Origin of the sequence: Ruegeria sp. HKCCD4315, from assembly GCF_013112245.1 — a bacterium.
In the GTDB taxonomy this organism is placed as follows: domain Bacteria; phylum Pseudomonadota; class Alphaproteobacteria; order Rhodobacterales; family Rhodobacteraceae; genus Ruegeria.
In genome coordinates this window covers 634,157-691,827 of the sequence record NZ_WVRN01000002.1, presented here as the reverse complement: position 1 = coordinate 691,827, position 57,671 = coordinate 634,157, and the positions used below count along the sequence as shown (strand labels likewise).

Annotated in this window: 51 protein-coding genes (2 of these 51 running past the window's edge); 34 read left to right on the top strand and 17 right to left on the bottom strand. The window is 55.5% G+C overall.

The features are described 5' to 3' along the window. Nucleotides 1–74 carry the 3' end of a LysR family transcriptional regulator gene (locus GS646_RS20970; RefSeq protein WP_171187757.1) on the top strand. The gene continues 847 nt to the left of window position 1, outside the view, so the window shows 74 of its 921 coding nt (coding positions 848–921); its start codon lies off the left edge, out of view; the stop codon is at nucleotides 72–74. On the opposite strand, the gene GS646_RS20965 is transcribed toward GS646_RS20970, so the two are convergent. Next, nucleotides 35–1,729 carry a thiamine pyrophosphate-binding protein gene (locus GS646_RS20965; RefSeq protein ID WP_171648099.1) on the bottom strand — a complete coding sequence of 565 codons (1,695 nt, stop codon included), beginning with the start codon at nucleotides 1,727–1,729 and terminating at the stop codon, nucleotides 35–37. The genes GS646_RS20970 and GS646_RS20965 overlap by 40 nt on opposite strands. 111 nt (nucleotides 1,730–1,840) lie before the next feature. Here GS646_RS20965 and GS646_RS20960 point away from each other — a divergent pair, with 111 nt between their 5' ends. Next, entirely contained in the window at nucleotides 1,841–2,545 is a 705-nt protein-coding gene (locus GS646_RS20960) for a GntR family transcriptional regulator (protein ID WP_171648101.1), read from the top strand. Beyond that, a complete protein-coding gene (locus tag GS646_RS20955) occupies nucleotides 2,542–3,252 on the top strand; it encodes an aspartate/glutamate racemase family protein (RefSeq protein ID WP_171648103.1) in 711 nt (236 codons plus the stop codon). Before GS646_RS20960 ends, GS646_RS20955 begins: the two co-directional genes overlap by 4 nt. A 103-nt stretch (nucleotides 3,253–3,355) precedes the next feature. Here GS646_RS20955 and GS646_RS20950 read toward each other — a convergent pair whose 3' ends face one another. After that, nucleotides 3,356–4,126 carry a transporter substrate-binding domain-containing protein gene (locus GS646_RS20950; RefSeq protein WP_171187764.1) on the bottom strand — a complete coding sequence of 257 codons (771 nt, stop codon included), beginning with the start codon at nucleotides 4,124–4,126 and terminating at the stop codon, nucleotides 3,356–3,358. A gap of 121 nt (nucleotides 4,127–4,247) precedes the next feature. Here GS646_RS20950 and GS646_RS20945 point away from each other — a divergent pair, with 121 nt between their 5' ends. From GS646_RS20945 to GS646_RS20935, 3 genes are read left to right on the top strand one after another with little or no spacing between them, the layout of a single operon-like run. Next, entirely contained in the window at nucleotides 4,248–4,988 is a 741-nt protein-coding gene (locus GS646_RS20945; RefSeq protein WP_171187766.1) for an amino acid ABC transporter ATP-binding protein, read from the top strand. 8 nt (nucleotides 4,989–4,996) lie between these two features. Next, nucleotides 4,997–5,755, top strand: a complete 759-nt coding sequence (locus GS646_RS20940; RefSeq protein ID WP_171187768.1) for an amino acid ABC transporter permease — start codon at nucleotides 4,997–4,999, stop codon at nucleotides 5,753–5,755. A gap of 11 nt (nucleotides 5,756–5,766) precedes the next feature. Further along, entirely contained in the window at nucleotides 5,767–6,102 is a 336-nt protein-coding gene (locus GS646_RS20935; RefSeq protein ID WP_171187770.1) for a carboxymuconolactone decarboxylase family protein, read from the top strand. Nucleotides 6,103–6,154: 52 nt separating this feature from the next. Here the strand turns inward: GS646_RS20935 and GS646_RS20930 are convergent, their stop codons facing one another. Further along, nucleotides 6,155–7,087, bottom strand: coding sequence for a hydrogen peroxide-inducible genes activator (locus GS646_RS20930; protein ID WP_171187771.1), 933 nt, complete (start codon nucleotides 7,085–7,087; stop codon nucleotides 6,155–6,157). 107 nt (nucleotides 7,088–7,194) lie between these two features. Between GS646_RS20930 and katG the strand changes: the two genes are divergently transcribed. Continuing rightward, a complete protein-coding gene (gene katG, locus GS646_RS20925; protein WP_171648105.1) occupies nucleotides 7,195–9,375 on the top strand; it encodes a catalase/peroxidase HPI in 2,181 nt (726 codons plus the stop codon). Nucleotides 9,376–9,507: 132 nt separating this feature from the next. Here the strand turns inward: katG and GS646_RS20920 are convergent, their stop codons facing one another. Both GS646_RS20920 and GS646_RS20915 read right to left on the bottom strand, forming a co-directional pair. Then, the gene (locus GS646_RS20920; RefSeq protein WP_171187775.1) at nucleotides 9,508–10,251 is read right to left on the bottom strand and encodes an FHA domain-containing protein; all 744 of its coding nucleotides are present in this window, start codon (nucleotides 10,249–10,251) and stop codon (nucleotides 9,508–9,510) included. Next, nucleotides 10,248–10,799: a hypothetical protein gene (locus tag GS646_RS20915; protein ID WP_171187777.1), complete on the bottom strand. Its 552-nt coding sequence runs from the start codon at nucleotides 10,797–10,799 to the stop codon at nucleotides 10,248–10,250. The genes GS646_RS20920 and GS646_RS20915 overlap by 4 nt, the downstream gene beginning before the upstream one ends. A 161-nt stretch (nucleotides 10,800–10,960) precedes the next feature. Between GS646_RS20915 and GS646_RS20910 the strand changes: the two genes are divergently transcribed. The 13 genes from GS646_RS20910 (at nucleotide 10,961) to GS646_RS20850 (ending at nucleotide 25,113) form a co-directional block, all read left to right on the top strand. Continuing rightward, nucleotides 10,961–11,665: a hypothetical protein gene (locus GS646_RS20910; RefSeq protein ID WP_171187779.1), complete on the top strand. Its 705-nt coding sequence runs from the start codon at nucleotides 10,961–10,963 to the stop codon at nucleotides 11,663–11,665. A 59-nt stretch (nucleotides 11,666–11,724) separates the two neighbouring features. After that, entirely contained in the window at nucleotides 11,725–12,192 is a 468-nt protein-coding gene (locus GS646_RS20905; RefSeq protein WP_171095067.1) for a hypothetical protein, read from the top strand. 76 nt (nucleotides 12,193–12,268) lie between these two features. Next, on the top strand, nucleotides 12,269–13,786 hold the full coding sequence (locus GS646_RS20900; RefSeq protein ID WP_171095064.1) for an FHA domain-containing protein: 1,518 nt from the start codon (nucleotides 12,269–12,271) through the stop codon (nucleotides 13,784–13,786). A 35-nt stretch (nucleotides 13,787–13,821) separates the two neighbouring features. After that, nucleotides 13,822–14,436, top strand: a complete 615-nt coding sequence (locus GS646_RS20895) for an FHA domain-containing protein (RefSeq protein ID WP_171095062.1) — start codon at nucleotides 13,822–13,824, stop codon at nucleotides 14,434–14,436. Nucleotides 14,437–14,441: 5 nt separating this feature from the next. After that, nucleotides 14,442–15,650, top strand: coding sequence for a protein phosphatase 2C domain-containing protein (locus tag GS646_RS20890; RefSeq protein ID WP_171648107.1), 1,209 nt, complete (start codon nucleotides 14,442–14,444; stop codon nucleotides 15,648–15,650). 8 nt (nucleotides 15,651–15,658) lie between these two features. Then, nucleotides 15,659–16,753 carry a serine/threonine-protein kinase gene (locus GS646_RS20885; RefSeq protein WP_171648109.1) on the top strand — a complete coding sequence of 365 codons (1,095 nt, stop codon included), beginning with the start codon at nucleotides 15,659–15,661 and terminating at the stop codon, nucleotides 16,751–16,753. A 5-nt stretch (nucleotides 16,754–16,758) separates the two neighbouring features. Continuing rightward, complete coding sequence (locus tag GS646_RS20880) at nucleotides 16,759–18,015, top strand: trypsin-like peptidase domain-containing protein (protein WP_171648111.1); 1,257 nt, start codon at nucleotides 16,759–16,761, stop codon at nucleotides 18,013–18,015. Further along, a complete protein-coding gene (locus GS646_RS20875) occupies nucleotides 17,996–18,727 on the top strand; it encodes an ATP-binding cassette domain-containing protein (protein ID WP_171187787.1) in 732 nt (243 codons plus the stop codon). Before GS646_RS20880 ends, GS646_RS20875 begins: the two co-directional genes overlap by 20 nt. Beyond that, nucleotides 18,727–19,917: an ABC transporter permease gene (locus GS646_RS20870; RefSeq protein ID WP_253746684.1), complete on the top strand. Its 1,191-nt coding sequence runs from the start codon at nucleotides 18,727–18,729 to the stop codon at nucleotides 19,915–19,917. The genes GS646_RS20875 and GS646_RS20870 overlap by 1 nt, the downstream gene beginning before the upstream one ends. Beyond that, entirely contained in the window at nucleotides 19,910–21,541 is a 1,632-nt protein-coding gene (locus GS646_RS20865; RefSeq protein ID WP_171187795.1) for an SUMF1/EgtB/PvdO family nonheme iron enzyme, read from the top strand. The genes GS646_RS20870 and GS646_RS20865 overlap by 8 nt, the downstream gene beginning before the upstream one ends. Before the next feature lie 17 nt (nucleotides 21,542–21,558). Next, a complete protein-coding gene (locus GS646_RS20860; RefSeq protein WP_171187797.1) occupies nucleotides 21,559–21,819 on the top strand; it encodes a hypothetical protein in 261 nt (86 codons plus the stop codon). Nucleotides 21,820–21,827: 8 nt separating this feature from the next. Continuing rightward, on the top strand, nucleotides 21,828–23,159 hold the full coding sequence (locus tag GS646_RS20855) for a serine/threonine-protein kinase (protein WP_171187799.1): 1,332 nt from the start codon (nucleotides 21,828–21,830) through the stop codon (nucleotides 23,157–23,159). 13 nt (nucleotides 23,160–23,172) lie between these two features. Beyond that, nucleotides 23,173–25,113: a vWA domain-containing protein gene (locus tag GS646_RS20850; RefSeq protein ID WP_171187801.1), complete on the top strand. Its 1,941-nt coding sequence runs from the start codon at nucleotides 23,173–23,175 to the stop codon at nucleotides 25,111–25,113. Between the two features lie 54 nt (nucleotides 25,114–25,167). Here GS646_RS20850 and GS646_RS20845 read toward each other — a convergent pair whose 3' ends face one another. After that, complete coding sequence (locus GS646_RS20845; RefSeq protein ID WP_171187803.1) at nucleotides 25,168–26,952, bottom strand: ABC transporter ATP-binding protein; 1,785 nt, start codon at nucleotides 26,950–26,952, stop codon at nucleotides 25,168–25,170. 289 nt (nucleotides 26,953–27,241) lie between these two features. Then, nucleotides 27,242–28,180, bottom strand: a complete 939-nt coding sequence (locus GS646_RS20840; RefSeq protein WP_171648113.1) for a cytochrome c family protein — start codon at nucleotides 28,178–28,180, stop codon at nucleotides 27,242–27,244. A 96-nt stretch (nucleotides 28,181–28,276) separates the two neighbouring features. On the opposite strand from GS646_RS20840, the gene GS646_RS20835 reads away from it, so the two are divergent. The 3 genes from GS646_RS20835 to GS646_RS20825 are packed head-to-tail and all read left to right on the top strand — an operon-like array spanning nucleotide 28,277 to nucleotide 30,669. Continuing rightward, a complete protein-coding gene (locus GS646_RS20835) occupies nucleotides 28,277–28,801 on the top strand; it encodes an RNA polymerase sigma factor (protein WP_253284777.1) in 525 nt (174 codons plus the stop codon). Beyond that, the gene (locus tag GS646_RS20830; RefSeq protein WP_171187806.1) at nucleotides 28,798–29,535 is read left to right on the top strand and encodes a hypothetical protein; all 738 of its coding nucleotides are present in this window, start codon (nucleotides 28,798–28,800) and stop codon (nucleotides 29,533–29,535) included. Before GS646_RS20835 ends, GS646_RS20830 begins: the two co-directional genes overlap by 4 nt. 57 nt (nucleotides 29,536–29,592) lie before the next feature. Continuing rightward, nucleotides 29,593–30,669 (top strand): helix-turn-helix domain-containing protein, encoded by a 1,077-nt coding sequence (locus GS646_RS20825; protein WP_171187808.1) that lies wholly within the window; start codon nucleotides 29,593–29,595, stop codon nucleotides 30,667–30,669. Here GS646_RS20825 and GS646_RS20820 read toward each other — a convergent pair. Further along, complete coding sequence (locus GS646_RS20820; protein ID WP_171095026.1) at nucleotides 30,642–31,532, bottom strand: LysR family transcriptional regulator; 891 nt, start codon at nucleotides 31,530–31,532, stop codon at nucleotides 30,642–30,644. The two genes, GS646_RS20825 and GS646_RS20820, sit on opposite strands and share 28 nt — an antisense overlap. A 107-nt stretch (nucleotides 31,533–31,639) precedes the next feature. Here GS646_RS20820 and GS646_RS20815 point away from each other — a divergent pair, with 107 nt between their 5' ends. Then, a complete protein-coding gene (locus tag GS646_RS20815; protein ID WP_171187810.1) occupies nucleotides 31,640–32,641 on the top strand; it encodes a sterol desaturase family protein in 1,002 nt (333 codons plus the stop codon). A 152-nt stretch (nucleotides 32,642–32,793) separates the two neighbouring features. Here the strand turns inward: GS646_RS20815 and GS646_RS20810 are convergent, their stop codons facing one another. From GS646_RS20810 to GS646_RS20790, 5 genes are all read right to left on the bottom strand, one after another. After that, nucleotides 32,794–34,098: a UDP-glucose/GDP-mannose dehydrogenase family protein gene (locus GS646_RS20810; protein WP_171187812.1), complete on the bottom strand. Its 1,305-nt coding sequence runs from the start codon at nucleotides 34,096–34,098 to the stop codon at nucleotides 32,794–32,796. Between the two features lie 565 nt (nucleotides 34,099–34,663). Then, on the bottom strand, nucleotides 34,664–35,734 hold the full coding sequence (locus GS646_RS20805) for a DUF2793 domain-containing protein (RefSeq protein WP_171187814.1): 1,071 nt from the start codon (nucleotides 35,732–35,734) through the stop codon (nucleotides 34,664–34,666). A 165-nt stretch (nucleotides 35,735–35,899) separates the two neighbouring features. Further along, nucleotides 35,900–37,339, bottom strand: a complete 1,440-nt coding sequence (locus tag GS646_RS20800) for a mannose-1-phosphate guanylyltransferase/mannose-6-phosphate isomerase (RefSeq protein WP_171187816.1) — start codon at nucleotides 37,337–37,339, stop codon at nucleotides 35,900–35,902. A 68-nt stretch (nucleotides 37,340–37,407) separates the two neighbouring features. Further along, entirely contained in the window at nucleotides 37,408–38,301 is an 894-nt protein-coding gene (gene galU, locus GS646_RS20795; protein ID WP_171187818.1) for a UTP--glucose-1-phosphate uridylyltransferase GalU, read from the bottom strand. 685 nt (nucleotides 38,302–38,986) lie between these two features. Then, nucleotides 38,987–40,234 (bottom strand): lytic murein transglycosylase, encoded by a 1,248-nt coding sequence (locus GS646_RS20790; protein WP_253746685.1) that lies wholly within the window; start codon nucleotides 40,232–40,234, stop codon nucleotides 38,987–38,989. Nucleotides 40,235–40,393: 159 nt separating this feature from the next. Here GS646_RS20790 and GS646_RS20785 point away from each other — a divergent pair, with 159 nt between their 5' ends. Genes GS646_RS20785 through GS646_RS20760 form a run of 6 tightly spaced genes read left to right on the top strand, consistent with a single transcriptional unit; the run spans nucleotide 40,394 to nucleotide 46,924 of the window. Then, on the top strand, nucleotides 40,394–41,353 hold the full coding sequence (locus GS646_RS20785; protein WP_171648115.1) for a cytochrome ubiquinol oxidase subunit II: 960 nt from the start codon (nucleotides 40,394–40,396) through the stop codon (nucleotides 41,351–41,353). Then, nucleotides 41,350–43,440 (top strand): cbb3-type cytochrome c oxidase subunit I, encoded by a 2,091-nt coding sequence (locus GS646_RS20780; RefSeq protein ID WP_171187822.1) that lies wholly within the window; start codon nucleotides 41,350–41,352, stop codon nucleotides 43,438–43,440. The genes GS646_RS20785 and GS646_RS20780 overlap by 4 nt, the downstream gene beginning before the upstream one ends. Next, on the top strand, nucleotides 43,437–44,069 hold the full coding sequence (locus GS646_RS20775; RefSeq protein WP_171187824.1) for a cytochrome c oxidase subunit 3: 633 nt from the start codon (nucleotides 43,437–43,439) through the stop codon (nucleotides 44,067–44,069). Before GS646_RS20780 ends, GS646_RS20775 begins: the two co-directional genes overlap by 4 nt. Then, on the top strand, nucleotides 44,062–44,388 hold the full coding sequence (locus tag GS646_RS20770; RefSeq protein ID WP_253746687.1) for a cytochrome o ubiquinol/quinol oxidase subunit IV: 327 nt from the start codon (nucleotides 44,062–44,064) through the stop codon (nucleotides 44,386–44,388). The genes GS646_RS20775 and GS646_RS20770 overlap by 8 nt, the downstream gene beginning before the upstream one ends. 32 nt (nucleotides 44,389–44,420) lie before the next feature. After that, nucleotides 44,421–45,404 carry an HlyD family secretion protein gene (locus tag GS646_RS20765; RefSeq protein ID WP_171187826.1) on the top strand — a complete coding sequence of 328 codons (984 nt, stop codon included), beginning with the start codon at nucleotides 44,421–44,423 and terminating at the stop codon, nucleotides 45,402–45,404. Continuing rightward, nucleotides 45,401–46,924, top strand: coding sequence for a DHA2 family efflux MFS transporter permease subunit (locus tag GS646_RS20760; protein ID WP_171187827.1), 1,524 nt, complete (start codon nucleotides 45,401–45,403; stop codon nucleotides 46,922–46,924). The genes GS646_RS20765 and GS646_RS20760 overlap by 4 nt, the downstream gene beginning before the upstream one ends. A gap of 119 nt (nucleotides 46,925–47,043) precedes the next feature. Here the strand turns inward: GS646_RS20760 and GS646_RS20755 are convergent, their stop codons facing one another. Genes GS646_RS20755 through GS646_RS20740 form a run of 4 tightly spaced genes read right to left on the bottom strand, consistent with a single transcriptional unit; the run spans nucleotide 47,044 to nucleotide 50,960 of the window. Further along, nucleotides 47,044–47,700, bottom strand: coding sequence for an ABC-type transport auxiliary lipoprotein family protein (locus tag GS646_RS20755; protein WP_171187829.1), 657 nt, complete (start codon nucleotides 47,698–47,700; stop codon nucleotides 47,044–47,046). After that, nucleotides 47,697–49,013 (bottom strand): MlaD family protein, encoded by a 1,317-nt coding sequence (locus GS646_RS20750; RefSeq protein WP_171095003.1) that lies wholly within the window; start codon nucleotides 49,011–49,013, stop codon nucleotides 47,697–47,699. Before GS646_RS20750 ends, GS646_RS20755 begins: the two co-directional genes overlap by 4 nt. Nucleotides 49,014–49,018: 5 nt before the next feature. Beyond that, nucleotides 49,019–49,834, bottom strand: a complete 816-nt coding sequence (locus tag GS646_RS20745; protein ID WP_171648117.1) for an ABC transporter ATP-binding protein — start codon at nucleotides 49,832–49,834, stop codon at nucleotides 49,019–49,021. 1 nt (nucleotide 49,835) lies between these two features. Continuing rightward, nucleotides 49,836–50,960: an MlaE family lipid ABC transporter permease subunit gene (locus tag GS646_RS20740; protein WP_171648119.1), complete on the bottom strand. Its 1,125-nt coding sequence runs from the start codon at nucleotides 50,958–50,960 to the stop codon at nucleotides 49,836–49,838. Between the two features lie 230 nt (nucleotides 50,961–51,190). Between GS646_RS20740 and GS646_RS20735 the strand changes: the two genes are divergently transcribed. From GS646_RS20735 to GS646_RS20720, 4 genes are all read left to right on the top strand, one after another. Beyond that, complete coding sequence (locus tag GS646_RS20735; protein WP_171648121.1) at nucleotides 51,191–52,723, top strand: alkaline phosphatase family protein; 1,533 nt, start codon at nucleotides 51,191–51,193, stop codon at nucleotides 52,721–52,723. Between the two features lie 221 nt (nucleotides 52,724–52,944). Continuing rightward, nucleotides 52,945–54,630: an aspartate-alanine antiporter gene (gene aspT / locus GS646_RS20730; protein ID WP_171187837.1), complete on the top strand. Its 1,686-nt coding sequence runs from the start codon at nucleotides 52,945–52,947 to the stop codon at nucleotides 54,628–54,630. An 18-nt stretch (nucleotides 54,631–54,648) separates the two neighbouring features. Beyond that, entirely contained in the window at nucleotides 54,649–56,271 is a 1,623-nt protein-coding gene (locus GS646_RS20725; RefSeq protein ID WP_171648123.1) for a bifunctional aspartate transaminase/aspartate 4-decarboxylase, read from the top strand. Nucleotides 56,272–56,353: 82 nt separating this feature from the next. Next, nucleotides 56,354–57,671: the 5' portion of a PAS-domain containing protein gene (locus GS646_RS20720; protein WP_171648125.1), read on the top strand. It continues 578 nt past the right edge of the window; 1,318 of the gene's 1,896 nt are visible here — the first part of the coding sequence; the start codon lies at nucleotides 56,354–56,356; its stop codon lies beyond the right edge, outside the window.

Below are 57,671 nucleotides of genomic sequence, written 5' to 3'. Positions count from 1 at the left end.
AGTTTCTGGATCAGCTGATCCCGTCAATCGCCTCTTACGCTACCCATTCGGATACTGGCGCAGCCGCGTTGTGAAGCTGTTGCGAATGGATGTCGACCAGTGTGGGACCGTCATGTGTGATGGCCTGCTTCAGGATTTTTGGCAGGTCTTCGGGGTCTTTGACCGTCCATGATTTCACACCAAAGGCTGACGCCACTGCGGCATGATCTGTGCGGTTGAAGTCAACGTTGTAGAATCTTTGACCAAAGCCCGCATCCTGACCCGCTTTGATCCAGCCGAAGACCGCGTTTGAGAAGACAATCGATGTGATGGGCATTTTGTGCCGCACCATCGTTTCGAACTCACCACATGTGAAGCCGAACGAGCCATCGCCCATGACGGCCAGGGTCTTGACCGACGGACGCCCGACATGTGCCCCCATCGCTGCACCTAATGAATAGCCCAGAGCGCCATGCGCCCGGTTGGTGATGAACTGCCGTCCCGATGTCCGCCAACGAAAATGCGCGCTGAAATAGGGGCAGGGAGTGCCTGGATCCGCCACAACGATTGCGTCGTCATCCAGAATATCCATCAACGCAGCCATGACAGCTTCGGGCCGGATCGGCATTTCACGACTTGCGGCCAGTGGCGCGAAAGCGGCCAGCTTGGCATCCCACGCGGCACGGGCTTTATCCGCCCCGCCTTGTGCGTTCAGGTCTTGCCGATCTTCTAAAGCGCGGGTGAGAGCCTCGAGCGCCAGACAGGCATCTGCGCAGATTGCTACTTCGGTCTGGTAGTTTGCGCCAATCACCATGGGATCGCTGTCGATGTGAATGATCGTGGCATCGCGCCCTGGGCTTCTCCACCGTTCGGTTGTGACCGAGCCGGCGCGGCAGCCTATGAACAGAACAACATCCGCCTGATCCACGACGGCACGTGTTGCGGGCACACCTCCGTTAGACCCGACAACGCCCAAAGCCAGAGGGTCGGTTTCGGCGATGGAACCCTGGCCGGAAACGGTTGTGGCAACGGGCATGTCCAACAAATTTGCGACCTGCCGCAGTGCTTCAGTTGCACCTGACAGAACCGGCCCGCCGCCACAGACAGCAACAGCGGATTTGGCCCGTGCCAGAATATCCGCCGCGGCTTCGATTGCATCCATGTCTGGGGCAGCGCGTTCGGCAGGATAGCTGCGATGCCTATCATCCGCCCAGATTTCGGCCTCATCCACCTGCGCTTTTTGCGTGTCGAAGGGCAGGGCCAGATGGGTGGCCCCCGGCGTGCCCGTTGTCATCGCCCGAAAGGCGGCCCGCACCATGGCCGGAAGCCGCGCGGCGTCGTCCAGCGAGGTGTTCCACTTGGCCAACGGCTTGAACAGGGCGGGCTGATCCAGTTCGGTCAACGGGTACTTGCCCCGGCTGGTTGTCGCGACGTCCGAGGTAATCGCCAGAATCGGAACGGAACTTTCATTGGCTTCGACAACGCCGGGCAGAATGTAAGTTGCGCCACCGCCCGAGGGACCTTCGCAGACACCGGGTTTTCCTGTCACACGCGCGTAACCATCCGCCATATAGGCTGCGTGCCGTTCATCCCGTGTCAAGATGTGCTGAATACCGTGATCCATGCGCGCCAGAGCGTCATAGAACGGCAAGGTGGTATCGCCGCACAGACCGAACATGTGCTTCACGCCATGTGCCTCGAGCATACGCACCATAGCCTCTGCTCCGGTCAGATAATTCGTCCCTGTCATGATCTGCGAGCCTCTCGATTCCTATCTGTACGCAGAACTGTATACAGTTTTGTATATTGATTTCAAGCTCTGCCTGTGGCACCTGTGGCAAACAAGAGGAAGGGCAGGTTAATGGCGGGTCCAAGGGTCGACGACATATATGATCAGGTTAAGGCGATGGCGGTTTCGTTTCGTCTGCGCCCCGGGGATCGTCTGAACGAAGTCGCTCTGTCCAAGGATCTGGGCGTCAGCCGAACGCCACTGCGCGAGGCGTTGAACCGGCTGGTTGCCGAGCGGCTTTTTGACTTTCGCCCCGGGCAAGGTTTTTTCTGCCGCCCGTTGGATGCGCAAAGCGTGTTTGACCTTTTCGAGCTGCGCCAGATTATCGAAACTGCCGCCGCGCGTGCGGCGTGTTCCAAGGCCTCTGACAAAGACCTGCAGAATCTGCGGGATGAGCTTTACTCAACGGGCATCGATATCACCGGCCTGACCGTCGAAGAAGCCGTCAGCCGGGATGAGGCGTTTCACCTTGGGATAGCTAAACTGTCGGGCAATATGGAACTTTTGCAAACTCTGACGCGGATCAATGAGCGTATTCGCTATATCCGATGGATTTCCATGAGTATGGACCGGGTGCAACGTTCAAAAGACGAGCATAAGCGAGTTATGCAGGCGTTGATGGAACGGGATACGGAAGAAGCCGCACGTGTTCTGGGCGCTCATATCACCAAGCGCATGGATCAGGTGCAGGACGCTGTGCGTCACGGGATTAGCAGCATTTATATGGAAGGGTCCGAAGAAATCTCGGCCCGGATAATCGAGGAGGTCGAGGGATGATCGCGCAGGGGGGAAAATCCATCTACGGCGCATCCGTCGGTATTCTGATGCTGGATGCCCAGTTCCCGAGAATCCCGGGTGACATGGGCAACGCGCTGACTTGGCCGTTTCCGGTGCTCTATCGCATTGTCCGCGATGCCTCGCCGGATCGGGTGGTTCGGCACCGGGCCGAGGGGATGTTGGATCCGTTCATCGAGGCGGCTCAGGATCTGGTGCGGGATGGTGTGGATGGCATAACCACCAATTGCGGTTTCCTGTCCTTGTTCCAGAAAGAACTGGCCCAAGCCGTCCCGGTTCCGGTGGCAACATCGTCCTTGATGCAGGTAGAAATGGTGAACCGCATCCTGCCTGCGGGCAAGCGCGCCGGGGTATTGACCATTTCAGCCTCGACCCTGACGAAAGATCATCTGCGCGCGGCCAACGTGCCGTTGGATACCCCGATTGGCACAACCGAAGGCGGGCAGGAGTTCACCCGCGCGATCCTTGGAAATGAGCTAAGGCTGGATGTTCAGAAAGCGCGTGAAGATAATGTTCAGGCGGCGCGTACCTTGGTTGCGGACAACCCTGACTTGGGTGCAATCGTGCTGGAATGCACAAATATGTGCCCCTATGCACGCGATATCCAACAGGCCACCGGGTTGCCCGTGTTTTCTATCGTCTCGTTCATTCAGTGGTTTCAGGCCGGTCTGGTTCCGCGGACGTATTAATCGAAAAATTAGTGCGCAAAGCACTTTGCCCAGTCACGTCAAAATAGAAAACGCCCGATCCTGAAGACCGGGCGTTAAGGTGCAGGGTCTTTCTGAAAAGGGATCAGAGACCCCATTTCGCGCGGTTAGCTTCGAAGAAGCCCTGCGCTTTTTTCACTTCGATCCAGTTGTTCACGTAGTTGATCCAGACCTGATCGCCCTGCGGCAGGATCATCGCGATGGGCGACGGCGACCGGGGACCTGCATTCTTGACACGGACCACAGGGAACTTCTCTTCAAGTGTTGAGCCTTCGATGTTTGACGTGATGAACACATCTGCGCGTCCAGCGATCACTTCCTGAAAACCACGGGCCGGGGCTTCGACCACCTTGATCTCGGCGTTCGGGAACCATTCACGCACACGCTTTTCAAACGTCGTGCCCAGCGTGGTGGCAACCGTGACACCCGGCTGGTTGATGGAGTCGTAACCGTCGAATTTGTCCGCCTTGTCCTTGGTCGTGTACGGGAATAGCTCCACCGCGATGTAGCTATCCGAGAAACCGGCCACTTTCATGCGCGGCGGCGAGATTGAGGCCGAACCGGTCAGGTGGTACTTGCCTGCCACCACGCCATTGACCAGTGTTTTCCAATCGGTTGGCACATATTCAACCTCAACCCCTAGATCGGCGGCCAACTCGTTCATGATGTCGATGTCATAGCCTTTATAGCTGTTGGTGGCCGGGTCACGCAGCGACATAGGGTTCCAGTCGCCGGTAGTGCCGACCTTTAGCACGCCGGAATCCAACACCTCATTCAGTGCAGATTGCGCGTGTGCGGCGCTCGACAATACCAGTCCAAGCGCGGCAGCAGCCGCGGTTTTCCAAAAAGTGTTCATTGAATTCTCCTGTTGGTGGCGTTTCGGCCTTGCTGCCGTATTCATCATTGATTTAAGCCGAAAGACAAAGATAACCTCAAGAAAATAAAACAACGCGACTAAAACAGGGGCAGACCAGCTTATGCCAGACGCCGCAATTGAACTTGTCGGCGTGAACAAGTGGTTCGACACGTTTCACGTTCTCAAAGACATTAATCTAACGGTCAACAGCGGCGAAAAGGTGGTGATTTGCGGGCCTTCGGGCTCAGGTAAGTCGACCGTCGTTCGGTGTATCAACCGGTTGGAAAAACACCAGAAAGGCACCATCCGCGTGGATGGGGTCGAGTTGACGGACGACGCCAAATCTGCGGCGACTATCCGGTCTGAAGTTGGAATGGTGTTTCAGCAATTCAACCTGTTTCCGCATCTGACTGTGTTGGAGAACCTGACATTGGGTCCGATCAAGGCGCGGGGTCTCAGCCGTAAAGAGGCCGAGGAAAAGGCACGTCTTTATCTGGAGCGTGTGCATATTCCCGATCAGGCGGACAAGAAACCCATTCAGTTGTCCGGCGGCCAACAACAACGCGTCGCCATTGCGCGATCTCTGTGCATGGAGCCGCGTGTGCTCTTATTTGACGAGCCGACCTCGGCGCTGGATCCCGAAATGATTTCGGAAGTGCTGGATGTCATGGTCGAGTTGGCGAATGAGGGCATGACCATGGTTGTTGTAACCCATGAGATGGGGTTTGCGCGCAAGGTGGCCGACAAGATGATCTTCATGGACGCGGGCGAGATCGTCGAAGAAGGCAATCCCGAGCATTTCTTCACCAACCCGCAATCCGAGCGGTGTCGTAAATTCCTATCGCAGATATTGCAGCACTGAGAGGGGCTATGAAAAAACTACTTCTGATAGCGCCCTTGCTGTTGCTTGCGGGTTGTTCCTCGTCCCAGACTTGGGGATGGTATGTGATCGACCCCACCACGGCATCAGGCTGGACCAATGTAAAATTCCTGATTTCGGGCATGTGGGCGACGATCCAGATCTCTTTGATCGCCGCAGTTCTGTCAATTGTCGTGGGCCTGATGGTGGCGTTGCCGGGGTTGTCCGAGAAACGCGGCTGGCGGCTGGTCAACAGGGTTTATGTGGAATTCATTCGCGCCATTCCACTGCTGCCTATGCTGTTTTGGGTGTTCTACGGATTACCCATCGTGTTCCAGTCGATGGGAATGAACGTCCCAATCGATCCATTCTGGGGCGCGATTATTACCCTTGCGATTTCGGACAGTGCCTTTACCGCCGAGATCTATCGCGCGGGTATTCAATCCATCGCGCGCGGTCAGCGTGAAGCGGCGCAAACCATAGGTCTGAACTATGTACAGACCATGCGTTACGTGATCCTGCCTCAGGCGATCCGGCGTATTCTACCGCCGCTGGCCAACCAGTTCATCTACATCGTCAAGATGAGCGCCTTTGCCAGCGTCATCGGGATGCAGGAATTGACTCGCCGCGCGAATGAATTGGTGGTGACGGAATACCGCCCGCTGGAAATCTACACACTGCTGATCTTTGAATATTTGATCCTCGTACTGATCATCAGTGCTGGTGTGCGCTGGTTGGAACGCCGCATGGGCGCAGATGAGCGCGGATAAGGAGCTTACTTGTGGACTGGAAAGATTTCATGGCCGAGACCGAGGCCAACATCGGCACCTTCTCGAAAGAGGTTCCCGAAACGGTGCGTGGCTTTGGCATCATGGGCAAGGCCGCCAAGTCCGACGGTGTATTGAGCGAGAAGACCAAGGAATTCATCGCGTTGGGCATCGCTGTCGCGACCCGTTGTGACAGCTGCATCGGGTTTCATGTGAAGTCGCTTGTTCGTTTGGGGGCCACGCGCGAAGAGATGTGCGAGGCGTTGGCCATGGCGACCTATATGGGCGGCGGGCCGTCCTATGCTTACAGTGCAAAGGCTCTCAAAGCTTATGATGTTTTTTCTGCGTGAGCGTCAGACAGCCAGATGAGCGCTGAAAGGCCTGGCTGAACTCGCCTCACACTCAATCAGCGATCGCTTGGCCATTTTGTCCCGCGTGCAGAATATTCTCTTCCGCGGTTTTGCGCACAATCGCACCGATCTTGAGAAGGTTTTCGCTGAGCGGGTTTGTTTTGCGCCAGACCAATCCAATCGTTCGGGCAGGCGGTGTGTCCTGGAACCGGGCGATTGAAACGTCGGCGGAACGGGTTTCCAAGCCGACTGCCATTTCCGGTATCAGCGTCACGCCAATCCCGGCCCCAACCATCTGTACGAGCGTGGAAAGCGAACTTCCCTCCATGATCTGCTGCGGTTCGATGTTGCGGATCGAACAAAAAGACAGGGCCTGGTCACGGAAACAATGGCCTTCCTCCAGCAACAACAACCGCATTGTTCTGAGCTGCGACGAACTGGGCATCGGAAGGCTGGCGTCATGTGCTGGGCGGACCAATAAGAAGTCTTCGTTGAACAGCGAAAACTCCCGAAGGCTGGGCTCGGAAACAGGTAGGGCGACAACGCCGACATCCAGCCGCGAGTCGAGAATCTCCCGGATCACCGACTCTGTGATGGTCTCTTTGGGTTCGATTGTCAGTTGTGGGAATCGCTGCGACAAAGCCTTGATGATCGACGGCAGCAGGTAGGGTGCCACTGTCGGGATAACGCCAATCCGCAAACGGCCTGACAATGGGCCGGACGGTGATTGTACCAGATTGCCCAAATCTTCGACCCGCATCAGGATTTCACGGCCGTGGCTCAGAACGTCTTCTCCAAGTGCCGTCAGCCGGGTCTCACGCGCGGCGCGTTCCACCAGCGGACCGCCCATTATGGCCTCCAGCTCTTTGATTTGAATGGAGAGGGCAGGCTGCGAGATTGCACTGGCTGCCGCGGCTTTGCCGAAGTGACCATGAGTGGCAAGAGCCTCGAAGTAACGCAGGTGCTTGAGTGTCAGTGCTTTCATTTGAAAAACTAATCACAATGATAGAAATTACAAATTTCCATTTATCGCTAGGGTCGGGTACGAGTCAACCTATCTGAACCCCTAGGTAAATACTCAGGAGATTTACAATGGACGGTAACCCTCACAATCACCAATCCGGCGGCTGCCCTGTTATGCATGGCGGGAACACAGGCACGGGCAATTCTGTTACCAAATGGTGGCCGGATGCGCTGAACCTGGACATTCTGAGCCAGCACGACACGCGCACCAACCCGATGGATGCGGATTACAACCACCGTGAAGCGGTCAAAGGTCTGGATTTCAAAGCCGTTCGCGCCGATGTCGAGGCGCTGTTGACCGACAGTCAAGACTGGTGGCCGGCGGACTGGGGTCACTACGGCGGCCTGATGATCCGTCTGGCGTGGCACTCGGCTGGCTCTTATCGCTTGGGCGACGGCCGTGGCGGCGCGGGTTCGGGCAACATCCGGTTTGCTCCGCTGAACTCGTGGCCAGACAACGCCAGCCTGGATAAAGCGCGCCGTCTGCTGTGGCCGGTGAAAAAGAAATACGGCAACGCACTGTCCTGGGCTGACCTGATCGTCCTGTCGGGCACTGTTGCGTATGAATCCATGGGCCTGAAAACCTTTGGTTTCGGTTTTGGCCGCGAAGATATCTGGGGCCCGGAAAAAGACGTGTACTGGGGTTCAGAAAACCAATGGCTGGCCCCGTCCGAGAGCCGCTATGGCGATCTGGAAACACCCAGCACGCTGGAAAACCCGCTGGGCGCAGTACATATGGGTCTGATCTATGTGAACCCCGAAGGTGTGAACGGCAACCCGGACCCGGCACGTACCGCTTTGCATATCCGTGAAACCTTTGCTCGTATGGCTATGGATGACGAAGAGACTGCAGCGCTGACATGCGGTGGTCACACGGTCGGTAAGGCGCACGGCGCGATGGCGGGTGACAACATCGGTGCCGAGCCCGAAGCCTGCCCTGTGTCTGGCCAGGGCTTGGGTTGGGACAATCCTGATCAGAACGGCAAGGCGACCAACGCGTTCACATCAGGCATTGAAGGAGCCTGGACGAAAGAGCCGCTGAAGTTCGATATGGGCTATTTCGACTATCTGTTCGGTTACGAATGGGAACTGGGCAAATCGCCCGCTGGCGCGCATCAGTGGCAGCCCATCGACATGCCGGAAGATGAAAAGCCGGTCGATCCGACCGACTCGTCTGTCCGCCGGATGCCGATGATGACCGATGCGGATATGGCGATGAAAGTTGATCCGGCCTACAACGCGATCTGTCAGAAATTCATGGCCGATCCGGACTATTTCGCGGACACCTTCGCCCGTGCGTGGTTCAAGCTGACCCACCGCGATATGGGCCCACGCGTTAACTACTACGGTCCGGACGTGCCCGCAGAAGACCTGATCTGGCAGGATCCGATCCCTGCAGGTTCGACTGGATATGACGTTGATGCGGTCAAAGCAAAGATCGCGGACAGCGGCCTGACTGCAGTCGAGATGATCACCACCGCCTGGGACAGCGCCCGCACCTTCCGTGGGTCTGACAAACGCGGCGGCGCAAATGGTGCGCGCATCCGTCTGGCACCGCAGAAAGACTGGGCGGGCAACGAGCCTGAGCGTCTGGCAAAAGTGCTGGGCGTGCTGGAGCCGATCGCTGCTGAAACCGGAGCGTCGGTCGCTGACGTGATCGTTCTGGCAGGTAATGTCGGTCTGGAACAGTCGATCAAGGCTGCAGGCTTTAATGTCACGGTTCCCTTCTCGGCTGGTCGCGGCGACGCGACAGACGAACAGACCGACGCAGACAGCTTCTCGGTGCTCGAGCCGCTGGCTGACGGGTTCCGTAACTGGCAGCTGAAAGAATACGCCGTGTCGCCCGAGGCGATGATGCTGGACCGTGCGCAATTGCTGGGCCTGACGGCATCTGAGATGACCGTTCTGGTCGGCGGCCTGCGTGTTCTGGGTGCCAGTCATGGCGGATCGGCGCACGGTGTCTTCACCGACCGTGTCGGACAGCTGACCACTGACTTCTTCGTCAACCTGACGGATATGTCGCTCAGCTGGCAGCCGGTCGAGGGTGGTACATACGAGTTGCGAGATCGCGCATCCGGTGAGGTCAAGTTCACGGCCACCAGTGCTGATCTGGTCTTTGGCTCGAACTCGATCCTGCGTGGCTATGCCGAGGTTTATGCTCAGGATGACAACGCCGAGAAGTTCGCGCGCGACTTCGTTGCGGCCTGGACTAAGGTCATGAACAACGACCGGTTTGATCTGGTCGCCTAAAGTATGAAAAAACCAGGCGAGGATTCCCTCGCCTGGTTTTCAATTGAAGACCCGTCAACTGGTTCAAGGTGGTTGCAGCCAGCGAAACTAAGCTGGAGCGTTTGAAACTTGAAGCAGCGGCTTATGATCGCATCACCGCAGCACAGCGACCGTTATATTCCCGACGCGGAACCGACCGTCTGGTGCCAGAGGCATCCATTTTTCGGGTCCAACCCGGCGACCACCTGTCCAGGTGCCGTTGGAAGAGTTCATGTCCCGGATGTACAGAACACCCTTCTTTTCAACCCTTAACACACAATGTTGGCCCGAGGCTTTTTCGCTGCGGGACAGTGTCAGATCTGCCCAGTTTGGATCGCGGCCAATCTTGATTTGATGGGATTTCTGCAAGCCCGCCACCTTCCGAAACTCGATGACTTTGCCGCGATCCGGGCCATCCATTACGGCAAGCTGCCAATAGGCCAGGGGGCGCGGTGCCATGGGGCTGTACCATGTCACCTCAGCCGCTCGGTCATATCCCGAAACGGCATTGGGGTTCATTCCTGTAAGACCTAGAGACATGATCTTTTTGACGGCGCGGGTGGATCGCCGCACAGGTGAAATGGGTTTACCTTGCTTGTCCCGCATGTTCAGGCGCATGGCGTAGCGCCCAAGGCTCAGCCCACCTAGGAACCCTTCGCAGATCAGCCAATAGATCAGTACAAGAGCCACATAGAGCCCGATTGGCAAGGCCAGGCCGACGTGGCGCAACCCCAATTCCTGACGCAGGACAGGTTCTATGGTTGCCAGCACAAAGCCAAGAAACATGAAGTCGAGTATTGCGGCCGCGCTCAGCAAGCGTGCCGCGCTTTTGGAATCTAGTGGACCACCAAGCTTCATGTGCCTGCCCCCAACAGTGTCAGTGCCAAGAACAAGGCTGAACCAATCGAAAACAAAAGCAACGCATCGCATTGAACACGCAGTATGCGCTTGCTCCTTGAAGAGGCGCTTTGGAAATGGAATCCGGCGATCCAAAGGGCCAGTCCGGTTCCGGCCACGGTGAACAACAAGGTCTCGGACAAGACCTGATGGCGCGGTGCAACAGCAAGCCAGTCAGCCGCCCCGACCATCAAGCCCCCCCAGAGCAGAGCAACAATATATGCTATGAAACTCAGCGAGTCATTTCTGGAACGGCAGAGTTTTCCAACAACTGCCCCAATCCCCCATCCCAAAGCCGCTGCAATCAAAAGTAGAAGTGTAAGGCGCACCGGTAGCGAGAGTGAAGAAACCTGAACATTAAATATGACATTTGTGGTATTGTTCGCTAAATTAGAGGTAATTCCAAGAAATGCCAACAATGCGCCAATTCCGGCGCCAATGTTGCCAAGAAAAGAAAAAACATCATTTGCAAGAGAGATTTTGTCTCTGACTTCAAAGGGTAATTTCATATTGTAACCAAGCTTTGAGAGAAAGTGTCCATAATATAAGCCGCACCAAACGTCATCGATTTTTGTTAATCACGCGAACACGCGAATCGTTGATTGAAAATAAAAAGTATGTGAGTTCATAATCAACTACGAAGAATAATTTATATGTACGGAGTTACTTGATGCGTTCAGTCGCTATTTCCATTTTTGCCGCTTTTTCATTGCTACTGTCAGCCTGTACTGAAGAAACAATTCAATCTGCCACATCGTCGGCAGTTGCGGGCAAGACGCAGCAGGAAAAGCAACTTGAGAAACAGGTGCGCAGCCTTGATCAGGTTTCAAAGGATATCATCGTGAACAATACGGTGCAGGGCGCACTGGCCGGTGCCGCAGTGGGCTGTGGCGTGGCCTTGCTGCTTGGCGGCGGTGCCAGTGATTGTGCCGCTGGTGCAGCGGCAGGCGGCTTGATCGGTGGTGTCGGCGGCAACCAGGTTGGCAAGAAAGCTGCAGCCAAGAATGTTGAAATCGTCAACAGCAAGGCCGTTCTGGCCAACCTGTCCAACGTAAGCACTCAGCTGAATTCGGTTCAGGCGAACCTGCGTTCGGTTCTGGCGTCGCAAAACGCCGAGTTGAAGTCTCTGCGTCGGCAGCTGGACGGTGGGCAACTGTCACAGTCCGCCTACAACAAGCGCGTCAACGCGATCAAATCGAACCGTCAGGTTGTGTCGAACGAGCTGAAGCGCAGTGAACAGAATATGGACAAAACGATTTCCGAGTTGCGCACCGCATCCAGCAAGGGCCAACCCGGTCTGGGTGGCGCGACCAACGCGGCAGTCAGCAATAAGAATCGCCTTGCGCGCACACGTGCGTCCATCAACCTTCTTTAAGAATTTCTTTGACCCGCGCCTGGCGACAGGCGCGGGTTTTCTAATCATAAGTGTGTAAAATGAACTCTGATCTTTTTCGTTTCTCGAAACCGCTCGTACTGGTTTCCGTCATCACAGTAGCAGGATGTACAGGGTCGACTGACCCGACTACGGCAACACTTTTCGACAACATTGCAAACTTAAACTCGGGTGAATACGACCGCCAGATTGCGCAGAACAAAGCGCAGGCGGACGCTATCCTGGCCCAGAACAAAGCTGCTGAACAGCGTAACGCACAGTTGGCAGCACAGCGTGACGCCAACCAAAGCGAGATTAACGCGCTGCGGCAGCAGATTGCCGATGTAAAGGCGCAAGGGGCCAAGGCGCGTGCCGCTTCGGCATCGGATCCGGCCAAACTGCAACAAGTGCAGGCTCTGGACAGCCAGCTCAACGCTGTTGAACGGGATGTTGCCGCAGGGGCCAGCCCATCTGTGGTGCGTTCGGAGTTGAGCCGGATCAAGTCAGCCTACCGCGCGCTGTCAATCTGATACGAAACACGTCAGGTCGGCGCTTGTCGACGCATGCGACGACCGGGACGTCTTGCCTGAGGGGGGTCTTGGGATCGTGACCTACGGAATTTCACGCACATTTATTGCGGTTGCGGCTGCAATGTTTTTTGCAGGCGCGGCCACCGCGCAAGACGGTAAGACACGCGCGCCAGCGACGGGTCTTGCCATTCTCGATTGCGCTCCTGCAAAGCCCGCGCCAGAAGACAGTTGCCTGGTGCGCGTCCCTTCGGGCAACGAACGGGGTGGCATGAGCTTTCGGTCGTTGGGCGACAGCCAAGCCGATTTTGAGTTCGTGAAAGACGTTGATGAAATCCCCGGAAACCTGACTCTGTCCGCCACGATGGTTCTGATTGACCTGTCGGTCGGGGATCGCAGCGGTCGCGTACGTAGTTGGACCCGAGAGCGCGACCTCATTTCACGCGTGGTAGCCAACCTGCCACCGGATGAGAAAGTGGCGATCTACGGCTTTGGCAACGATATTGTCGAGCTTTCGCCGTTCTCCACCAGTCGGTCTCGGGCCGAAGACGTAATCGATGGGCTGGAAATCAAAGAACAGAACACGCGTTTGGTGGCGAATTCCACGCGGGCGATAGAACTGCTGAGCGAGCAGGACGATGTTCTTCTAAAGAACCTGATCCTGATCACTGATGGCGACGAAGAAGGGCTGGCCACGGTCGAAGAAATTTCGGAAGCGGCGGAAAAGGCTGGCGTGTCGGTCTCTGCTTTGGGGATGTTCTGGCGCGCGCAAGGCAATGCGCGCACCACCCGCGGCATAGATGTTTTGAAACGCCTGACCGACCCACAAAACGGGTTGATGGAAGAAGTTTTCCTGCAGAACCAGCAGACGGCAAACACTGTTGTTTCCAGTTTTATCCGCAGCTACGGAAACGCTGTCAAAGGCTCTGGGCTGATTGTGCCGGTTGGTGATCCGGCCCCGGCACGGATCACAATCGACATGATTGAACCGGTGGTTGGGCAGCCTGGTCAAACCCAGACCAAAAGCTACTCAGCTGAATTCCAGCCCGTAAACGTTGCAGCGGTAGAACCGGAGGAACCAGCCGAGCCCGCTGAGGAAGAACCGCTGATTTTTGGCCTGCCTGCGCTTTATGTCTATATTGGCGCTGGTGTTATTGCCCTGCTGGCCCTTTTGCTGGCGGTTTTGCTTATGCGCCGGGGTGGCACCGAAGAAGAGGATGATCTGGACGATCTTGGTCCAGATGATCTGCAGGATGTAACGGAAATGCCCGCGCAAGACAGCGCACCGACCGCAGCATATGCTCCACCTCCGGTAGCTTATCTGGTGCGTGTCGATAACGGGCATCGCTTCCCGGTTCCGGCAGGCCGTTCGACGCTGGGGCGCAGCAGCACTAACGCAGTGGTCATCCCTGACGGTGGCGTGTCGCGTGTCCATGCCGAGCTGAGCGGAACTCAGGACGGGCGGTTTACGCTCAGCGATCTGGACAGTCTGAACGGCACGCTTGTGAATGACCGCAAAATCAAAGGCGCGCAGAAGATTAATGTAGGTGACACTGTGGGCCTTGGGTCCGTACGCCTGAAACTGGTCCGGGCATAGGCCGCGGGATCAACTGAACAGGAAAGGTGAAAACAATGGGAAATGACAACAAAACCAGCTGGCTGTTCGACAAGGACGAAGAAGAGCTGAGCGACGTGGATTTCGGCTCGGATGAAGGGTTTACCGAGAGCATTTCTCCGTCTGACAACGAACCGACACACGCGATTGGCGGGTCGTCGTTCAGCGAAGCTCCAACCGAATACGTCGAATCCGAGAAAACTCAGATTTATCATGGCGGGATGTCCAAAGAGTTTTCGGGAAAGGCCGAGTTCGATCCTATGGTCGATCCCATCACCGGATGGCTGGTCGTAGTCAAAGGTCCGGGCCTTGGCCAATCGGTCAATCTGGGCTCTGGCATGAACACTTTGGGCCGGGATGGTGATGAGCGTGTGGCCCTGGATTTCGGCGACAAGATGATTTCCGGCAAGGACCATCTGCGGGTTATCTTCGATGACGCAAACCGAGTGTTCTTTGCGGCGCCGGGGACCGGGCGGAACATCAGCCGGATCAACGGCCAGATCGTGGCAACGACCATGCCGCTGGAGAATTACGCGCTGATCGAGTTGTCGAAACAGACGCATGTGCGCTTTGTGGCCTTCTGTAACGAGGATTTTGACTGGTCTGAACTGGCCGAAAGCTCTGACGACTGATCCAGATGACAATCATCAGCGGCAAACAGAGCCTGGGTCAGCGAGAGAACCAGGAAGACGCGTTCGACATCGTTTTTCAAAACGAGCGCGACCCAAAATCCGATATCCTCATGCTGGTCGCCGATGGAATGGGCGGCCATGCCGGGGGCGAGGTGGCGGCAAATCTGGCGCTGTCGGTCTTTAAATCTCATTTCATCGAAGGCTCGGTCGCACCGCGCCCGCGTGAACGTTTGCAGGATTCGTTGACCGCAGCGAATGAAGCACTGCGTCAGAAGATCGCCAGCCAGCCCGACCTAAAGGGTATGGGTTGCACACTGATTGCTGCACTCAAACTGGGGGATCGTCTGGTTTGGGTTTCCGTGGGCGACAGCAGTCTGTTTCTGCTACGCGACGGGAGGTTGAAAAAGCTGAACGCAGATCATTCGCTTTATGGCGAATTGCTGCAAATGGTGGCCGCAGGCCAGATCACGCAAGAAGAGGCGGACAATCATCCACGCCGCAACGCGCTGCGGTCTGCGCTCATGGGCGATCGGATCTCGTTGACGGACGTCAATGCAATAAGCCTCAAGCCCGGCGACGTGGTATTGGCGTGTTCGGACGGGCTGGACACATTGCCCCAAGCCGAAATCGCTAGCGTTCTGCAAAACGGCAAAAGCAGAGATATGCGTGGCGTTGCCTCGGACTTGCTGAACGCGGTCGAAGCGAAAGGTAAGCCAAAGCAGGATAATACAACGGTTGTTGTTTATGCCCATGTTCAAGATGGCATGAGCAGTATGCTTCGCGGCAGCCAATGGGCTTTCAACGGTGCAGAAAACAATAAGAAAACGTTGAAATATGCTGCAATTGGCCTTGGCGCTTTGGCGATTGGGGCCGCTGTTGGCGCGCTCACCTTCAAAGGCGAAGAAGTGGCCGAGACCGAGCCTGATCCCGCGCAAGAGACGGCGGCACCGTCTCAGGAAGAGCGTAGCATAGGCGATCGTTCGGTTACGACCGATCCGGAACCGTCAGATGACACATCGGATGGGGAACAGATCGCGCCGTCTGACGAGGCTGACACTCAGGTGCCTGAAGTTGAGCCGGATGCAACCGATGAAAGTGATACGGATGAAAGCAGTGCACCAGCTGAATCATCTGAAGCCGCCGAGGATCAAACCCCGGACGAAGTGACCAATCAGGACGAGCAACCGTCCTTAGGTGCAATAGATCAGGAGTAGCCCCGCCCGTGTCCGTTCACTTGCCAAAGGGAGAAACCTTTGCCGGCTACGTCCTGGGGGACGTGCTGGGGCAAGGGGGCTTTGGCATTACCTATCAGTCGCGCAATCGGGAAACCGGTGAAAGGTTCGCGATCAAGGAGTATTTTCCGGCAGATTATGCGAACCGAGGGCCCAACAATGCAGTTGCTCCGACGTCAGAGGGGCGGCAGCTGTTTCACATGGGGCTGGAGGCGTTTCTGCAGGAGGCCAATTTGCTGCGTGATCTGCCACAGCAGCAGGGCCTGATGCGCGTGCGCGCCGCTTTCCGCAAACACGGTACAGCCTATTGTGTGATGGAATACATCCATGGCGACCCGCTGGACCGGATGATGGCGCGTATGATCGATGCACGCGGATCGGTGCCGCAGGAACTGGTAAAGACTTTTCTGCGGTCTATGCTCGGGGCTTTGGATGCAGTGCACAAGGTGGGTGTTGTGCATCGGGATATGAAGCCAGCAAATGTCATGATCCGAAAAGATGGTCAGCCTATCCTGATCGACTTTGGGGCCGCGCGTTTAATGGGAAAATCCAGCGGGCTGGCGTCAATGTTCACGCGGAAATACGCAGCGATTGAACAGTTCCCCCCCGAAAAGACGGGTTTGGCTGGGGGCGTACATGAAGGACCGTGGAGCGATCTATTCGCATTGTCAGTGATCCTGTACGAAATGGTATCCCAAAGTTTGCCGCCCAATGCGGAAGAGCGTTGGCAAGACGTGCGCTCTTCCGGGCGTGACCCGTATGTTCCCGTGCGTCAAAATCTGGTCCGCAACAGGGTACAGGATACGTATGATGACGCCCTGCTGAACGCGATTGACTTGGGGTGCAAGCTTTTACCGCGTGATCGCATTCGAACCGCGCGTGACTATGCAAGGGTCGCAGAGATTGATCTGGACGTGCCCCAGATCAAATCGCAACAGCTGGAGCCTAACGTCACACGAAAACCGGAGATGCGCAAAACCCGGCAAAAGCGTGGCCGGTCGGGTGGGCACAAGGCGTCTTTGCTAGTGTTGTTTTTCATTCTGGTCGTTGCTCTGGCCGTGATTGCTTATGGAACCTTGATGTGAATGTAATGATTGTTCTTCGAGTTTTTGTGTATTCCGTTCTGTGTTCGGTATGCTTTGGAGCCTCGTCCGCTTGGTCCCAAATCCAATCAGAAGTGGTTGCTGTGGCCGATGCTGCTGTTGGTCGTGTGGTTGTCCAATATGACGGCGGATGGGGCACCGGCTCGGGGTTTGTTCTTGCGCCATTGCAAGGCGAAGACGGGTATTTCTTTTTAACCAACCACCATGTCATCGACGGCGGCACGGGGGCCTTTGTTGGGTTCAAAGAAGGAAACCGGATCTACAAATACGACGTTCAGGTAGCCTATGCATCGTTCGAAAAGGACATGGCGATCTTGAAAATCACGCCGCAGGAAAGCTTTGGGCACACGCCAAACATTCTGGCAGTGCGTGTCGGCACCATCAACAAAGGCGAACAGGTCGCTGCCGTTGGGTTTCCGGGCACGTCGGACGTGTCGAATGACAGCGGCAACGAATTGGCGTTTTTCGAAACCACGCTGACGCAAGGAGCTGTCAGTAAAGTGTCGCCAGGCAAAACGCAGCGCAATCGTGGCACGCAAGAGATTGTGCAGCATACCGCGGCGATCAACCCCGGCAACTCGGGCGGGCCGATGATCGATTTCTGTGGCTCGGTTCTGGGGATCAACACGGCTGGAGTGGTGTTGAATTCCGATGGTGAGACACCAGCCAACGGTACCTTCTTTGCGCCGTCTGCCAACTCCATCGTTGGGTTTTTGCAAGACAGTAACGTACCTTTCACGCGCCATAAGGCTGGCTGTGATCCTGACAATCCGACTATTGTGTCGGGCGGCGGGGGATCGGACAGCACTCTTTTAATCATTCTCTCGGTGCTGTGCGGCGGCGGCGCTTTGGTGATCGGCGGAATGTATTTGGTAGCTTCGAGAAAGCGGGACGATGCCGAAGACACGCCCAACCGTGGTGCCGCTGTCGTCAAGCCAAGCGGGCGTTCCATTCTGGCAGTCACAATGGCCGGACAATCCGCGCAGTTCAGTGCGGGACAACTGCAATCCAGTGTGACCATAGGTCGGGCGAGTGAAAACACGCTGACAGTCACCGACCGCAACCTAAGCCGTCGTCATGCAAGTCTTTCGTTGCAGGGGCGCAAGATGATGCTGACGGATCTGGGATCGTCCAACGGCACCAAGGTCGATGGGCGTCGGCTGAAACCAAATGAGCCGGTGCAAATTAACACGAAGTCCAAGGTCGAATTGGGAGGGATCGCTCTTGTCCTCAAACGACCCTGACACCGTTTTGTCGATCCGAAACCTTGGCATCGAACGGGCGCCGGGGTTCTTTGTTGTGATCGAAGAGCTGGATTTGAAAGCGGGCGAGACCATCGTCTTGGATGCAGTCAGTGGTGCCGGCAAAAGCACGGCCTTGGGTTTGATCGCCGGGGCGTTACCGTTGGTGGATTTGCCGGACATGCGGCATGAAATCGCCGGTGTGCAGGTCGCGCCTGACACGCCGCGTGCTGCATTTGCCGGACCGGACCGGCTTGGCTTTGTTTTGCAAACCAATACCTTGGTTCCATATCTGAACTTGCTGGAAAACATCGAACTTCCCGTACGGGTGGCCGGGCAGGCACCGGATGCCGAGTGGCAGGATCACCTGATCCGGGCACTGGGGCTGGGCGATTACAAAGCACGCAAACCCGGTCAGTTATCGGTTGGTCAGCGACAGCGCGTGTCGGTTGCGCGGGCTTTGCTGGGTCGACCCGCGCTATTGTTGTTGGATGAACCGGTCTCAGCGCTGGACCCAGCTAATGTGGCCGAGGTCGAGGGGCTGATCGTACATCTGGCGGCCGAGGCTGGATCAGCCGTTGTTTTGGCCAGCCATCAGGCCCAGACCGGGGACTTCGCAAACGCACCCCGCGCGGACCACCGGCTGATTGACCATCAGGGCCAATCCTATTCCATCTTTTCTACGGCAGGCCGCGTCGCGGCGCGGGTGGCGTGATGCTGAAGATTCCTGCGAAACTGGCTCTACGGGAACTGCGGCATGATTGGCAGTCGGCCCTGTGCTTCGTGGCCGCCTTGGCAGGTGTGCTTGGCCCGTTGTTGATCATTCTGGCCCTTAAGAACGGTGTCATTGGCACCATGGTCGGGCGCTTGATCGAGGATCCTTCAAATCGTGAAATCCTGGCGATCGGGGCAGGGCAGCATGATGCAGCTTTCTTTGCCGCCTTGGGGGCGCGTCAAGACGTTGGGTTTATTGTGCCTGCGACCCGCTCGATCAACACGTCTGCCAATGCTGTGCGAAATGAAGCGCAGCGAAAATTGGAACGGGCAGTTCCTCTGATCCCGACAGCTGCCGGGGATCCTTTGATTGACGGTGAAGCTGTTTCGCCGGGCACTGTCTGGGTTTCCGACAAGCTGGCCCAGGACCTGTCGGTGACGGCAGGGGACACTTTGGACATGATCATTGGTCGCGAAGTTGACGGGCAACGCGAGAATGCGCGGCGGGATCTGACGGTCATCGGTGTAGTTCCGGCAGAAATCTGGCCTCGTTCAGCGATTTTTCTGTCTGTGCCCGATCTGTTGGCCGTTGAAAGGTTCCGGGACGACCTATCGGTGACACCGGGGAACTGGACGGATCCGGTGTCAGATCCTGACAGCTATGCGAGTTATCGCCTTTATGCCCGAACGTTAGAGGACATCGGGACTTTGTCAGCGCATCTTACCGATCTTGGCTTACAAACGCGTCCGCGGGCCGAAAACGCGGCACTTTTGTTGTCGTTCCGCCGGAATTTGAACCTCCTCTTCACGGCAATTGCCGCCTTGGCGATGTTTGGGTTCTGGGCCGCAATGTCGGCCAACCTTCGTGGTATGGTCGAACGTCAACGGGTGATTTTCAGTCTGTTCTCAATGCTGACCATGCCAGACCGTCAACGCTGTGTTGTTCCGGTTGTCCAAAGTTTGACACTGGTTCTGGGGGGTGTTGTCGCGACCCTGGTCCTTATCCTTCCGTTTCTTTTGGCCATCAACGCCACGTTCGAAACCGCGCCCGGAGAATCCGTTGCGCGCCTGTATCCCGGCGACATTCTGGCAACGCTGGTTTTGGGTGCTGTGACCGCTGTGACTGCAGCGATCTGGGCCGTGTTTGCCGTTCGCAATGTCGAACCACAGGAGGTTCTGACCCATGCTTAAACCGTGTTTTTCCAAAGTGGCTGCGTTGACTTGCCTGCTGGGTTTTTCAGCCGCAGCACAGGCGCAGGACATCACCTGGAAGGAAAAGTACTTTAACCCGCAGCCTGCCGAAGGGGACCTGACCCTGCCTATGCCCTGCGGGGGCGCTATGACGTTTCGCAAGGTAGCGACACCAAACACGGATGGGGTGATTGGTGACGTGTCAGTTGTGCTTGGGCAGGAGGGAAGCGATCAGCCCTATTTGAACGGTCTGCGCCGCGCTTTTGTTTCGGGTGCGTTTGCGGATGACGATGGGGTGGCCAAAGGCTATTTCTACATTGCCAAGTACGAGCTTGCGCAAGCGCAGTGGGACGTTGTCATGGTCGGTTGCCCCGACAAAGAACCCCGCCGTCGTGCCTTTGTGCCTGCCGTTGGTCAAACCAAGTTGGACTATCAGCGGTTTGCCGAAATCTACACGCTTTGGCTGATGCAGAATGCGCCGGACAGTTTGCCCCGCGTTGGTGAGACGCGCGCCTATCTGCGGCTTCCGACCGAAGAAGAATGGGAGTATTCGGCGCGCGGCGGTTTGGCCGTGGATCAGGCGCTGTTTCGCGCGCCGCTGCCGCCCGTCCCCGATGGTACGCCGCAGGATGAGTTCATTGCGCACGGAGGTACCGCCTCGGCTGGCGGTAAATTGCAGGTGATGGGATCGCTGCGCCCAAATCCGTTGGGTTTGCACGACATGTTGGGCAATGCCGCCGAGATTGTCGGTGATCCGTTTGCTCTGGTGCGGCATGGGCGTTTGCACGGTCAGGCAGGCGGGTTTGTGAAGCGAGGAGGGGATGCCCGGACACCGTTGGCGGACATTACCTCGTCGACCCGGTTCGAGGTGCCCCCGTTTGATATCTTGTCCAACACGGCCTCTGCCGACAGGTTCACAGGCACGCGTCTGGTGTTGCAAGGCTTGGCGATTACCTCTGCCGATCAGGATCAGGCGCTCAAGGACGGTCTGGACCAGTTGGCGCGCCCTGATGAAGGTTTGGCAGTGGCCGCAAGTGAGCAGGAGGCAATGGACCTGCTGGACGAAATTTCGAGTGAGACACTCTCGGATCGGACCAAAACCCAGTTAGCCGTGATCAAGGACACTCTGAACCGCGGGCGCGTGGAACGCAACGCGCAACGAGATCAGTCGATCCGCCTGATCCTGACCTCGGGCGTGTTGGTGTGTGGGCAAGGTATCCGGCGGTATCTGAATGCGTTGATCTCATCGCTGACCATTCAGCCCGAATTGGACGCGCTTGAAAACGAAGCCCGTCAAAGCGGCGACCAGGCGTTTCTGGAAGAAGTGTTGATCGCGAAAGAAGAAGCCGCTGCAAAACTGGCCGAGCTGGAAGCCAAGGCAAAAGCCGATATTGTTGAGTACGCCAACCTGATTGAAGGTCTGGTCGATCAATATTCGCCTGTTTTGCTGCGTAAGCAGATTGATTTTATCTACCCGACCGAAGCCGAACGGGGCCGCGAGCGTGCGACCTGTCTGGCGATGGTGCAGGACCATATCGGTGCGCGCTCGGTCGCTGGGTATTCGGACTTGGATCAGATTGCAGACGACTTTCAGGCGGTGGCCCTGTCGTTTGTCGAAGAATGAATTGGAAAGGTTGAACGATGCGGGATGTATTAAGCAAATCGCTTGAAGTGTTGGTCTGGATTACAGCCGGACTGTCCATTGTGTTTTTCTGTTTTACGGCCATAGCGATGCTGCGCCTGTCACCGTTTGGTCCAGATACGGCGACTATTATTGCAGCATTTTTGACTGTTGTTTTTGGGATCACCTCGTCTTTGGTGTTTGCTGGCATCTGTTTTCAGATCATGGACATTCGCACCTTCACCAAACACAGCGCCATTAGCCTGAAGAATCGGAGGTAAGGGGGGTCATGGAACACTCGGTACTGGGTCTGAAACCCGGCAGCGTCCTGCAAGACACCTATGAGATCAGATCGCTTTTGGGCGAAGGCGGCATGGGCGCCACTTTCCGAGGGCTGAACCGGGCCAGCGGGCATGAGGTGGCGATCAAGGTGATGACACCCAGCTTCGCCAAGAACCAAAAGGCGGTGGACCTGTTCCGGCGCGAGGCGAACCTGTTGCGGACCGTTCGCAGCGATGCGGTGGTTCGGTTTGAAACCTCGATGCTGGACAAAGATGGCCGCCTGTTTCTGGTGATGGAATTTGTTCCGGGGCACCCGCTGGCACATTACCTCAAGAAAGGCGCCCGGTTGTCATCTGACGATGTTTTGAAACTGGGTTTGCGATTGGCCGAAGGTTTGGAAGCGATTCACAAACTGGGTATCGTGCACCGTGACGTAGCCCCCGATAACGTCATGATTTCGCATGAGGATATCAATCAGGCAAAATTCATCGACTTCGGCCTTGCCTCGGACAGTGTTGGTACGGACAAGTCGATTATTGGTGACAGTTTTGCAGGAAAGCTGCGCTATTGCGCGCCTGAACAATTGGGGTTGTTTGGAAACAAGGTCTCGGCGGCCACAGATGCTTATGCCCTGGGTTTGGTCCTGATGCGAACAGCCGGGTTGGAATTGCCGGGCGAAGGCAAAGGGTTCGCAGCGGTTGAAGACCGCAAAGTGGATGTGAAAATCACTGACCCAAAAGTTGCTCCTGCCCTAAAATCGGTTCTGGAGCATCTGCTGAAAGCCGATCCCAAGGATCGCCCAACTGACCTGCCGGGATTGTTCCATGCCGCGCTCAGTGGAAATACCCCGGCACCTGCACCTGCTGCTGCCGCGCGCAAACCAGCGGCGGCGGAAGAAGCATCTGGTGGTAACAAGCTTCCTTTGATCGCAGCCGGGGTCGTCGGATTGATCGCGATTGCAGGCGGGGCATGGTATTTTCTGTCGGGTGCGGGTGCATCATCTGCAAAGGTCAATGAGTCTGTCGAGATCGCGCAAGAGGCGGTTGCAGCGGACAATCCTTTGACCGCGGCGCGTGATCTACTGGCCGCTGGCGGCGCTCAGAATCTGGATGCGGCTCTTGGGGCGTTAATTGCAATCAGCAACGATCAGGAGATTTCGCAACAGGATCGCGCCTCGGCCAATATTCTTATTGCGGAAATGTATGATCCAAAGACGCACAGCACAGTGACGTCGCCTTTCCCGCGTCCCGATACGTCTGCTGCGCGACGCTATTATCAGCGGGCCGCTGACCTGGGTTCAGACCCGGCACGGGACGCTTTGGATCGATTGGGTGAGTGAGGAGACGGTTAAGATGTTGAGACGGATACTACCCTTGACGGCCCTGCTGGCTGCGTTGGCTGTGCCAGCATTGGCACAGTCTAAATCTCCGCTACCGATCGAAGGCAAAACAAGCCTGTTCCAAAGGGTGCTGATCCGCGAGCGGATCGAAGCTAAACCTGCGCCTGACAGTGACGGCACCGCTGCTGCGTTGTCTCCGCTACAGGTATTTTTTGTATACGACCGCGACGGTGACTGGATGCAGATCGGGGCCAGCGATCAGGGCGACGACCTGATGTGGATCCCGGCAGCGGTATCCATCCCCTGGAACCAGAATATTGTCGCCACGCTGGAGGGCAGCGACAATGTCGGGAGGGTTTTGTTCTTCAATGACATCGACCCGATTTACGACATCATCGAAAGTGAAAATCCGGCTGGTTTGGCCAAGGATGCAAGGGATGAAGCCTTAGCTGCGGAACAAGGCGGGGAACCGTCGGAAACCGTTATCGCGCTTGGTCCGCGAGAAACGATTGATCAGCGGCAGAACCTTTACGTCATGCCGATCCTTTCCACCGAAGAGGCTGTGTTTGACATCGGCCCTTTTGTCAATCTGTTGCAAGTCGCTGTAGCCAGCGCCAACGCGCCGAACACGCCCTTGCCTTCAGATGATGCGGGTGCGGGTGACTTGAAAACGGCAGTGGTTTTTGTTGTGGACACCACGATTTCGATGGAGCCCTACATCCGGGCAACCCGCGATGCCCTGCAAGAGGTTTATCGTGAAGCTGCCGGATCCGCAGCGGCAGACGCCGTCAGCTTTGGGCTGGTGGGTTATCGCGATAGCCTCGAGGCCGCGCCGGGTCTTGGCTATGACGTTCGGACTTTTGTCGACCTTCAGGAAGGGCTGAACGTTGACAATTTCCTGAATGGTATCGACCAGATGCAAGAAGCGGATTCCAGCAGTAAGAACTTTCGCGAAGACAGCTATCGCGGGATCGAGCATGCTCTGGAAGACATGGATTGGAGCGGCTTCGGAGCGCGTTTCATCGTGTTGGTGACGGATGCTGGCCCCCGTGAGTTCGATGATCAATACTCGTCTACAGGTCTCAGCGCGGAAAGTCTGAACAGGATTATCCGTGAACGGATCGGCGGCGCGATGGCGGTTATGCATCTGCGTACTGACCGTGGGGCGAAAGACCATCCATCGGCGGAAGCGGCTTACAAACAGCTGACGGCGTTTCCGAATTCGGCACCGTTATACTTCCCCATCCAAAACGGTGATCCTGAGGTTTACCGGGAAACTGCCCGTACGTTGGGTGCAATCGTTGCTCAGCAAACCTCGTCCTATCGACAGAGCGGCGGTGATGAGATTTTAGACGAAGATGCCATCAGCGATGAGGGCGACGGTCGATTTTCGGGTCTCAGCACGGCAGGTCGCACTATGCAGCTGGCGTATCTGGGCAAAACAGAAGGCGCGCGTGCACCGGATTTGTTCGAAGCTTATGTGGCGGATCGCGACTTTGACCGCACCGGCTTAAAACCGTTGTCGATCCGGTTGCTGATTTCCAAAGCCGATCTGAGCAACCTGGAAGAAGCGCTTCGGATCATCGTAGATCAGGCGGAACGCAACGTGGTCAATCCCGATCAGTTTTTTGCGCAGGTTCTGGGCGTGGCTGCGGATATGAGCCGCAGACCTGATCAGGTGTCGCGGCAGTCGGACCCTAGCCTTGCGGAAGCTGTGGCTTTGGATGAATACCTTGCGGACTTGCCTTATAAATCTCAGATTATGGCCATCACCGAAGACGATTGGGTTCGCCTTCCGATTTCTGAACAACAGACCATCGTCAACGGGCTTTATGACAAGATTGAGCGGTACCGCCGATACAATGAAGCCACCGATCAATGGGTTGATTATCTTGGCGCAGGCCCGCAGGCAGGCAATCTGCTTTACCCGATGCTGTTGGATGATCTGCCATAGCCCCGGGCACTTAGTCCCGGGACATGAGTTTAGAATAAACGGTTGAAGTCGCGGTTATTCCGCGACTTCTGGAGCGGGAGTATGTTTTTTGAACTGTTGATCAAACAGTGTTCGGAAACTACCGCTTTTCTTCATCAACTGATCCAGATTGCCCTGCTCTACGATTGCACCATCCTGAATCACGATGATTTTGTCTGCCTCAAGCACTGTCGACAGACGGTGTGCGATGACAATGACAGTGACGTTCTGCGTCAAGGCATCCAAAGCCTTCTTGACGAGCGATTCCGACTCTGCATCCAACGCACTGGTGGCTTCGTCCAGCAGAAGGATCTCGGCGTTGCGCAATATGGCACGCGCAATGGCGATCCTCTGTTTTTGGCCCCCTGACAGGAAGGTTCCATTTTCACCGACCTGAGTGTCGTATCCGTCAGGCAAATCCATAATGAAATCATGCGCATGGGCTGCTTTGGCGGCTTCAAACACTTCTTCATCGGACGCTTCGGGAGCCGAACAACGCAGATTGTCCATGATTGATGCCGAAAACAGGAATGTGTCCTGGCCTACGTATGAGATCTTTCGGCGCAAGGAGGCAAAGCTAACTTCCCTCAGATCTTGTCCGTCGATCTCAACAACGCCCTTATCAGGATCGTAAAACCGCATGATCAATCCGAACAAGGTGGATTTGCCGCCGCCGGACTGGCCAACAAGGGCCGTTGTCTTACCTGCTTCGAACGAAACGTTCATATCTTCGATCACAGGCACCGCACCTTGATAGCCAAAGGTCACATTGCGCAGGGCAATGTGGCCCGGTCCGGCGTTCAAGTCGTGGGCTTTGGGGCTTTCCACCATCGTGTCTTGCGAATCCAGCAAGCTGAACAACAACCCAACACCCATCATGTTGGTTTCGATCTGGACGCGCATACGTGACAGGCGCTTTGCTGGCTCGTAAGCCATCAGCAAAGCTGTGATAAAGGACATAAGCTGACCGGCGGACGGTTGCTCAGACCCTGCTATGCCCATCGTGCTGACAATCAGCACACCCGCAACGGCAAGACCCGCCAAGAACTCCATCAGCGGACTGGCGATTGCCTGAAGCCTGGCAATGTCGTTCGAACGTTGCTCGACTTTGCGGATGGCGGTTTCCATCCGGTCAATCATTCTGTCTTCAAGCGAAAAGACCTTGATGACTTTGATACCCGCCGAGGTTTCTTGCAGAACGCGGATAATTTCGGCCAGCGATTTGAATTCGGCCTGCATAATCGAGCGAACGCTTTTCAGCAAATAGCGAACCCCCAGCAAGGCAATGGGGCCGACAATAAAGAACATCACTGACAGAACGGGCTGCTGATAGACCATAACAGCCACCAATCCGACCAGAGTCAGGGCGTCGCGGACAAAGCCGGTCACCAATACATCGATCAAACTTCGCGCCGCTTGCGCACCGTTGGTGGTGCGCATCAGCAGATCTGACGACTCATTTGCGCTAAAAAAGGATACGCCATGCCGAAGCAGTTTGCGGTACACCTTTTCCTGTTGCTGAGCTACGATCCGGTTGCCCGCCCGAGCGAGAAAGGTGGCCTGAATATACGAGGCAATCGCCTTTGTGAGGAACAGCAGCACCACCGCCAACGCAATCACCTGCGCCCACCCTCGCAGATCCGGGCTTGTCATGGCATCGACGATGTATTCCATCATGTAGGCCGACCCGGCCGTGGTTACGGCGACCACGATCATCGCTAAAATCGCAATGCCATATAATGGGCCTTGTGCATAAAAGCTTTCGCCTACAAGGCGGCCCATATGACCTGATCGCCATTTTTTCCAGGCGCGCGTTATCATTGCGTTCTCCAAATCGTGAAACGGTGCGCACGTTCAGATACCCTAAATTTTGTCGGGCCAAAAGGGCAGATACCGGGCTGCGTCAGTGCGGCCCATGTTAACTGCCTTTCGTGCGCAGCCGTAGATGGGGATTGCAATGGTATCAAACAAGTGCAATGCGCCAATTTACGCCGATTTCCCTATTTTAGAGCAGAACGAGTTGGACTCGTTGCGAAAAACGAAATGGAAACTGAACCGTTGTCGCGCGACGGTGCCACGTGGTTGTCACGAAACCGGCACCTAGAAGGACTCAGCCCTCTTGCTGCAAGTACGCCATCAGGTTCAATATATCGTCTTCTTTTTTCAAACCGGGAAACTGCATCCGATTGCCGGGCAGAAATGCCTTGGGATCGGCAAGAAACGCAGTCAAACTCTCCGGCGTCCACACAATGTCGGCGTTCTGCAGCGCTTTGGAATACCTGAATCCTTCCACCTGACCTGCGGACTTTCCGAAAACGGCGTGCAGGGACGGACCGACGCCATTACGGCCTTCGTCTAGCTTGTGACAAGCGCTGCATTTGCGAAAAACCTTTTTTCCGGCTTTGGCGTCCCCTGACACTGATGTTGCGCTAACCGCTGTTGGTGTCGTGGTCTGTGCTGCGGCCTGTTTGCCGTCTGAATGAAACACCAGCCGCGCCGTGATGGGTACCGTTCGGGTGATGCCAGGAAGGTTGGCCAGGTCCATCAGTTTGTCGACGCCCGCATTGACACCGGCGTCCTCAGTGTTGAGGAAAACCATGTCATTGGTCGAGACCAATACAGATGTTTCAGACAACCGGGCGACAAACATCTCGGTGTCAAAGGCGACCTCTGTTCCGGCCAGCGTTAGGACTGATGCGGTATCCACCGTTGTTGTTTCTCCGACGGCCAGCCCAGACACCTCGGCCATGTCAAAATCTGCCTTCAGGATTGCGGTGCCTGCTTTGCGAAAGACAAATTCAATCATCCGTTCATTTCGAATGTCGATATTTGTCTCGACCGTTGACAGGTCGATTTCGATTTCTGCACGGCCGTTTTGGGTCACATGCCCGCTGAGTTTGGTGAAGCTGTTAACCTCGCCAACAGAGTTTTTCTTGATGGTTCCGTAAGCCAGATAAGAGTTGTCGCTGTCCAGCGTCCAATTGTCTGCCAGAACAGGCGTTGCAACAATCGTCGACGCAATCGTGACTGCTTTCAACAGAAGTTTCATTTCAATCCTCCAAGGTTTGTGACACTTTTGCCCCGGCGGGCGTGGTCCGTGAGAGACAAACACACACAGGTCGCGATTTATTCGATGAGTGCCGAAATGACTTCTGAACAGGCCGTCCGCGACGCGGTGCAGACGCATTCGAAACGCGTCTGGCGGTTTGCGCTGGCTTTGTCAGGGGCATCGGACGTGGCGGACGATCTTCTGCAGGCCACGTGCCTGCGCGCGCTGGAACGCCATCATCAGGTCACCTCGCACAACCGTCTGGACAGCTGGTTGATGACGATTTGCCGCTCAATCTGGTTGAACGAGGTTCGGTCGCGCTCGGTTCGGCGGGCACAGGCCTTGTCGGTGACGCCAGAAGCTGACCTTGTGGCCAGCGGACCGGATTCAGAAACGAATATTTTCGCGACTGAAGTGTTTACACAAGTGATGCAGCTGCCAGAAGCGCAGCGGGAAACGGTTATGCTTGTATTCGTTGAAGGGTACAGCTACCGCGAAGCCGCTGCCATGCTGGAGGTTCCCATCGGTACGATTATGAGCCGGCTATCGAACGCCCGGCAGAAACTGAAAACCGTAATGCAGCTTGATGCGGCTGACGCCGCGCGACGGAGTGGCAAATGAAGTTTTCCGACGAGACGCTGTTGGCGTATCTGGAAGGCACACTGGACGAGACTCAGAGCCGCGCCATCGAGGCCGCGGTTGAAGAAGATTCTGAATTTGAACGCCGCCTAATGGCGCTGGACCCGTTCGCGCCAGTGATTCAGAAAGTTTTCGAAACACTGCCTGCCGAAGCGCCGAAGATAGAATTACCCGAACCCGTGGAGCAAGCCCCAGGCGGTGGGGTATTGCGCCTTTTTGCTGTGGCTGCGAGCGTCGGAGCTGCGGCCGTTGCCCTGACGTTTTGGGCCACACGTCCGGCAGATTTGGGCTGGGCGCAGCAAGCGGCGATCTATCAGTCGCTTTATGTGCCCGAGACGATTGCCTCTCTGGACAGTTCCGAAGCGTCACTGAACAAGCAATTTGAAATGGCCGAGGCCGAGCTTGGACGGTCTTTGAACCGTGAAACGCTGGAATCCTTGCCAGGTCTGGAGCTTAAGCGGGCGCAGGTTCTGTCTTTCAAAGGCAAGCCTTTGATCCAGGTTGTCTTTGCAGATGAACAGGGTCAGCCATTTGCGTTCTGCATAATTCGTCAGGGACCTGACGCGCCGCCTGCTGAGATCAAGCAAGCGGTGCTGAGCGGTTTGGCGACGGCCACCTGGGCTCAGGACGGCTATGGGTACATGTTGTTGGGAAGTTCTCCGCAGACAGACTTACAAAGTGAGCTGGACGTTCTGACCCGTACTTTTGCAGGTTGATCAGAAACTCTTGCAAAGCCTCTTGTGAACAGTGGCAAATGCCCGAAGAATACCGGCATGAAATCGAAGAAACCCTTACCCCTTCCTGAGGAAGAGGTCGATGATCTCGGCCCGGCCAGTATTTTTGATGGCGATCCGTCTGAGGAAGAAGATCTTTGGTTTCTGCCCCCCGATGAGGTCGAAGAAAAGGATTACTTCCTTCCCGGTCCGCGATCGGATCAACGTTTGCTGTTTGACCCACGCGATTGGCGGGCGGCGCAGTCTGAGTTGTCGTCGGAGCTTGCAGATCTTGCCTTGACCTTCGGTGCGCTGGACGAACGGTTGCGCGCAGGCCCCAAGGGGTGGACGCATCGTTTGGCCCTGATGGAGACGTCTGACTTGGGCTGGTGGACTGGCGATCGCGTCAGTGTTGACCGATTGGCTTTGTGGACCGGTCTGCGCATCGGAGCAACCCATGATGACGTGCAGGCATTGTTCCGCGCCGGATGGGCCGTGCGCCGACTGAGCTCGGGGGCTGCTCCTGCAGAAGGGGGATGGGAAACCGGACTGACTGCATTTCTGGACCGTCTGGCGCAAGGGTCCGATGCAGCCCCGGATGCAATTGTGGATCTGGCAGAAGTTATGCGAGGCGTAGAAGGTTTGCATCCGGTCACGCAATCCGCCATCGCGTTTCATGCTTGGCGCGCGATTGCGCAGGGTGTTGGTCAGGATACAGAAGCTGCAGTGATTGCCGCGCGGCATGCAGCGACCATGGGGCGTGGTGGTGCCGTATTTATGCCGCTTGCATTGTCTGGTCCGGGCGCGTTGCGCGGTGCAGGTGAGCCGACCGAAAAACTCGGGGCCTGGATACGAGGGGCCGGGCAGGCGGCCCTTGCGGGTTTGTTGCATCTCGACCGGGTCAGCGCCTGGGAGGCCAAAGCCCGGGACGTCACGCAAGATCTGAGCGGGCGCACGCCACCGCGCCTGATTGAGGCGCTGACTTCGTGGCCCATGGTGTCAGCCCCTTTGGCCGAAGATTTGACCGAAGCGTCCCGCGCGGCAGTTCAGCGCAATTTCGACTTGTTCAGCCGTCGAGGTTTGGTGCGAGAGGTCACAGGGCAAGGGCGTTATCGCGTCTGGACTGCTGCGCTGTAGTCCAGCAGCCAGTCACGAAACATGCGGGCGGGTGTGCGCATGGTCGTCAGCGATGGGTAGATCAGGTGGTATGCTTCTTGTCCGGCAACTTTAGCCTCCGGCAGACATGGGACGAGACCCGACATTCCCATGATCCGATCCGAAGCAGGCGCGCGGGCAAGGGCGATACCCAACCCGCTTGCTGACAATTCTGCAGCCATGATTGAGTTGTCCGCGAAGAAGTACTGAGCCTGTCCTGCAGGCAAGCGCAGGGTTTCGAACCAATGCGGCCAACTTGCGCGATGTGTTGAGACCTCGATCAGAGTGTAACTAAGCAAGTCTTGCGGGGTTTTGATCTGTGCAGCGATAGCGGGCGGTGCAACAGGATAAAGAACTTCTCGAATTAACTCATCACCTTCGGTGCCAAACAGGGCAGGGTTACCAAAAACAATCTGCAAGTCGGTAAATCGATTGGCAAAATCCGAAACGATGTTTCCGGTGGACAGTGACAGGTTGATATCAGGGTGCCGGGCTTGAAATGCTGAAAGGCCCTTGGCCAGGATTCCATGGGCGAAAAGCAATACAGACTGCACGTAGAGACGCTGCTCTCGCGTTTCGCCAAACAGGCCTGTGGTGGCAGTTTCCAGCATCAACAGGGATTGTTGCACCGATGGCAAATACGCCCGCCCTGCCTCGGTCAGAGTAACGGCATGGGCATGGCGGTGGAACAGAGGGGTGCCCAGCCGGGTTTCCAGCGCTTTAACCTGTTGGCTGACGGCCGCGGCGGACATGTTCAGCTGCACCGCCGCACGGGCAAAGCTTTCGGTTCGCGCGGCCGCTTCGAACACACGTAACCAGTTGAGAGAGGGGATGCGGGATGACATTTTAACAGGCTAAGCAAAACTTATCCTGACCTGCAAGACAAACCATGCTGAGCCTTGCTCAAGACGCGTTAGCGTATTGGCAGCGAACAAAATGAATGAGCCCAGCCATGACCGATCCAGCTCTGCCTCCGCGACCCAAACGCAAAATCTGGAACTTTACACCGCAATTGCCAATTCAGACGTCTCCGTACTGGGATTGGCCGATGAAACCGTTGGCTGCGCTGCGTTACCTTCTGCAAAGCTGGAACCCGTTGGCGCTGCGCGCGCTGCTGCTGGTTTTTGCCATCATCACCTGGAATTACCTGACCCCGTCACTCGTCCGGATCCAGACGTTCAGCTGGGATTGGGTGGCCGAGATCTGGTTTCGGAATTTCTGTATTCTGATGGTGGTTGCAGGTGGCTTGCATCTGGCACTGTGGAAATTCCGCACACAACAGGATGAATACCGCTATGACATGCGCCCGATGATGAAGGGCGCAAAGGTTTTCACCTTCAAGAACCAGGTCTGGGACAACATGTTCTGGACCTTAGGCCCGGCGCTGACCTTCTGGACTTTTTGGGAATGCCTGATCCTGTATTCCTATGCCAATGGTTGGATCACCATGATCACCTTCGACAGCAATCCAATCTGGTTCATCTCGGTTGTGGTTTTTGTTCCGATCTGGGCGGGTTTTCACTTCTACTGGCTACACCGTCTGCTGCATGTCGGCCCGTTCTATACCAAAGTGCACGCTTGGCATCATCGCAACATCAACACCGGTCCATGGTCTGGCCTAGCCATGCACCCTGTCGAAAGCTTCTTTTTGATGTTCGACACGATGATTTTCTTTCTTCTGCCGTCCCATCCAATCCACGCGCTCTTTCTGTTGTTTCATCACGGAATTGGTGCGCCGACCTCTCATGCCGGTTTCGAACACGTTAAATTCGGCAACAAGGCCAAGTTTCAGGTCGGGGACTTTTTCCATCAACTGCACCACAGGTTCTTTGATTGCAACTACGGCACGTGGGAAACGCCTTGGGATGAGTGGTTCAACACGTTCCACGACGGCACAGACGAGGGCAACGAAATGGTCAAAGAACGCAGGCGCAAAATCTGGGCGGGCGAGTAAAGCCGCACTATTCCTTTGTCGAGCCTGAAACGACCCTGCAAAGGACTGGGATTTACATCCAGACCTAGCTTCTCACTCTGCTACGAAGCTTCAGGGTAAGGTGGCAAAGCTGGAATGTTGCGGGCAACGCCTGACAACCAGACCGGAAAAGCTCAGCGCCCCACTCCGACATAGGTATCAAAGCCAGCCTTCAGGGTCTTGCTCTCTGAATAGACATTGCGGAGATCGACCATTCTGGGTGTGCTCATGGCCTGGGCCAAGTCGCCAAGGTTCAGCGCTCGGAACTCGTTCCATTCCGTCAGCAGCACCAGAACGTCAGCCCCTTGCGCGGCAACATAAGGATCATCGCACCATTCGACGCCCGGCAGTAAAGTTTCGCCTTCGGATTTTCCTTGTGGATCCACAACGCGCACTTTCGCGCCTCCGCCGATCAGGGCCGGGACAATGGACAAAGAAGGCGCATCGCGCATGTCATCTGTATTGGGTTTGAAAGTAACCCCCAGAACCGCAACGGTTTTGCCGTTGAAGTGATCGTCACAGGCCTCGCGGATCTTTTCGATCATACGCTTTTTGACTTCGTCATTCACGCGAATTACTGTTTCGGTGATCTGCATCGGATGCGCGTGATCCTGGCCAATCCGCGCCAGTGCCGCAGTGTCCTTGGGGAAACACGAACCGCCATAGCCGGGCCCTGCGTGCAGGAATTTGTTGCCGATCCGTCCGTCCAGCCCCATGCCGCGAGACACCTCTTTTACATCTGCGCCGACCTTCTCGCACAGGCCAGCGATTTCGTTGATGAACGTGATCTTGGTCGCCAGAAACGCGTTGGCGGCATATTTGATCATCTCGGCACTTTCCAGATCGGTGGTCAGGATCGGAAAATCGCGCAGGTAGAGTGGGCGGTAAATCTCGGCCATCACTTCAGCAGCGCGGTCGTTTTCCACCCCAACCACAACGCGGTCAGGGCGCATGAAATCATCAATCGCAGCCCCTTCGCGCAGAAATTCAGGATTCGAAGCGACATCGAATTCTGCGTTGGGGTTGGCGGCCGCGACCACTGCCTGCACTTGCCTGTTGGTGCCTACAGGCACAGTCGATTTTGTGACGATCACGGTATACCCGGTGACGGCCTGTGCGATTTCTTCTGCAGCCGCCATCACATAGGTCAGGTCTGCATGGCCATCACCGCGTCGGGTCGGGGTTCCCACTGCAATAAAGACCGCGTCTGCTCCGTCCACGGCCGCGTCCAAATCGGTGGTAAAGCTCAGGCGACCGGCAGCCACGTTTTTGGCCATCAACACGTCGAGGCCGGGTTCGTAAATTGGAACCTTTCCGGCTTTGAGCATGTCGATCTTCTGGTCCGCCTTGTCGACGCAAATCACATCATGACCGAAATCCGAAAAGCACACGCCAGACACAAGGCCGACGTAACCGGTGCCGATCATCGCAATACGCATCTCAAAAGTCCTTCTTACCAATACCTGCCGACAACGCGCGAACAATCAAAGAAACCAGCGGTAAATTCAATGGTTCACTGCGCCCGTAAACTGTACCCCATAGGTTCTACCTGTTTTTGAAGCAATAAGGGTGCGTAAACTTTTGCAACGTCTCTCAGCGTGCAACACAGGTTTGTCCAATTTACACCCAGTTTGAACGGAGTTTACGTCACCAATTTTTTCTGGATATGGACCAGAATGTCCATTGGAACAAACATGTTGCTCCGTTTTACCCTTTCCAGCGCATCAACGAAGCGCACTGTTTGACGTTCAGAGTTTGCCGCCACATTGCAAACCGACTAAAGCCAAGCGACAGCCAGTTACTTTGCCAAGATGGGTGTTCAGGACTTGTTTTCTGAGGTGAGAATTTCCGAACCAATCAGCCCAAATATAGCGCTTTGTTGAAAGGACGAGGGCGTGTTATATGAGGTTGTTTTCACAATCTCTCAGCGGACTCGCCGGAACGGTTCCCTAAAGCTTGGGGCACAAATAGCCGCCCGGTGCAAAAGCCGGACGGCCTATTGGCTTAGAACCAGCGCCCGATTGCGGTTACGGACGGTGATAACGCGGAGGAATCCGACAGCGCCGACAGCACTTTGCCGTCAACCCGCGTTGTGCCGGGCGTGTCCAAGCCAACAAACCGGCCGACAGCGCCTCCGCTGCCAGTGACGCTTGGCGTCGCGGCAAAAGGCGTGGGAAAGTCCCAAGTGAATGTGGAGCTCGAAAAAAAAGCACCCTCAGCGCCAGAACAATCAACTGCGGGCAAGGTAGCGGTGCAAATCTGCGTCCCGTCGGCAAACCGCACAAACTCTCCGTTTGAGTTTTGGCCACGTTCTATGACGGCACCGGTTGGAGTGCCCGCGCTTTCTGAAACGGATCCCAATAGATTGCCTGGCCCATAGCCATAATCCGCCCGCATGAGTCGACCAGTGCTGGTGTCGGACGCATCGCTTTGCACAGCTGCTCCTGTTGCTGCGCCGGTGGTCGGGTCAAAGCTCAGCGCTTGGGTCCAGTTTGCGCCATCGGGGGACACTTTGATTGAAAAACCTGAGCTGCCAGACAATCCCATCTCGGCATGGCCCGTCCAGTTCGACTGGAACAAGAGCGACGCGGTATCACCTGCGCTGGCTTTGTTGATTTTAAGCTGATGCCCGCCGCCGTCGTGGGTCAGCAGCGTCGCTGGGCTTCGAACAGTCAGGCGGTTGGTTGCGTCGGCGGTTGCCGCAATACCGACGCTATCCAGGTTTTGCGTGTCGATGGGCAGTGGAACCCATGCTGTGCCGTCCCAGATTCTGAGATCCCCAGCGGTTTCATCCCAAGCGCGCCAACCAGGAGAGGGCACCACGAAATGCCAGGCGTTGTCCAGCCAAGCGGCGAGGTCCCCGGAATGCCCGGCCCAATCCCCTGTGGGAGAGGATCCAACCGCGTGAACTTCTCCCTGTTCAGGGACCACGGGTGGCGTGTCGGTGTGGGTTGAGCGGACCGTCAGTTGCACGATCAGATCAAGTTGCCGCAGTGCTTCGTTATGTGTGACGTGCTTTTGCGCCTGTGAGGGTTGCAAAAACGGAAGGTTCAATCGGGGTGAGGTTTGTGACACGAGGGTCCTCCTGTGGCTGTCGGCCCGAAACATCGGTTGCGCGCCACAGTGCAGCATAGCGCGTCAATCCTCTGTGACCGGGCCGACCGCCCAGGAAATCTTCTGCTAACCATTGAACCGCAAAACGGGCTCAGCTTTCGGGGTTAGGTAAAAGGCTTTCGGAAATTATTCGCGGGCATAGATGTCTTCGTAGCGAATAATGTCATCCTCGCCCAAGTAAGCTCCGGTTTGAACTTCGATCAGAACCATCGGAACCTTGCCCGGGTTTTCCATCCGGTGCGTGGCACCCAGCGGAATGTAGACCGATTGGTTCTCACTCACCAGTTGCTCTTTGTCGTCGATTGTGACTTTGGCAGTGCCTTTAACGACGATCCAATGCTCGGATCGATGGTGATGAGATTGCAAGCTCAGTGCCGCGCCCGGGTGAACATGAATCCGTTTGACCTGAAACCTGTCACCGATCACCAGACTTTCGAACCAACCCCACGGACGGTGATCAACCGGCAGGGCCTCTGCTTGCTTAGCCCCTTTTTCCTTCAGCGCAGTGACGGCCTGTTTCACATCCTGGGCCTTGTCCATGCTGGCCACCAGAACCGCATCGGGCATCGCAACTGCGATCACATTCTCCAGCCCCATTGCCACCACTTCCTGAGTCGGCGATTCTGATCGTATCAGAACATTACGGCATTCGATTGCAGTGACGTCGCCATCTGTCGCAACGCCGTCTTCGTTCATGTCTGACAGTTCTTGTACGGCTGTCCAGCTTCCGACGTCGGACCAACCTGCGGAATACGGAACCACGCTTAGGTTCGATGCCTTTTCCATGACCGCATAGTCTATTGAAATGTCAGCAGCGTCTGCCCAAGCGGCAGGATCCAGTCGTAGGAAGCCCAAGTCAGTTTTTGCCTCATTAACTGCCTTTTGGACGGGTGCGATCAAATTTCCCGCATATTGTTCGAATGCAGCTATGACGTCGCGCACCGCGAAAAGGAAGATGCCCGAATTCCACAGATAGCTACCATCAGCCAACATGGATTGCGCCGTTTCTTCATCCGGTTTTTCGACAAAGCGATCCAGCGGGACGGCACGTTCCGTTGAGTCCGGCGCGTGGCTGAGTTTGAGGTACCCATACCCGGTTTCTGGTCGTGTAGGCGTGATACCAAAGGTCACCAGATCACCACGTTCTCTTATCGCGCGCGCGCCTTCGGCTACGGCTGAATGGAAGGCGGACTTGTTTGGAATCACGTGATCTGAAGGGGCCACAAGCATGATGGCGTCAGGGTTTCGGGATGCCAGGTAAAGTGCTGCTGCCAGAACAGCAGGAGCGGTGTTGCGCCCTTCTGGTTCAATCAGGATGGGGCCGGGGTCGATGCCGACCTCGGCCAATTGTTCGGGCACGATAAAACGAAACGCTTCATTTGTCAGAACCAGCGGCTTTGCGTAAGGCATATCTGACGGTCCAAGCATTCGGTCAGCGCAATCCTGCAAGAGGGTGGCGTCACCCACCAAAGGAACAAATTGCTTGGGGTAACTTTTGCGAGACAGAGGCCATAAACGTGTCCCTGATCCTCCGCAAAGAATGACGGGATGAACTGTATTCGTCATGCGTATGCCCTTGAACTGGTAATCACAGAAGGTATTTCTTTAATCGTACTCAATGAAATGGCTTATAACTACTGGGCGGCTTTCCCGGTTGCTACAATATCGTTGAGGTATTGGCTCAGATCCTCGCGCAGGTCGTCACGGGCAAGCGCAAAAGCGACTGTGGCTTGCAGGAACCCCGATTTTGACCCGCAATCAAAACGCTGGCCGTCAAATTTATAACCAAATACGGGAACACCATCAGCGATGTCTTCGGCGATGGCATCGGTCAGCTGGATTTCACCACCGCTTCCGGCTTTCATAGCGTTCAGGTTATTCAGCACAGACGGGCGTAGAACATAGCGGCCAATAACTGCTAGATTTGATGGGGCTTCGGTCGGCTCGGGCTTTTCGACCATGCCGCGAGCCGGCACGACCGGACCAATGCTGTCCCCAACATCCAATACCCCGTAAGAGCTTGTTTTTTCTAAGGAGACTTCCATGGCCGCGACCATGTTGCCTCCGGTCTCTTCATAGGCTTCGATCATTTGTTGAAGGCAGGGTTTGTCTGCTGCGATGACGTCGTCCGGCAGCATGACGGCGAAGGGTTCGTCCCCAATCAGGCGGCGGGCGCACCAAACGGCGTGTCCAAGACCCAGAGCTTTGTGCTGACGAATATAGGCAATCGCGCCGCTTTCCATGTTCGTTTCATTCAGGATTTCAAGCAGTTTGTCTTTCTTTTTCGCCTTCAATTCCTGTTCAAGTACAAGGTTGTGGTCGAAATAGTCCTCGAGCGCGGATTTCCCGCGTGAGGTGACAAAAATAAATTCCTTGATACCCGCCGCGCGGGCTTCGTCGATAGCATACTGCACCAAAGGCCGGTCAACCAAGGTCATGATTTCTTTTGGAACCGATTTGGTGGCCGGCAAAAACCGTGTTCCCATCCCTGCAACAGGAAATATTGCTTTGGTGACCTTGCGTGTCATGACGCCTCTCAATTTCAATATTCAGCCGGAAAAGCGGGGTTTGTCCGACACGTTCTCATAGGCTGCTGAACCTGATCAATCAATGATGCCCGATGTTGCGGGCGGCAACTGGTCAAATCGTGCCACCTTGTCGGGCCGGTGTCAAAAGAGAGCTCTTTTTAGGTAATACCAAGAGGAACCGAAAAAGCGACGTCTTGCGCAGCCCTATGAGATTGTTCGCTGCTTTTATTCCGCGAACCGATTGCGCGCGAATGCCACACAATTTGAAACCGATTTATCGTCCTCTCACAGCATTTGGGTTTTCGCTGAAGGGGCGGAAGAAATATCAGCTTATCAGCACGTATCCTGTTCAAAATACGGCGCTTTTTGAGCAGGCGTTTTCGGCTTCAGTGACCTTGCATTGTGGTAATTTTAGCGTTGTACAGGGGCTTGGATTTCACCTTTATCCGAGGAGCTACAACTGAGAAAACGCTCTGCTGATAGAAGCTCGCCTGTCGATAACCACAACGTGAATACTGGGTTTCTGAACCCGCTGCTCTGTTCCGAAATTGGCGACAATTGCGTAAAATTCCCCAAAATGGACGCGAATACGGCGGAGCTTAGCGTGTTTCGCCGCCGTATGGTCAATCGGGCGAGCGTGTTTTGGGCCTCCATCCAGATTATGGACTCGGTCCTTCGACCTCCTTCAGGGTACGAGTTGGGCTTTCATGGTGGGTTCCGGAAAGCAAGTTGACGCAAAGCCCACGGTCTGTTGCCAACGTCCAATCGAGCGGCGCGTTTTGAACCCAGGCAACCCGTCCGCTCCGCCAACGTCATGGCCCATCTGTTCAAGAGCACGCTGCATCGCTGCAATATCGGACCGGTACAGCCCATCGACCTTTCCCCACCGTTCTAAAAAATCCCCGACGCCAAATTGAATGCGATCTCCGACGTGACCAACAAACAAAGCATAAAGATCACTTTTGTTGTATTCCTTGAGCACGTAGAAGTTCGGCGTGACAATAAAGGCTGGCCCATGCCGTCCGGCTGGCATCATCAGATATCCTTCACCATCCCGCTCATGGGCTGGGAAGGGCCTGCCCGAGACACGAGCTATCCCCATCTCTTCCCATTTGTGAATGGGGCGACCCTGATCGGGCCCTTCCAGAGAACACGGCACGGTTTCAGGAACAGACACCTCAAAACCCCAGTCCCGATTGTTAACCCAGCCATGCTGGTCGAGGTAGTGGCCGATCGATGCGATAGTATCGGCGGGCGAGCCCCAGATGTCAGCATGCCCATCCCCATCGCCGTCTTTTGCATAGGTTAAATAGTTAGACGGCATGAATTGCGGCTGGCCTAATGCGCCCGCCCAACTGCTTTTCATTTTTCGCGCGGACAAATGTCCGTTTTCCGCGATTTGCAGAGCAGCGATCAACTCGCCCGTGAAATACTCAGTTCTGGTACTCATGAAGGCTTTGGTGGACAGAACCTGGAATGCGTCATGGCGGATCGGCACCTGCCCGTAACCGCTTTCTCGGCCCCAGATTGCGAGGATAATCCGTGCGGGAACGCCTGTTTCATTTTCGACCACGGCGAGCGTCTTCGCGTGACGCTGTGCCATTTTGCGCCCGACGGACGTGGCGCCCTGAACTGATCCAGCGTTGAAATAGCGTCCGGGCGAACCGAACTCGGCCTGTTTTTGTGTTTGCGGTATTTTGTTTTTTTGCCCGGGAGGAACCAGATCAGGCAGTTTCCAGTTCAAAGTAACACCAGACAACGCCTGATCCATGGTTTGCTTTGAAACCCCTTTGGCTCGTGCCTTTGGCCAAACCTCGTCCTGTAGCCAAGCGTGGAACTGACGTTCAACTTCAGCATGATCCTGCGCCACAGCGGCGTGTGAGAGTAGGATCAGACCAGTGGCGACAAGTATTTTGCGCATCAAAGAAAACATGCGTCTCTGCTCCGTTGGGGTCTCAACGCGTAACGCCCGTTGTGACCCAAGGTTGAAAGAAGTTGTACCCCGGCAATCTGGGGTTTGGAAAGGTCTTGAGAAATCTTTTGCATTTGCCGATAGTTGAGCGGAATTTGGATCATGAGAGGGCTGTGCGTTATGGCCAAAGGCAGATTGTCCAACCCGTCCTCGCTTGTGATGGCTGCTTTGATCCTTTTGACGGTGACACCACCGATGGCCTTTGCCAGCGACAGCTTCATGGACCCGCAAGGTCCGATTGCAGCAATTCAGAAAACCCATCTTTTGCGAGCCACTGCGCTGATAATGGTGGCCGTTATTCCCGTTTTGGTTTTGGTGCCGTTGATTGCGTTTCGGTATCGACGCCGAAAGGGTGGTGCGGCAGCTTATCGTCCCGACTGGGATTTTTCAGCAAAGCTGGAATTTGTGATGTGGGGCGTGCCTGTTTTAATCGTGGCACTCCTGTCATTCTATCTTTGGAAGGCAACACACAGGCTTGATCCATATTCGGCTGCTTTTGGTGAGGAGCCTGCTGTGCGGGTTCAGGTGGTGGGATTGGATTGGAAATGGCTGTTTCTTTATCCCGATCTGGGCATTGCCAGCGTGGGCGAGTTTGGAATCCCAACCAAACGACAGGTGGCCGTGACGTTGACCACCGACACGGTGATGCAGTCTTTCATGATCCCCGCTCTTGCCGGTCAGATTTACGCGATGCCCGGTATGACAACGCAATTGCATCTGGTCGCGGATACCCCAGAGGTCATGCAGGGCGAAAACACGCAGTATAACGGACGCGGTTTTACCAAACAGAAGTTCCGCACAGTTTCGATGGAGCAAGACGCCTTTGATACGTGGGTCGACAAAGTGCGCACCGGCGGCATCCCGCTGAACGCGGCCACCTATCAGACGCTTGCGATGCGGACCGACAGGGACGAGGTCCAGGCGGCTTTGGGGACGGCACAGATGCCTGATGATGCGCTGTATTTCACGCTGGAAGAGGATGTGTTCCACAGCATTCTGCACCGGTATCACAGCGGCGAGGCTTTGCCTGCCGATCAACAACCGGGCACGGCATCCTTCGGGCAGGAGGAGCAAGAATGACATCTCCAGAGACAGGATTTTTTGGCCGACTCAGCTGGGATGCGCTGCCAATTGCTGGGTTGCTTCAAGATCCCAACGCCAATGAGATCGTGGCAAATGCGGCTGCGGGCGTCGTGATTGTTGGTGTCATTGCTGTGGTCGGGTTGCTCAGCTGGTTTCGACTGTGGACGCCGCTGTGGCGCGATTGGTTGACCAGCGTTGATCACAAAAAGATTGGCATCATGTATGTCGTATTTGCCATCGTGATGTTGGCGCGCGGCGTATTGGAAGGCGTCGTCATGCGCGCGCAGCAGGCGGCTGGGCCAGGTGACGGTTTTCTGGAGGCTGAACACTTTGCCGAGCTGTTTAGCACCCATGGCACAATCATGATTTTCTTTGTGGCTGTTCCCTTTGTCTTTGGCATCGCAAATTATGTCATTCCGCTGATGATTGGCGCGCGCGACGTTGCCTTTCCGCGGCTGAACCAGATTAGTCTGGGCCTGACGGTGTCGTCAGGCATGATGTTGATGGTGTCGCTGGTGGTCGGGCGGTTCTCAACCGGTGGTTGGACGGCCTATCCACCATATACCGGTGCCGCGTTTAATCCGGGCGTCGGTCCAGACTACTGGATTTGGGCCATCGTCGTGTCGGGTATTGGGACCACGCTCACAGGCATCAACTTTGCAGTAACGATCTACAAGATGCGTGCGCCGGGTATGACCTTTATGCGTCTGCCTATGTATTGCTGGACGATTATCTGCAGTTCGATCCTCATCGTCTTTGCGATGCCGCCCCTGGGTGTTGCGGCGCTGATGCTGGCAGCTGACCGTTATCTGGACTTCCACTTCTTCACCAACGATCTCGGCGGCAATATGATGAACTACGCCAACCTGTTCTGGCTGTTCGGTCATCCCGAGGTTTACCTGCTGGTGCTGCCTGCGTATGGCATCTATTCCGAAGTTTTCGCGACCTTCTCGGCCAAGCGGCTTTATGGCTACAACTCGCTTGTTATTGCGACAATGTCGATTGCGGTGCTGTCCTTCACGGTCTGGTTGCATCACTTTTTCACCATGGGTCAAAGCGCGTTGATCAACGCCGTGTTTGGTATTGCAACTATGCTGATCGCGATTCCGACCGGTGTGAAAGTCTATGACTGGATGGCAACCTTGTGGCGAGGACGTATCCGGTTTTCGGTGCCGATGTTGTATGGGCTGGCATTTCTGATGTTATTTGTGATTGGTGGCCTCAGCGGGGTGATCCTGGCCAATCCAACGGTAGACTATCAGGTGCACAACACGCTGTTTCTGGTGGCGCATTTCCACAACGTTCTGTTGCCGGGCGTGCTGTTCGGCCTTTTGGCGGCTTATAACTATTGGTTCCCCAAGGCGTTCGGTTTCCGCCTGAACGAGTTCTGGGGCCGGATAACAGTCGCTCTCTGGACCATAGGGTTTCTGCTGACCTTCATGCCGCTCTATTTTGTTGGGTTAATGGGAATGCCGCGACGCTCGTTCAGTTACGACGATCCGTCATTCCACCCTTTCATGATCGTCGCCATCGTTGGGGCGCTGGTGATCACGTGCGCTTTGTTCTCGGTCCTTATCCAATTGTGGGTCAGCATCCGCGACCGCGAAAAAACACGCGTTCCGGTAGGGGATCCATGGGATGGCCGCACGTTGGAATGGTCAATCCCGTCGCCCCCGCCGCCCTACAACTTCGCGATCATTCCACAAGTGACTGACCGGGATGACTTTGCGGCGGCCAAAGAAAGGGGTGCCGCGTACCCAACGCCGGACGCTTATGAGGATATCGAGCTGCCTCGCAACACCGGGATTGGCTTTATCCTGTGTGTGTTTAGTGGCATTTGGATGTTTGCGCTGGTGTGGTGGATCTGGTGGCTGGCGGTCCTTATGACCGTGTTGATAATCCTGGCGGTGATCATTTGGACGTTCGACGACAGCACCGAATTTACCATCCCCGCAGAAGAAGTGCGCAGAGATCACGAAGCGTGGCTTTCGTTGGTTTACAACGAAAAGGCGGTAGATCGTGACTATGAGACCTCGCCGGAAAACCGCGGCCTTGCCCGCCCTGATCTGGAGGCGGTCACGTGAAGCGCGCACCAACACATAGTTACCCCGGCATCAACCTTGGAGAGCGCCACGCAAGCGCCCACAAAGCAGCCGAAGTTGTTACTTTTGGGTTCTGGGTCTTCCTGATGAGCGATCTGGTCTATTTTGGGCTGATGTTCGCGATCTACATAACCATGATCGATGCACAGGCGGGCGGCCCCGGTCCCCACGAGTTGTTCGACCTGAAAAGCGTCTTTGCTCAGACCCTGATCCTATTGACCAGCAGCCTAACGGTTGGTCTTGCCATGCTGGCGCTGAAATACAATTTACCGCGCGGGCGCATCATTTTGTGGTTTGGTGTCACACTGTTGTTGGGAATCAGCTTTTTGGTGCTCGAACTGCGCGATTTCATGGCTATGGCGGAAAAGGGCGGTGTCCCGCAACGCAGTGGGTTCCTTTCGGCATTCTTTGGTTTGGTTCCGTTGCACGGTTTGCACGTTGCAGCAGGGTGTTTGTGGCTGATCGTTCTGGGTATCCAACTGAGGGTCAAAGGAATGACGGATGTAATCATCTCTCGGGTCGTTCGCTTGGCGTTGTTCTGGCACTTTCTCGACCTGATCTGGATCGGCATTATCACCATCGTGTATTTTGGAGGGCTGACCTATGGATAACAGGTCCGAAATGCACCGGCGCGAAAGACGGCGCTATGTCATCGGTTATGGCGGCTCGCTGATCCTTACACTCGCCATGTTCGGAGTGGCGTATGTGTTCGGCATCGAAACGGTCGGCGTCTATCTGACGATCGGCTTGCTGGGTCTGGCCCAACTTGTTTTGCAACTTGTGTATTTCCTGCATATCGACCGCCGACGCAGCAGCCGGGAAGACCTTCATCTGGTCCTGTTTTCCACCATGGTTCTGCTGATCATGATCCTTGGTACTGTTTGGGTCCTGGGCAATCTGGCGATACGCATGCATATGCACGCAATGTAAGTGGCTCAGACTGCGAACCAGGGGAAGTGACGATGAAACCTCTCAAAACCACAGCAATCGCCGTAATGTTGGTAGCCATTGGGGTTGGATTGTTACTGTTCTGGCGGCATGAAGAAAGGTATCCATCCACCAAGGATGCATATATCGGAGCCAATATTATCTATGTGGCGGCTCAGGTAACTGGCCAGGTCGCCGAGGTTCATATTTCGGACAATCAACCGGTCAAGACTGGCGACCTTCTGTTTTCAATTGACGAAACCCAGTTCAAAGCGTCGGTCGATGCGGCAAAGGCCGATTTGGACAGTGCAGTGCAACAGGCCAAGTCTTACTCCACTCAGATAACCGCAGCCGAAGCAGCTGTTGAAAGTGCCCAATCCGCTTATGACACGGCGAACAAAAGCCTCGAAAGAGCGAAGGCGCTGTTTGCCTCGGGGGATGTGGCACAAGCTTCACTGGATCAGACCACATCGGAATTCGCACAAGCCTCAGCGCGACTGACGACCAGCCAATCCAGCCTGTTGGCACTGCAAAGCGGGTTGGAGGCAAAGCAGGACGACATCCTGTCATCGCAAGCACAGCTTGAGATCGCCGAAACAAATCTTGCCTGGACCAAGGTTTTTGCTGCGGCGGACGGCTGGGTCGCAAATCTGACTTTGCGGCCGGGGTCATCGGTCTCGGCCAACGCTCCGCAGTTTTCGATTGTCGAGTCATCGGACTGGTGGGTGGATGCGAACTTCAAAGAAACGTCATTGCCACGCATCCGACCCGGCCAATCGGTCACGGTTCAGGTCGACATGCTGCCCGGTGTGAAACTGAGCGGAAAAGTGGCTTCCATTGGGCGCGGATCAGGAGACACGTTTTCATTGCTGCCTTCCGAGAATGCCAGCGGTAACTGGGTTAAGGTCACGCGTCGTTTTCCGGTTAGGATCGAATTGGATCCGACCGATGCCCCTTTGCGTGTCGGTGGCAGCAGTAAAGTTGTTGTAGACACAACAGGTCCGGCGGACGGTAAATGACTTCGGCGACGTCCGGTCATGTAAACCGGGTGATCGTGGTCGCTGTTGTCCTCAGCGCCATACTGGAAGTGTTGGACAGCACGATCGTCAACGTCGCGTTGCCCCACATTCAGGCGGCGTTTGGGGCGACCACTGATCAAGCGACTTGGATCTTGACCAGCTATATCGTGTCAGCCGTGGTCATTATGCCGCTGACTGGTTTCGTAGCGCGCCGTGTGGGTCGGCGGCGGCTGATCCTGACGGCGGTCAGCGGATTTGCCCTGATGTCGGTGATGTGTGGCCTGTCTTGGAGCTTAGAGGTCATTGTTGCCTTTCGATTGGCCCAAGGTATGTTTGGGGCGTTTTTGATCCCACTGTCACAATCGATCCTGTTCGATGCCTTCCCCAGGGAAGACCGTGGGAAGGCGATGGCGATCTTCGGGTTGGGTGTCGTAGTAGCGCCGGTCCTTGGGCCAACGGTTGGCGCGATCCTGACCGAGTATTTCTCGTGGCGTATGGTGTTCTTTGTTAATTTGCCTGTGGCGGCTCTTGCCCTTCTTTTGCTAGCCGGAGAATTGCCCGAAGATAAAACCGAAGATGTGAAGATCGATTGGAAAGGTTTGGCCTTGTTGGCGCTTGGTATCGGGTGCCTGCAGTTTGTTCTGGACCAGGGCGAAACCATGGATTGGATGTCGTCCCGCATAATCCAGGTGGCTGTTGTAGCGTCAATTCTGGGAGCGATTGGATTTGTTGTTCACGCGCTGGTTTCCAGAGATGCAGTCGTAGACCTGCGTCTTTTTGCGGACCGGAATTTTGCCCTGTGCAACCTGATCATCGCAGGTTTCGCGGTTTCACTGTTTGGCGGTATCGCAATATTGCCAACGCTTGTCCAAAATCTGCTCGATTTCCCGGTGATCGCTTCGGGCCACCTGTTTATCCCGCGCGGCATAACTGCCGGGTTATCGATGGTTTTAACAGGTGCGGTGCTGGTTCATCATTTCGATCCACGTGTGTTGACAGGTGCCGGACTGTTGCTGACTGCGATTGGCAATTTCATGATGGGGGCGCTCAACCTCAACGCCGGATTTTGGGAACTGGCGTGGCCCGGAGCCATCAGTGGGTTAGGGATGGGATTGGTCTTCGTTCCAATGTCTATCCTTGCGTTTGAAAGCATCAGTAAAAACCGGCAAGATGAAGCATCTGGCTTGTTCAACGTGACCCGGCAACTGGGGTCATCGGTTGGAATCTCGCTGGTCGGCACATGGATCGTACGCGGGCTTCAGACCAATACTGCAGTGCTCAGCCAGAATGTTACACCGTACAACCCGGCAGCACAGGCTTATCTGAGCCCGCTTGGTCTGACACCTGACAGTGCTGAGGGTGCTGTGATTCTGGGGCAGGAAATTGCGCGACAAGCGGAAATGATCTCATACCTGACCGTTTTCAACAATCTCGGCTTGCTGGCCTTGGCGACAATTCCGCTGTTGTTCTTTTGCCGCGCCCCTAAGCCGGGAACCCAATCGACAGCCCATGTGCACTAACCTAGGCACGTGTGCTTAGACGCAGGCGATGAGAGCTGTGCCGACCACCTGAGTAAACGGATTTTCGCAATAAACAGCGAATACGCCGGTCCAGTTCGCCGTAGTCTAAGCTTCAAGGCCTAGCTAGGGGTAGACCTTGGGTTGTTTGCCACATGTGTGTTGATCCTGCGAATACTCCACTCAACGGCATCTCGCATGGCACGACCCAAGGCAAGATCAAATGCTTTGACCAAATCCGGCGTTTGATCGCTGGCAGCTACAACGTTTTCCTGAAACGAACTGGACGCGATAATCTTGTCTTCGTATTCGTCAATGACCTTTATGTTCATACGCACTTCAATACGGACCGATTTACCGGTTTCTGTTTCTTGGACCACGATGCCCTGAAACTCGCGCAGGTCCGGTGCGATTACATAATCAGCTCTCAGGCCAACTGTGGAACGTCCAACCGCGGCAACTTTCCCCGAGTTTTCGTAGCTTTCCACCAACAGGGTCTGAACGATCAATGGCGCGCGATCTACCCAACGAGCCCGTGGCAGGTACTGCACCTGATAGGGTGTTGGCTGAATGGCGATTTGATCGGTATTCACCGCTGCAGTGGCCGTGGGTTCCTGTACAACGATCTGCTTCTGTATTCTGGGCAACGCGGACGAGAATGTGCTTTTGGGCGTCAAAAGGTACAGATCATTGGGTCTGGCCGCTTGTTGCAACGTTCCCAGACCGGCACAGCCGCCGATCAGGGCAACCACCAGCATAGCGAGAGCAGGCTTGATCATTGACGGAACTCCGATGCTTGGGTGCCTAAAAGGAAACGCGCAGGGTCTCGTTCAACCTTGTCCACAAGGCGGTCTACACTGATGACAAGGCGTTGGGCTTCTTCGACGAAACGGACAAATTGCGGAAGACCAACGCGCAGGAAGTCCGACACTTGGCGGCGGTTGGACTGAACGATGCCGTCGATTGTGCCCAGTAATTCGGACGCCGAGTTGGACGCGCTGAGTACATCGTCCGAGATTTGGTCGATCTTCTCAGTGATGTTTGATACTGTTTCGGTCACTTGGTTGGCGGCCTTGCGGATGTCGGCCGCAACTGGCGCGACTTCTTCTTCCATAACGCGGTTGGCGGAATTGAACGCTGTCTCTGCCGAGGACAATGCCCCTTTTGCTGTGTCCATCGCTGAAGTGATCGAGCCCAGCGTTGTATTTGCGTTCAGGACGGTTTCGTTGACAATTCCAAGCGTGACGCTGCCTTCGTCCGACAACAGGGTTAACCGTTCAGCCAGTCGCGAGCCGCGTTCAATGAAGGGTTGAATATCCTGCTGTAGGATGCGGTCTGCCGTCTGGATCGTGGTTTTTGCCTCGTCCAGCGCGGCTTTTGCGGATTCGGACGCGGATTTGACTGAATTCAGTGTATCTGTACCGGCATTAAGTGTTGTTTCCGCTGTTTCGACCAAAGGATCCAGGCGTTTGGAAAACTCGCCAATATCCTTGGCCGCACTGCCGATGTCGCTAGCGACAGACTCAAAGCTGGTCAGTGTTTTGTCCAGCCGCCCTGTGGCTGACGCAAGGTTGTCCAGTATGTTGCTCACGGCCTCGCGGTTCTTGTCGTCAACGACTTTGTTCAGACTTTCCAAAAGCGTGACAGCCTCGTCCAGAACCTTAGGCGCGCCTTCGAACAAGGACTGAATCGTGCTCCGCTTGCTTTTGATCACGCTGTCCTGTGCCAATCGCTGTGAATCTGGCGACCCACCCGTCAGCTCTACATAACCGACACCGGTCACACCCAGTGATTGCAACTGCGCCACGGTTTCGTCAGTGATTGGAATGTCTGCATCTACTTCGATGCGCACCCTGACTTTCGAGGGGTCGTCGTCATCCAGATTCAACGAAATGACCTGCCCCACGGGAAGGCCGTTAAAGCTTACACCTCCCGCGGCGGAAAGACCTGAGACATTGTCGAATAAGACGTCATAGTAAGCGTATTGGCGCGAGACCTCAAATTTCGCAAGCCACAGGAAAAAACCGAACGCGCCTAAAAGCCCTGCAAGGGTAAACGCGCCAATCAGGATATAATTCGCTCGGGTTTCCATTGCCTCTACCTGTTTTGGCCCTTCTGTTGTGCTGCGCGGGCGCGGGGGCCTGTAAAGTATTCCTGCACCCAAGGATGATCGACCTTGGTCATGTCTTCTATCGGACCTTCAACCAGTACGCGCTGTTCTGCAAGTACGGCAATCCGGTCGCAGATGGCATAAAGGCTGTCCAGATCATGGGTAACCATGAACACCGTCAACCCAAGGGCCCGCTGCAATTCGCCAATCAACTCATCATAAGCCGCCGCACCGATCGGGTCCAATCCGGCGGTTGGCTCATCCAGAAAAACGATCTCAGGGTCCAGCGCCAATGCCCGTGCCAGCGCCGCACGCTTGCGCATACCGCCAGACAGCTCGGATGGAAACTTGCCGCAGCTCAGTTGCGGCAAACCCACCAAGCTGATTTTCAGCGCGCCGAGGGACTCCATCAATTTCTCGCTGAGGTCAGTGTGCTCGCGCAGCGGGGCCATTACATTCTGCAACACGGTCAAAGAGGAAAACAGCGCGCCATCCTGAAATGCCACACCCCAATGGCGTTCGATGCGGCGCCGATCTTCCTCGGGGCCGTTCAGAACATCTACGCCCAGAACCTCGATACTTCCTGCAGCGGGTTTGTTCAGTCCAACAATTGTTCTGAGCAAAACGGACTTGCCTGTCCCGGACCCGCCGACAATTCCCAGAACCTCACCACGCCAGACATCGAGGTCGAGGTTGTCATGCACAACCTGCGTTCCGAACTGGTTTCTGAGGCCGCGCACACGGATCACGGCCTCTCGCTGCGTTTCTGTCAAAGTCGGTGCCTGTTGTGTTTCGCTGATCATGTCAAATTCCGACCTCTGAGAAGAAAATCGAGAACAGGGCGTCAATCACAATGACCATGAAGATGGACTGCACAACCGAGGCGGTTGTCCGCTGACCCACACTTTGCGCTGACCCTCTGACCTGCATGGCCTGCCAACAAGAGATCACGCCAATGACCAAAGCGAAAAAGGGTGCTTTGATCAAACCCACCGCCAATTGCCAGACATCCGTGTTTTCCTTCAACCGTGTCAGAAACATCCCCGGGCTCACGCCAAGGTCAATCCAGCTCATCAAGGCGCCACCGAACAAACCGGCCATGTCTGCCACAAAACCCAGAATGGGCAGCATGATCAAAAGAGCGAGGACACGGGGAATGACCAGTACCTCTATCGGATCCAACCCCAGGGTCCGCATGGCGTCGATCTCTTCCTGCACTTTCATCGAACCAATGGAAGCCGTAAACGCAGAACCCGAGCGGCCTGCAACAATGATAGCGGTCAGCAAAATCCCCAATTCGCGCAGAACCGAGATTGAGATCAATTCGACAACAAATATCTCTGCGCCAAACTGCTTGAGCTGCGTAGCGCCCTGAAAGGCCAGAACAACGCCGATCAGAAAGCCCATCAAGGCCACAATCGGCAGGGCTTTGACGCCGGTCTCCTCCATATGCGTGACCAACGCTGCTTTGCGCAGCCGCCAGGGCATCACAGCGGTTCTAAACAGCCGGTGCAACGTAAGCCCCAGAAACTCCAGCATAGACAGCGTATCTTTCCAGGCCCCGAACGTGCTGCGGCCAACATCGGCAACCCAGTCCGTAAAGCTGCGGGGGTCTTCGAGTTTGCCTGGGTTGTCCGGTATACTATGCGTTACAGTATCGATCAGCTTGGCGTGCGCAGGCTTTGCCCCTTGGATTTCTATCGTCGCGCCGTTCGAGGTGCACCGCCGACCAAGGTCAGCGATCAGCCACGCACCGCCAGTGTCCAGCGCTTCAATGCGGGACAAATCAAAAACGACCCTGTCAGGTGCAGGTTGGATAGCCGCAAAGTCCTGTTCTACCGAATGCAGCAATTGGGTCAGCAATTCACCCGATATACGGACATGAGTACCGTCGGTGTCGCGCTCGGCTGATATCGCTGGCTTCGTCATATCGTCATGTGAAGTAAAACCCCTTTGGCCCGCAAGTCTTTGTTTCGAAAGGCAGGGTTTTTGTGGAGCAGGATGGCGCGCGCGTCACGCCTGACCTTATTTGGTAGAGTCACGTTTTGTAATCTCTGACGGCTTTAGCAAGCGGCGATGTCTTCATTTTATCAGTTGCTTGAGCACAAGAAGCCAGACACATTTCGCGTGGGAATCAAGTTCGGAGCCGGAGAGTTCGTATGCCTGGGGCCAAAAACGTATTGTTCATCATCATCGATCAGCTTCGGGCTGATTGCCTGAACGGTGCATTGGCGGATTACGTGGATCTCCCTCACCTCAGGGCGTTCATGGATGACGCCGTGACTTTCACACGGCACTTCTCGGTTACTAACCCTTGCGGCCCTTCGCGTGCTTCGTTGCTGACCGGTCAATATGCGATGAACCATCGGTCTGTCAGGAATGGAACCCCGTTGCGTCACGACACCCCGAACATAGCGACAGAAATGCGCAAAGCGGGATATACGCCGATGCTGTTTGGTTACACAGATACCTCTGCTGACCCACGGGTTCATGACGCAAACGACCCGGTGCTTAAGTCTTACGAGGAATCCATGAACGGATTTCTGGAAGTCGTCGAAATGCGCCTTGAAGAATCGTATCCCTGGCAAGCCCATCTGATGAAGAAAGGGTATGAGTTCGATCAGTATTGGGATGTCTACAAACCCGTCTCAATGAACGGTCAGCCCCCTAAATTGAACGATCCGGCACTGTATCGGGCGGAAGACAGCGATACGGCATTCCTCACCGATGCATTCCTTGACGGCATCGCGCCCCATCGAGGAAAGGGCTGGTTTGCCCATCTGACCTATATCCGGCCACATCCGCCTCTGGTCGCACCTGCGCCGTACAATGACATGTACAACCCGGCAGATATTCCCCTGCCGCAACGGTTGCACAGCGCGGAAGCCGAGAAAGAGCTGCACCCGTTCTTTGGCCCGAAACTGGATGTCTATACAGCAAAAGAATTTGTTCACGGCTTCGACGAAGTTGAACCAACAGACGCCAACATTCGTACATTGCGCGCAGTTTATTTGGGACTGGCGACAGAAGTAGACCACCATATCGGTCGCGTCATGCAATACCTGAAGGACAGCGGGCAATATGACGATACGATGGTGGTTATAACCGCAGACCATGGCGAAATGCTGGGGGATCGCCACAGCTGGGGCAAAATGACGGTATATGATGCAGCCTATCATACACCGTTGATGATCCGTTTGCCGGGGAATGAGGCCCACGCAGGTAGTCAAATTACGGTGCCGACAGAGTCAGTAGATGTAACGCCGACAATCCTTGACTGGATCGGGCAAACGGCTCCGAACGCGATGGATGGTCTGTCCTTGATGCCGTTGTTGCATGGCGAGGTTCCCAAAGACTGGCGCAATTATTCGTTCAGTGAACTGGACTTCTCGGAACCTGAGAATCCGACCCTTTGGCAACAGCGACTGGGAACGAGCAACAGCGACTCTTGTCTGGGGATTTTGCGAGATGATCGATTTACCCTGATCGAATTCGCAGCCGATCTGCCGCCAATTCTGTTTGACCACCAAGGCAAAGGCGAGTTCGAGAATGTGGCAAACAAGCCCGAGTTTGCGCCTGAACTAGCCCGGATGGGCCGCCAGATGTTGCGGCATCGCATGCGAAACATGGACCATACGTTGTCATTGCATTCCATTACAACGGAAGGTGCAAAATCCCGCTCTCGCTACTAGACATCTCTTTGGTGATTGGGGTCTGTTGGTGAAAATTTATAGACAAATTCATATCTTACGGTATCGTCCTTGAAAAATACGCTTCTAATTTCGCTCTGACGGCCTGCAGTGTCGGTGCTTTTGTTCCTTGTTACTGATTGAATTGTTCGGATCGGCCTGTCAGCGATTTCAATGTTCCAAAAACACCTTTGCGCTTGCAGGGTGCTCTGAGGAGGATGGTGATGGGCGATTGGTTTGTAAATGTGCTGCGCAGCTATCCCGAACTGGCGGTTTTTCTGTCGATAGGGGTGGGGTTTTGGATCGGCCCCAAAAAGCTTTTTGGGTTCAGTCTGGGAACGGTCACGGCGACACTGCTTGCGGCTGTGATCATTGGGCAAACACATATCCAAATCGACTCGGCGGTCAAATCGACCTTTTTCATCATGTTCATCTTTGCGGTTGGGTATGGGGTCGGTCCACAGTTCATTCGCGGCCTCAAAGCAGACGGTGCGCGTGAAGTCTTCTTTGCGCTCAGTGTTCTGGCCTTGTGCCTGATTGTGCCGGTCATATCCGCAATGGTCGCGGGCCTAGAGCTTGGGTTTGCGGCGGGCCTGTACGCGGGGTCGCAGACCATTTCGGCCGCAATTGGCGTCGCAACAGATCAGATTAATCAATTGGGCCTGTCGACAGAGCAGGCGCAGACCTACGCCAATCAAATCCCGATCGCCTACGCTGTGACCTATATTTACGGCACAATCGGCTCTGCCATCATTCTGGCCAAGATAGGCCCGCGTCTGATTGGTGTGGATTTGGTTGCTGCCTGTAAGGAATACGAAGCCCAACTGGGTGGCGGCGCGGCGGTTGAGGCCGGTGACGGTATCGTATCAGCCTATCGCATGATCGAAGCACGGGCGTTTGAAATACCACACGACAGTGACTTGATAGGCCAACCGGTCAAGGACTTGATGCCCGGAGTGCGGATCTACGCGGAACGGATCAAGCGTGGCGATGAAATTATCGAGGTTGAGGACAGCACGGAACTACAGGCGGGCGACATCGTTATGTTTTCCGGGCGGCGCGCGGACTTGGTCGGCCTTCTTGAAGGGCGTATGAAAGAGGCTGACGCTCCAGAATTGCTAAACACGCCAACTGAGAAGCTGGATGTTCTTATCACCAGCAAAGAGGTTCACGGAAAAACGCTGGAGGACCTAAGCAAGCTCTCGCTGGCCCGTGGCGTCTATGTCTCAAAGCTGATGCGAAACATGGTCGAACTGCCGCTGTTGCCGGGAACTGTCGTGCATCGCGGTGACATCCTGACGGTTCTTGGGTCAAAGCGCCATGTCGAAGCCGCAATCGCCCAGATTGGGTATGCAGATCGTCCGGTGGACACGACGGATCTTGCGTTTGTCGGATGGGGGATCTTTCTTGGCGGTTTGGTCGGGACCCTTGCGATTACCATGGGGGGTTTCCCAATCAGCCTTTCGACAACAGGTGGGGCCCTATTGTCGGGCTTGTTGCTTGGCTGGTTGCGAACGGTTCATCCAACTTTCGGACGTATACCCGGCCCGTCGTTGTGGTTGATGAATACCCTTGGCCTGAACGTATTTATTGCTGTGATTGGGATCAGTGCGGGCCCTGGTTTCGTTGCAGGGCTTCAGCAGGCCGGTGTTGCATTGCTGCTTTGGGGCATTGTCGCCACCTCATTGCCCATGATCTTTTCTGTCTATGTTGGCCACTACGTTTTCAAGTTTCATCCGGCCATATTGTTCGGGGCCTGCGCGGGTGCGCGAACCACAACAGCTGCGCTGGGGATGATCCAGGAAGCCGCTCAAAGCCGAATACCAGCGTTGGGGTATGGGATGCCCTATGCGATCGGGAATACGTTACTGACCATCTTTGGCATGGTCGTTGTTTTGATCCTCAGTTGATTTGGAAAGGTATGTGGTATGGACCGTCTGAAACTGCACGATTACGAAGCGCTTAGCCCTTTTCAGATCAAGGATGAGCTGATCAAACTGGCCTCAGATGAGGCACGAAAGTCCAACAGTGCGTTTCTGAACGCAGGGCGCGGCAACCCCAACTGGATCGCGACACGCCCGCGTGAAGCGTTCTTTGCGCTCGGTCAGTTTGCCATAACCGAAGCCAAACGCGTTATGGACCATCCGGCGGGTTTGGGTGGGATGCCAGCCATCAAAGGGTGCCATGATCGCTTTTTGCGTTGGGCTGAGGCCAATGCCGATATGCCGGGTACCGACACCTTGTTGACTGTGGTCAAACACGCCATTTTTGCTTTCGACTTTGATGCTGATGCGTTTGTCCATGAGCTGACGGATTCGATTATTGGAGACAACTACCCGGTGCCGGACCGCATCCTGCACCACAATGAAATTATCGCGCATGAATATCTGATGTGGGCCATGTGTGCGGGCCGACGGCCCGAGACACGATTCGACCTGTTTGCAGTCGAAGGCGGCACGGCGGCGATGTGTTACATCTTCAAGTCACTCAAGGCCAACCGTTTGCTGAACGCAGGGGACACGATTGCGCTGAGTACCCCGATCTTCACTCCGTATCTCGAAATGCCCGACTTGGAGGATTACAGCCTCGAATCCGTTCATGTGGAAACGGATGAAGAAGACGGTTTCCAACTGACCGATGCAGCGGTCGAGACGTTGAAAGACCCCAAAGTAAAAGCCTTCTTTTTGGTCAATCCGGGCAATCCTTCGTCAGTTGCGCTGAACAAGGCATCTTTGGAGAAGCTGGCAGATGTGGTCGAGAACCATCGTCCCGACCTCATCGTTCTGACAGATGATGTCTATGGAACCTTCGTGCATGATTTCACATCGGTCATGGGGTACATGCCACGCAACACAATTGGCGTTTATTCCTATTCCAAATATTTTGGCTGCACGGGCTGGCGTTTGGGTGTCATTGCCGTTGCACAAGACAATATCTTTGACCTCAAACTGGCAGAACACAGCGAAGAGATAAAGCAGACGCTGGACAAACGGTATGGCACACTAAGCCTTACGCCTCGGGATATCCGCTTCGTTGATCGCCTGGTTGCAGACAGCCGGGACGTTGCCTTGAACCACACCGCTGGTCTGTCCTTACCTCAACAAGTCATGATGACCCTGTTTTCACTTGTTGAGCTGGTTGACACCAAGAAAGACTATCAAACCGCCTGTATGGAACTTGTACATCGGCGGTTCAAACTATTGACCGAAGCGATGGGGATCGAGGTCAATGCAGGCGAAAACTACGACGCCTATTATGGGATCATCGACTTCGAATATTGGTTGCGCAAATATGTTGGCGACGACGTTGTGGCTTGGATCAAGAAGAACGTGCATCCACTCGATATTGCCTTCAAACTTGCCGAGGATCACGGGATTGTTCTGTTGAATGGCAGCGGGTTCGATGCGCCGGGTTGGTCTGCGCGCGTGTCCTTTGCCAACCTGCCGGACGAAGCCTATGCCCAGATAGGTCGCGCTGTAAGGTCTGTCGCCAGAGGATATGTCGAGGCATACCGCGCTGCAAATGCTATGCCCTTACACGGCGGGTCCTGACCCAACGCGCGAGGCATCAAACATGATTCCACTATCCGCGCCTGGTAACTGGTGCTAGGCAGAGGCTGTGGAGACGGCAAGCTTGAACATAACAGAAAAGCGCATCAAAGCTATGACCACCGCAGGGCTGAACCTGATTGGTCAGGCTCTTTCCATCTATGACAGCAAGTTGCAGTTGGTGCTCAGCAATCGCCGTTTTCAGGAAATGTTCGGGTTACCGGACGAATTGGTCCAGCGTGGGGCCTTGTTTCGAGACACCATCCACTTTCTGGCTAGTCGAGGAGAATATGGCCACGACGAGAGTGTGGAGGACATGGTCAACTTGCGCGTCGAGCAGGCTTTGGCATTTGAGCCGCATTACATGGAACGGGTGCGTCCGAACGGGCAAGTTGTTTCAATCGAAGGTGCGCCCTTGCCGCAAGGGGGGTGGGTTGCAGTCTATACTGACATCACGGGTACGCGGCGGGCCGAGAACCTGCTACGGGCGCGGTCCGAGGAACTGTCGGAACAGTTGCTGGGTCATGCTGAAGAACTGTCGGCCACCAACCGCAAGCTTGCGGCCACGATCGCCGCGTTAGAAGAAGCCAAACGGGAACTGACCGAAATTGAGGCCCGGACACGCCTGGTGACCGAGATGATGCCGGCCCATATCGCGCATTTGGACAGCGACGGGCTCTACGACTACTCCAACCGACGTCTGAGCGCGGTCATGCCTGGCCGTCCTTCTGATATTCTGGGGCTCCATATCTCCGAGGCCCTTGGTGCTGTGGCTTTTGCACGTGTCGAAAGCCATCTGCAAAAGGCTTACGACGGTGAGCAATCGGTTTTTGAGTTCACCGAAGATCAGGATTCGCGCCGCATCCGTGTTTCATTCACACCGGATGGGGCAGGGGGGGTCTATGTCATGTCTGTGGACATTACCGAGGAAACACAAGCGCGGGTTGCCTTGCAGCAGACACGTCGCAGAGCGATGGCGGCGCAAATGACAAGTGGCCTTGCGCATGACTTTTCCAACTTGCTCACGATTATCCTTGGTATGCAGTCCCGGCTGGACAAGATGCACTTGCCGGATGAAGCGCAAGAACTTGTCGTTGCCACTCAACAAACGGCGCGCAGGGGTGGGCAATTGCTGAACCGGATTGCGGATATGACCGGGAACAGAACGCCTCAGCCCCAGGCCACGGATATGCGCGGTTTGCTGGAAGATCTGCGGATACTGGCCACCCCGTCCCTGCCGCGTGGTATGGGGCTTTCCGTTGTCAACACACTGCCGGATCAGGCTTTGATGCTTGATCCGGGAATGGTGCAGGACGCGCTGCTGAACTTGATTTTGAATGCACGGGATGCATGTGGAAGCTCGGGACAGATTACCATAAGTGCACACGCCATCGGTAACATTT

Excerpts from the sequence above, each read along its gene's own strand:
- GS646_RS20965 (WP_171648099.1), bottom strand. The coding sequence starts at position 1,729 with ATGACAGGGACGAATTATCTGACCGGAGCAGAGGCTATGGTGCGTATG.
- GS646_RS20960 (WP_171648101.1), top strand. The coding sequence starts at position 1,841 with ATGGCGGGTCCAAGGGTCGACGACATATATGATCAGGTTAAGGCGATG.
- GS646_RS20955 (WP_171648103.1), top strand. The coding sequence starts at position 2,542 with ATGATCGCGCAGGGGGGAAAATCCATCTACGGCGCATCCGTCGGTATT.
- GS646_RS20950 (WP_171187764.1), bottom strand. The coding sequence starts at position 4,126 with ATGAACACTTTTTGGAAAACCGCGGCTGCTGCCGCGCTTGGACTGGTA.
- GS646_RS20945 (WP_171187766.1), top strand. The coding sequence starts at position 4,248 with ATGCCAGACGCCGCAATTGAACTTGTCGGCGTGAACAAGTGGTTCGAC.
- GS646_RS20940 (WP_171187768.1), top strand. The coding sequence starts at position 4,997 with ATGAAAAAACTACTTCTGATAGCGCCCTTGCTGTTGCTTGCGGGTTGT.
- GS646_RS20930 (WP_171187771.1), bottom strand. The coding sequence starts at position 7,087 with ATGAAAGCACTGACACTCAAGCACCTGCGTTACTTCGAGGCTCTTGCC.
- katG (WP_171648105.1), top strand. The coding sequence starts at position 7,195 with ATGGACGGTAACCCTCACAATCACCAATCCGGCGGCTGCCCTGTTATG.
- GS646_RS20920 (WP_171187775.1), bottom strand. The coding sequence starts at position 10,251 with ATGAAGCTTGGTGGTCCACTAGATTCCAAAAGCGCGGCACGCTTGCTG.
- GS646_RS20915 (WP_171187777.1), bottom strand. The coding sequence starts at position 10,799 with ATGAAATTACCCTTTGAAGTCAGAGACAAAATCTCTCTTGCAAATGAT.
- GS646_RS20910 (WP_171187779.1), top strand. The coding sequence starts at position 10,961 with ATGCGTTCAGTCGCTATTTCCATTTTTGCCGCTTTTTCATTGCTACTG.
- GS646_RS20905 (WP_171095067.1), top strand. The coding sequence starts at position 11,725 with ATGAACTCTGATCTTTTTCGTTTCTCGAAACCGCTCGTACTGGTTTCC.
- GS646_RS20895 (WP_171095062.1), top strand. The coding sequence starts at position 13,822 with ATGGGAAATGACAACAAAACCAGCTGGCTGTTCGACAAGGACGAAGAA.
- GS646_RS20890 (WP_171648107.1), top strand. The coding sequence starts at position 14,442 with ATGACAATCATCAGCGGCAAACAGAGCCTGGGTCAGCGAGAGAACCAG.
- GS646_RS20880 (WP_171648111.1), top strand. The coding sequence starts at position 16,759 with ATGATTGTTCTTCGAGTTTTTGTGTATTCCGTTCTGTGTTCGGTATGC.
- GS646_RS20870 (WP_253746684.1), top strand. The coding sequence starts at position 18,727 with ATGCTGAAGATTCCTGCGAAACTGGCTCTACGGGAACTGCGGCATGAT.
- GS646_RS20865 (WP_171187795.1), top strand. The coding sequence starts at position 19,910 with ATGCTTAAACCGTGTTTTTCCAAAGTGGCTGCGTTGACTTGCCTGCTG.
- GS646_RS20860 (WP_171187797.1), top strand. The coding sequence starts at position 21,559 with ATGCGGGATGTATTAAGCAAATCGCTTGAAGTGTTGGTCTGGATTACA.
- GS646_RS20855 (WP_171187799.1), top strand. The coding sequence starts at position 21,828 with ATGGAACACTCGGTACTGGGTCTGAAACCCGGCAGCGTCCTGCAAGAC.
- GS646_RS20850 (WP_171187801.1), top strand. The coding sequence starts at position 23,173 with ATGTTGAGACGGATACTACCCTTGACGGCCCTGCTGGCTGCGTTGGCT.
- GS646_RS20845 (WP_171187803.1), bottom strand. The coding sequence starts at position 26,952 with ATGATAACGCGCGCCTGGAAAAAATGGCGATCAGGTCATATGGGCCGC.
- GS646_RS20840 (WP_171648113.1), bottom strand. The coding sequence starts at position 28,180 with ATGAAACTTCTGTTGAAAGCAGTCACGATTGCGTCGACGATTGTTGCA.
- GS646_RS20835 (WP_253284777.1), top strand. The coding sequence starts at position 28,277 with ATGACTTCTGAACAGGCCGTCCGCGACGCGGTGCAGACGCATTCGAAA.
- GS646_RS20830 (WP_171187806.1), top strand. The coding sequence starts at position 28,798 with ATGAAGTTTTCCGACGAGACGCTGTTGGCGTATCTGGAAGGCACACTG.
- GS646_RS20825 (WP_171187808.1), top strand. The coding sequence starts at position 29,593 with ATGAAATCGAAGAAACCCTTACCCCTTCCTGAGGAAGAGGTCGATGAT.
- GS646_RS20820 (WP_171095026.1), bottom strand. The coding sequence starts at position 31,532 with ATGTCATCCCGCATCCCCTCTCTCAACTGGTTACGTGTGTTCGAAGCG.
- GS646_RS20815 (WP_171187810.1), top strand. The coding sequence starts at position 31,640 with ATGACCGATCCAGCTCTGCCTCCGCGACCCAAACGCAAAATCTGGAAC.
- GS646_RS20810 (WP_171187812.1), bottom strand. The coding sequence starts at position 34,098 with ATGCGTATTGCGATGATCGGCACCGGTTACGTCGGCCTTGTGTCTGGC.
- GS646_RS20800 (WP_171187816.1), bottom strand. The coding sequence starts at position 37,339 with ATGACGAATACAGTTCATCCCGTCATTCTTTGCGGAGGATCAGGGACA.
- galU (WP_171187818.1), bottom strand. The coding sequence starts at position 38,301 with ATGACACGCAAGGTCACCAAAGCAATATTTCCTGTTGCAGGGATGGGA.
- GS646_RS20790 (WP_253746685.1), bottom strand. The coding sequence starts at position 40,234 with ATGTTTTCTTTGATGCGCAAAATACTTGTCGCCACTGGTCTGATCCTA.
- GS646_RS20785 (WP_171648115.1), top strand. The coding sequence starts at position 40,394 with ATGGCCAAAGGCAGATTGTCCAACCCGTCCTCGCTTGTGATGGCTGCT.
- GS646_RS20780 (WP_171187822.1), top strand. The coding sequence starts at position 41,350 with ATGACATCTCCAGAGACAGGATTTTTTGGCCGACTCAGCTGGGATGCG.
- GS646_RS20770 (WP_253746687.1), top strand. The coding sequence starts at position 44,062 with ATGGATAACAGGTCCGAAATGCACCGGCGCGAAAGACGGCGCTATGTC.
- GS646_RS20765 (WP_171187826.1), top strand. The coding sequence starts at position 44,421 with ATGAAACCTCTCAAAACCACAGCAATCGCCGTAATGTTGGTAGCCATT.
- GS646_RS20760 (WP_171187827.1), top strand. The coding sequence starts at position 45,401 with ATGACTTCGGCGACGTCCGGTCATGTAAACCGGGTGATCGTGGTCGCT.
- GS646_RS20755 (WP_171187829.1), bottom strand. The coding sequence starts at position 47,700 with ATGATCAAGCCTGCTCTCGCTATGCTGGTGGTTGCCCTGATCGGCGGC.
- GS646_RS20750 (WP_171095003.1), bottom strand. The coding sequence starts at position 49,013 with ATGGAAACCCGAGCGAATTATATCCTGATTGGCGCGTTTACCCTTGCA.
- GS646_RS20745 (WP_171648117.1), bottom strand. The coding sequence starts at position 49,834 with ATGATCAGCGAAACACAACAGGCACCGACTTTGACAGAAACGCAGCGA.
- GS646_RS20740 (WP_171648119.1), bottom strand. The coding sequence starts at position 50,960 with ATGACGAAGCCAGCGATATCAGCCGAGCGCGACACCGACGGTACTCAT.
- GS646_RS20735 (WP_171648121.1), top strand. The coding sequence starts at position 51,191 with ATGCCTGGGGCCAAAAACGTATTGTTCATCATCATCGATCAGCTTCGG.
- aspT (WP_171187837.1), top strand. The coding sequence starts at position 52,945 with ATGGGCGATTGGTTTGTAAATGTGCTGCGCAGCTATCCCGAACTGGCG.
- GS646_RS20725 (WP_171648123.1), top strand. The coding sequence starts at position 54,649 with ATGGACCGTCTGAAACTGCACGATTACGAAGCGCTTAGCCCTTTTCAG.